The sequence below is a fragment of the Bradyrhizobium hipponense genome, assembly GCF_008123965.1.
GTDB classification, from domain to species: domain Bacteria; phylum Pseudomonadota; class Alphaproteobacteria; order Rhizobiales; family Xanthobacteraceae; genus Bradyrhizobium; species Bradyrhizobium hipponense.
Map to the genome: position 1 here is coordinate 57672 of NZ_VSTH01000015.1, position 56912 is coordinate 114583.

51 protein-coding genes and 3 riboswitches (2 of these 54 cut by a window edge) are annotated in these 56912 nt (G+C 65.2%); of the genes, 12 read left to right on the forward strand and 39 right to left on the reverse strand.

The features are described from left to right. The 11 genes from FXV83_RS04740 to hydA form a co-directional block, all read right to left on the reverse strand. On the reverse strand, positions 1-185 hold the start of the coding sequence (locus FXV83_RS04740) for an ABC transporter permease (RefSeq protein ID WP_148738046.1). The gene continues 739 nt to the left of window position 1, outside the view; 185 of the gene's 924 nt are visible here — the first part of the coding sequence; it begins with the start codon at positions 183-185; its stop codon lies off the left edge, out of view. Next, entirely contained in the window at positions 182-1123 is a 942-nt protein-coding gene (locus FXV83_RS04745; RefSeq protein ID WP_148738047.1) for an ABC transporter permease, read from the reverse strand. The genes FXV83_RS04740 and FXV83_RS04745 overlap by 4 nt, the downstream gene beginning before the upstream one ends. Positions 1124-1140: 17 nt before the next feature. Continuing rightward, entirely contained in the window at positions 1141-2745 is a 1605-nt protein-coding gene (locus tag FXV83_RS04750) for an ABC transporter substrate-binding protein (RefSeq protein ID WP_148738048.1), read from the reverse strand. A 141-nt stretch (positions 2746-2886) separates the two neighbouring features. Then, positions 2887-4557, reverse strand: coding sequence for a nickel ABC transporter ATP-binding protein NikE (gene nikE, locus FXV83_RS04755; protein ID WP_148738049.1), 1671 nt, complete (start codon positions 4555-4557; stop codon positions 2887-2889). Further along, positions 4554-5402 carry an ABC transporter permease gene (locus tag FXV83_RS04760; RefSeq protein ID WP_148738050.1) on the reverse strand — a complete coding sequence of 283 codons (849 nt, stop codon included), beginning with the start codon at positions 5400-5402 and terminating at the stop codon, positions 4554-4556. Before FXV83_RS04760 ends, nikE begins: the two co-directional genes overlap by 4 nt. Beyond that, positions 5399-6433, reverse strand: a complete 1035-nt coding sequence (locus FXV83_RS04765; RefSeq protein ID WP_148738051.1) for an ABC transporter permease — start codon at positions 6431-6433, stop codon at positions 5399-5401. The genes FXV83_RS04760 and FXV83_RS04765 overlap by 4 nt, the downstream gene beginning before the upstream one ends. Positions 6434-6461: 28 nt before the next feature. Continuing rightward, the gene (locus FXV83_RS04770; protein WP_148738052.1) at positions 6462-8081 is read right to left on the reverse strand and encodes an ABC transporter substrate-binding protein; all 1620 of its coding nucleotides are present in this window, start codon (positions 8079-8081) and stop codon (positions 6462-6464) included. Between the two features lie 105 nt (positions 8082-8186). Beyond that, positions 8187-9623 carry an NAD(P)-binding domain-containing protein gene (locus FXV83_RS04775; protein WP_148738053.1) on the reverse strand — a complete coding sequence of 479 codons (1437 nt, stop codon included), beginning with the start codon at positions 9621-9623 and terminating at the stop codon, positions 8187-8189. Then, positions 9620-10381, reverse strand: a complete 762-nt coding sequence (locus tag FXV83_RS04780; RefSeq protein WP_148738054.1) for an SDR family oxidoreductase — start codon at positions 10379-10381, stop codon at positions 9620-9622. The genes FXV83_RS04775 and FXV83_RS04780 overlap by 4 nt, the downstream gene beginning before the upstream one ends. A gap of 1 nt (position 10382) precedes the next feature. Further along, the gene (locus FXV83_RS04785; RefSeq protein ID WP_148738055.1) at positions 10383-11357 is read right to left on the reverse strand and encodes an NAD-dependent epimerase/dehydratase family protein; all 975 of its coding nucleotides are present in this window, start codon (positions 11355-11357) and stop codon (positions 10383-10385) included. A gap of 16 nt (positions 11358-11373) precedes the next feature. After that, entirely contained in the window at positions 11374-12843 is a 1470-nt protein-coding gene (gene hydA / locus FXV83_RS04790; protein ID WP_148738056.1) for a dihydropyrimidinase, read from the reverse strand. A gap of 56 nt (positions 12844-12899) precedes the next feature. Here hydA and FXV83_RS04795 point away from each other — a divergent pair, with 56 nt between their 5' ends. After that, a complete protein-coding gene (locus tag FXV83_RS04795) occupies positions 12900-13562 on the forward strand; it encodes an aspartate/glutamate racemase family protein (protein ID WP_148738057.1) in 663 nt (220 codons plus the stop codon). Here the strand turns inward: FXV83_RS04795 and FXV83_RS04800 are convergent. The 7 genes from FXV83_RS04800 to FXV83_RS42415 form a co-directional block, all read right to left on the reverse strand. Next, entirely contained in the window at positions 13559-14227 is a 669-nt protein-coding gene (locus FXV83_RS04800; protein ID WP_187435657.1) for a flavin reductase family protein, read from the reverse strand. The genes FXV83_RS04795 and FXV83_RS04800 overlap by 4 nt on opposite strands. Before the next feature lie 5 nt (positions 14228-14232). After that, positions 14233-15165: an N-carbamoyl-D-amino-acid hydrolase gene (locus FXV83_RS04805; RefSeq protein WP_148738059.1), complete on the reverse strand. Its 933-nt coding sequence runs from the start codon at positions 15163-15165 to the stop codon at positions 14233-14235. A 211-nt stretch (positions 15166-15376) separates the two neighbouring features. Next, positions 15377-16672, reverse strand: coding sequence for an aminotransferase class III-fold pyridoxal phosphate-dependent enzyme (locus FXV83_RS04810; protein ID WP_187435658.1), 1296 nt, complete (start codon positions 16670-16672; stop codon positions 15377-15379). Further along, on the reverse strand, positions 16669-18264 hold the full coding sequence (locus FXV83_RS04815) for a hydantoinase B/oxoprolinase family protein (protein ID WP_187435659.1): 1596 nt from the start codon (positions 18262-18264) through the stop codon (positions 16669-16671). The genes FXV83_RS04810 and FXV83_RS04815 overlap by 4 nt, the downstream gene beginning before the upstream one ends. Next, a complete protein-coding gene (locus FXV83_RS04820; protein ID WP_148738061.1) occupies positions 18261-20270 on the reverse strand; it encodes a hydantoinase/oxoprolinase family protein in 2010 nt (669 codons plus the stop codon). The genes FXV83_RS04815 and FXV83_RS04820 overlap by 4 nt, the downstream gene beginning before the upstream one ends. Before the next feature lie 560 nt (positions 20271-20830). Then, the gene (locus FXV83_RS04825) at positions 20831-22300 is read right to left on the reverse strand and encodes a PepSY domain-containing protein (protein WP_148738062.1); all 1470 of its coding nucleotides are present in this window, start codon (positions 22298-22300) and stop codon (positions 20831-20833) included. Positions 22301-22312: 12 nt separating this feature from the next. Next, positions 22313-24673 (reverse strand): TonB-dependent receptor, encoded by a 2361-nt coding sequence (locus FXV83_RS42415; protein ID WP_187435660.1) that lies wholly within the window; start codon positions 24671-24673, stop codon positions 22313-22315. 113 nt (positions 24674-24786) lie between these two features. Then, positions 24787-24989: riboswitch (cobalamin riboswitch) on the reverse strand. Between the two features lie 75 nt (positions 24990-25064). Here FXV83_RS42415 and FXV83_RS04840 point away from each other — a divergent pair. Continuing rightward, a complete protein-coding gene (locus FXV83_RS04840; protein ID WP_187435661.1) occupies positions 25065-25637 on the forward strand; it encodes a histidine phosphatase family protein in 573 nt (190 codons plus the stop codon). Positions 25638-25643: 6 nt separating this feature from the next. On the opposite strand, the gene cobT is transcribed toward FXV83_RS04840, so the two are convergent. The 8 genes from cobT to cbiT all read right to left on the reverse strand — a co-directional run bounded on the left by cobT (position 25644) and on the right by cbiT (position 32849). Beyond that, positions 25644-26696: a nicotinate-nucleotide--dimethylbenzimidazole phosphoribosyltransferase gene (gene cobT / locus FXV83_RS04845; protein ID WP_148738065.1), complete on the reverse strand. Its 1053-nt coding sequence runs from the start codon at positions 26694-26696 to the stop codon at positions 25644-25646. Between the two features lie 15 nt (positions 26697-26711). After that, complete coding sequence (cobF, locus tag FXV83_RS04850; protein ID WP_148738066.1) at positions 26712-27461, reverse strand: precorrin-6A synthase (deacetylating); 750 nt, start codon at positions 27459-27461, stop codon at positions 26712-26714. Positions 27462-27506: 45 nt separating this feature from the next. Next, positions 27507-28184, reverse strand: coding sequence for an energy-coupling factor ABC transporter permease (locus tag FXV83_RS04855; RefSeq protein ID WP_148738067.1), 678 nt, complete (start codon positions 28182-28184; stop codon positions 27507-27509). 37 nt (positions 28185-28221) lie between these two features. Beyond that, positions 28222-28440, reverse strand: a riboswitch (cobalamin riboswitch). Positions 28441-28485: 45 nt separating this feature from the next. Next, a complete protein-coding gene (gene cobA / locus FXV83_RS04860; protein ID WP_148738068.1) occupies positions 28486-29217 on the reverse strand; it encodes a uroporphyrinogen-III C-methyltransferase in 732 nt (243 codons plus the stop codon). Beyond that, the gene (locus tag FXV83_RS04865) at positions 29214-30524 is read right to left on the reverse strand and encodes a cobyrinic acid a,c-diamide synthase CobB (RefSeq protein WP_148738069.1); all 1311 of its coding nucleotides are present in this window, start codon (positions 30522-30524) and stop codon (positions 29214-29216) included. Before FXV83_RS04865 ends, cobA begins: the two co-directional genes overlap by 4 nt. Further along, a complete protein-coding gene (gene cobM / locus FXV83_RS04870) occupies positions 30524-31306 on the reverse strand; it encodes a precorrin-4 C(11)-methyltransferase (protein ID WP_148738070.1) in 783 nt (260 codons plus the stop codon). Before cobM ends, FXV83_RS04865 begins: the two co-directional genes overlap by 1 nt. Beyond that, a complete protein-coding gene (locus FXV83_RS04875) occupies positions 31303-31671 on the reverse strand; it encodes a cobalamin biosynthesis protein (protein ID WP_187435662.1) in 369 nt (122 codons plus the stop codon). Before FXV83_RS04875 ends, cobM begins: the two co-directional genes overlap by 4 nt. After that, positions 31668-32849: a precorrin-6Y C5,15-methyltransferase (decarboxylating) subunit CbiT gene (gene cbiT, locus FXV83_RS04880; protein ID WP_148738072.1), complete on the reverse strand. Its 1182-nt coding sequence runs from the start codon at positions 32847-32849 to the stop codon at positions 31668-31670. Before cbiT ends, FXV83_RS04875 begins: the two co-directional genes overlap by 4 nt. Here cbiT and FXV83_RS04885 point away from each other — a divergent pair. After that, on the forward strand, positions 32848-33594 hold the full coding sequence (locus FXV83_RS04885) for a cobalt-precorrin-6A reductase (RefSeq protein ID WP_148738073.1): 747 nt from the start codon (positions 32848-32850) through the stop codon (positions 33592-33594). The two genes, cbiT and FXV83_RS04885, sit on opposite strands and share 2 nt — an antisense overlap. On the opposite strand, the gene cobJ is transcribed toward FXV83_RS04885, so the two are convergent. From cobJ to FXV83_RS04920, 7 genes are read right to left on the reverse strand one after another with little or no spacing between them, the layout of a single operon-like run. Next, on the reverse strand, positions 33570-34304 hold the full coding sequence (cobJ, locus tag FXV83_RS04890) for a precorrin-3B C(17)-methyltransferase (protein ID WP_148738074.1): 735 nt from the start codon (positions 34302-34304) through the stop codon (positions 33570-33572). The genes FXV83_RS04885 and cobJ overlap by 25 nt on opposite strands. After that, positions 34301-35032, reverse strand: coding sequence for a precorrin-2 C(20)-methyltransferase (locus FXV83_RS04895; protein ID WP_148738075.1), 732 nt, complete (start codon positions 35030-35032; stop codon positions 34301-34303). Before FXV83_RS04895 ends, cobJ begins: the two co-directional genes overlap by 4 nt. A 2-nt stretch (positions 35033-35034) precedes the next feature. Further along, complete coding sequence (locus tag FXV83_RS04900; RefSeq protein WP_148738076.1) at positions 35035-35664, reverse strand: precorrin-8X methylmutase; 630 nt, start codon at positions 35662-35664, stop codon at positions 35035-35037. Continuing rightward, positions 35664-36827 carry a precorrin-3B synthase gene (gene cobG / locus FXV83_RS04905; RefSeq protein WP_148738077.1) on the reverse strand — a complete coding sequence of 388 codons (1164 nt, stop codon included), beginning with the start codon at positions 36825-36827 and terminating at the stop codon, positions 35664-35666. The genes FXV83_RS04900 and cobG overlap by 1 nt, the downstream gene beginning before the upstream one ends. Continuing rightward, positions 36824-40072, reverse strand: a complete 3249-nt coding sequence (gene cobN / locus FXV83_RS04910) for a cobaltochelatase subunit CobN (protein ID WP_148738078.1) — start codon at positions 40070-40072, stop codon at positions 36824-36826. Before cobN ends, cobG begins: the two co-directional genes overlap by 4 nt. Further along, on the reverse strand, positions 40072-41121 hold the full coding sequence (cobW, locus tag FXV83_RS04915) for a cobalamin biosynthesis protein CobW (RefSeq protein WP_148738079.1): 1050 nt from the start codon (positions 41119-41121) through the stop codon (positions 40072-40074). The genes cobN and cobW overlap by 1 nt, the downstream gene beginning before the upstream one ends. Further along, complete coding sequence (locus FXV83_RS04920; RefSeq protein WP_148738080.1) at positions 41118-41492, reverse strand: DUF1636 family protein; 375 nt, start codon at positions 41490-41492, stop codon at positions 41118-41120. Before FXV83_RS04920 ends, cobW begins: the two co-directional genes overlap by 4 nt. A 94-nt stretch (positions 41493-41586) precedes the next feature. Beyond that, positions 41587-41807: riboswitch (cobalamin riboswitch) on the reverse strand. Between the two features lie 40 nt (positions 41808-41847). Here FXV83_RS04920 and cobO point away from each other — a divergent pair. Then, on the forward strand, positions 41848-42483 hold the full coding sequence (gene cobO, locus FXV83_RS04925; RefSeq protein WP_148738081.1) for a cob(I)yrinic acid a,c-diamide adenosyltransferase: 636 nt from the start codon (positions 41848-41850) through the stop codon (positions 42481-42483). A 7-nt stretch (positions 42484-42490) separates the two neighbouring features. Next, the gene (locus FXV83_RS04930; protein WP_148738082.1) at positions 42491-43939 is read left to right on the forward strand and encodes a cobyric acid synthase; all 1449 of its coding nucleotides are present in this window, start codon (positions 42491-42493) and stop codon (positions 43937-43939) included. A gap of 4 nt (positions 43940-43943) precedes the next feature. Here FXV83_RS04930 and cobD read toward each other — a convergent pair whose 3' ends face one another. Next, entirely contained in the window at positions 43944-44909 is a 966-nt protein-coding gene (gene cobD / locus FXV83_RS04935) for a threonine-phosphate decarboxylase CobD (RefSeq protein WP_187435663.1), read from the reverse strand. An 11-nt stretch (positions 44910-44920) separates the two neighbouring features. Further along, on the reverse strand, positions 44921-45862 hold the full coding sequence (cbiB, locus tag FXV83_RS04940) for an adenosylcobinamide-phosphate synthase CbiB (protein ID WP_187435664.1): 942 nt from the start codon (positions 45860-45862) through the stop codon (positions 44921-44923). A gap of 128 nt (positions 45863-45990) precedes the next feature. Here cbiB and cobU point away from each other — a divergent pair, with 128 nt between their 5' ends. Genes cobU through bluB form a run of 3 tightly spaced genes read left to right on the forward strand, consistent with a single transcriptional unit; the run spans position 45991 to position 47909 of the window. Continuing rightward, positions 45991-46494: a bifunctional adenosylcobinamide kinase/adenosylcobinamide-phosphate guanylyltransferase gene (gene cobU, locus FXV83_RS04945; protein ID WP_187435665.1), complete on the forward strand. Its 504-nt coding sequence runs from the start codon at positions 45991-45993 to the stop codon at positions 46492-46494. Continuing rightward, on the forward strand, positions 46491-47273 hold the full coding sequence (cobS, locus tag FXV83_RS04950; RefSeq protein WP_148738085.1) for an adenosylcobinamide-GDP ribazoletransferase: 783 nt from the start codon (positions 46491-46493) through the stop codon (positions 47271-47273). The genes cobU and cobS overlap by 4 nt, the downstream gene beginning before the upstream one ends. A 3-nt stretch (positions 47274-47276) precedes the next feature. Further along, complete coding sequence (bluB, locus tag FXV83_RS04955) at positions 47277-47909, forward strand: 5,6-dimethylbenzimidazole synthase (RefSeq protein WP_148738086.1); 633 nt, start codon at positions 47277-47279, stop codon at positions 47907-47909. Here bluB and FXV83_RS04960 read toward each other — a convergent pair. Continuing rightward, positions 47906-48811, reverse strand: a complete 906-nt coding sequence (locus tag FXV83_RS04960) for a LysR family transcriptional regulator (RefSeq protein WP_187435666.1) — start codon at positions 48809-48811, stop codon at positions 47906-47908. The two genes, bluB and FXV83_RS04960, sit on opposite strands and share 4 nt — an antisense overlap. Positions 48812-48941: 130 nt before the next feature. Here FXV83_RS04960 and FXV83_RS04965 point away from each other — a divergent pair, with 130 nt between their 5' ends. The 4 genes from FXV83_RS04965 to FXV83_RS04985 all read left to right on the forward strand — a co-directional run bounded on the left by FXV83_RS04965 (position 48942) and on the right by FXV83_RS04985 (position 53569). Beyond that, complete coding sequence (locus FXV83_RS04965; RefSeq protein ID WP_148738087.1) at positions 48942-49880, forward strand: ring-cleaving dioxygenase; 939 nt, start codon at positions 48942-48944, stop codon at positions 49878-49880. Then, positions 49877-50560 (forward strand): alpha/beta hydrolase, encoded by a 684-nt coding sequence (locus tag FXV83_RS04970; protein WP_148738088.1) that lies wholly within the window; start codon positions 49877-49879, stop codon positions 50558-50560. The genes FXV83_RS04965 and FXV83_RS04970 overlap by 4 nt, the downstream gene beginning before the upstream one ends. Positions 50561-51126: 566 nt before the next feature. Next, positions 51127-53217 (forward strand): AAA family ATPase, encoded by a 2091-nt coding sequence (locus FXV83_RS04980; RefSeq protein ID WP_148738090.1) that lies wholly within the window; start codon positions 51127-51129, stop codon positions 53215-53217. A gap of 40 nt (positions 53218-53257) precedes the next feature. Continuing rightward, on the forward strand, positions 53258-53569 hold the full coding sequence (locus FXV83_RS04985; RefSeq protein WP_148738091.1) for a hypothetical protein: 312 nt from the start codon (positions 53258-53260) through the stop codon (positions 53567-53569). Between the two features lie 211 nt (positions 53570-53780). Here FXV83_RS04985 and FXV83_RS04990 read toward each other — a convergent pair whose 3' ends face one another. The 3 genes in view from FXV83_RS04990 to FXV83_RS05000 are tightly spaced (at most 54 nt apart) and all read right to left on the reverse strand, a layout consistent with a single transcriptional unit that may run on beyond the window. Next, positions 53781-55277 (reverse strand): ABC transporter substrate-binding protein, encoded by a 1497-nt coding sequence (locus FXV83_RS04990; protein WP_148738092.1) that lies wholly within the window; start codon positions 55275-55277, stop codon positions 53781-53783. A gap of 54 nt (positions 55278-55331) precedes the next feature. Then, a complete protein-coding gene (locus FXV83_RS04995) occupies positions 55332-56336 on the reverse strand; it encodes an ABC transporter ATP-binding protein (RefSeq protein WP_148738093.1) in 1005 nt (334 codons plus the stop codon). Continuing rightward, a protein-coding gene (locus FXV83_RS05000; RefSeq protein ID WP_187435667.1) for an ABC transporter ATP-binding protein crosses the window boundary here: on the reverse strand, positions 56333-56912 show its 3' portion. It continues 434 nt past the right edge of the window; 580 of the gene's 1014 nt are visible here — the last part of the coding sequence; the start codon falls outside the window, past its right edge — the gene reads right to left on this strand; it ends in the stop codon at positions 56333-56335. Before FXV83_RS05000 ends, FXV83_RS04995 begins: the two co-directional genes overlap by 4 nt.

Here is a 56912-nt window from a genome sequence, read left to right on the forward strand (position 1 = left end):
GGCGCGAAGACTGCGATCAGGACGAGCGTCAGCAACAACGCGCCGCCGATCGCAACCGTCGGATGGCCCCGCAACAATCCCACAAGGCCACGACGGATGACGACCGGCCGAAAGATTTCGGGCAGTTGCGGCGCGACGACGAAGCCGGCCGGAAGCGATTGCAGGCTAACGGTCGTATCGGTCAATAGCGGATCCTCGGGTCAACGAGCGTATAGATGACGTCGATCATCAGATTGACGAGGACGTAGACGAAGCTGAACAACAGGACGATGCCCTGAATCACAGGATAATCGCGGCGCAGGATCGCATCGATCGTGAGCCGGCCGAGGCCGGGAATCGCGAACACGCTTTCGGTCACCACTGCGCCGCCGATCAGGAGCGCAATGCCGATCCCGATCACCGTGACGATCGGCACCGCCGCATTCTTCAGGGCGTGAATGAACAGGATGCCGCCCTGCCCGAGCCCTTTGGCGCGCGCGGTGCGGATATAGTCCTGCTGAAGCACTTCGAGCATGGTGGCGCGGGTGATGCGCGCGATCAGCGCGATGTAGACACAGCCGAGCGCGATCGCCGGCAGGATCAGGTTCTCGAGCCACGGCCAGAAGCCTTGCGCGAGCGGCGTATAGCCCTGCACCGGAAGCCATTCCAGTTCGAGCGCGAAGATGTAGGCGAGCATGTATCCGACCACGAAGACGGGCAGCGAGAAGCCGAACACGGCGAAGCCCATGATGACACGGTCGATCAGGCTGCCGGCCTTCCACGCCGCCACGACGCCGAGCGGCACCGCAATCACGATCGTGAGCAGAAGCGTCACCATCATCAGCGACAGCGTCGGTCCGAGACGCTGCCCGATCATCGTCGAGACCGGCAGGTTGGTGAAGATCGAGGTGCCGAGATCGCCGTGCAGGATGCGCCAGACCCAGCTTCCGAACTGGATCAGGAAAGGCCGGTCGAGACCGAGGCTCTGGCGAATGCGCTCCACATCCTCCGGGCTTGCCTGGTCGCCCGCGATCACCACGGCCGGATCCCCGGGCGCGATGTAGAGCAGGCTGAACACGAACAACGCGACGATTGCCATCACTGGCAAGGTCGAGACGATGCGCCGGAGGATGTAGGAGAGCATTTGGCTTCAGCGCGCGATCATGCCGACTTCGTCACGTTCCAGAACAAGGGGACCGGTCCCTTGGCAACGCCAGAGACGTTCTTGCGCCACGCGGTGTAGCCCAGGAAGAAGCCGGTCGGGGCGTAGACGACGTCATCCATCGCCGCCTTGTTGAGACGACCGATGGCGGCCTTCTCCTCGTCGAGGTTCTTGGCCTCGAACCAGGACGTGACTTCCTTCTCGGTGCCGGGGCTGGTGGGCCAGCCGAACCAGGCCTTGTCACCATTGGCACGAATGGCGGTGTACGGTGCCGGATTGACGCAATCCGCGCCTGCATGCCAGGTGTGGAACATGTTCCAGCCGCCCTGTCCGGGCGGTGTTTTCTGCGCGCGGCGGGAGCCGACCGTGCCCCAGTCCGTCGCGACGAAGTCGACGTTCATGCCGAGCCGCTTGAGGAGATCCGCGGTCACGTCGCCCATCGCCTTGGTGATCGGCTGATCCTGCGCGACAAGGCACGTCACCGGCTGGCCGGAATAGCCGCTCTCGGCAAGCAGCTTCTTGGCCGCGTCGAGATCGCGCTTGCCCTTCAAAATCTCGCCACCCACTTCGGTGTAGAGCGGCGTGTCCGGCGTGAAGTAGCCAGGCAGCGGCTTCCAGAGCGAATTGTCGTCACCAACGATCGCACGCATATAGTCTTCCTGGCTGAGCGCCATCAGCACCGCGCGTCGCGCCCGCACATCGTTGAAGGGCGGATACAGGAAATTCATGCGGAACGAGCCGATATTGCCGAGGGGATCGCCGATATCGACACTGATATTCTTGTTTTTCTTCAGGACCGGAACGAGATCTGCGATCGGGTTCTCCCACCAGTCGATCTCGCCGTTCTGCAACGCGGCTGCCGCGGTCGCCGGGTCCGGCATGATCACCCATTCGACGCGATCGATCATCACCTGCTTGCTGCCGGCGAGCCACGACGGCTTCTCCTGCCGCGGCACATAGTCCGCGAACTTCTCGAACACGGCTTTTGCGCCGGGGACCCACTCGCCCTTGACGAACTTCAGTGGGCCGGAGCCGATATAATCCGAGATCTGCTTGAACGGGTCCGTCTGCGCGATGCGCTCCGGCATGATGAAGGCGCATGGCGAGTTGTTCTTGCCCAGCGCGAACAGCATTTTCGGAAAGGGCTGCTTCAGCACCCATTTGAAGGTACGGTCGTCGACGGCGGTGAGCTCCTGCTGGAGCGCCTTAAGCATCAGGCCCATCGGGTCGCGCGCCGACCAGCGCGTCAGGCTCGCGACGACGTCCTTGCTCAGCACCGGCTCGCCGTCGTGGAATTTGAGTCCCGGCCGCAGCTTGAACGTCCAGGTCGTGCCGTCGTCCGTCACTTCCTCGGATTCGACCATCTGCCGCTGCGGCTGGAACGAGGAATCGATGCCGTAGAGCGTGTCCCAGACCATCGCGGCGGCGTTGCGCACGACATATTGGGTGCCCCAGATCGGATCGAAATTGGCGAGGTTGGCCTGCGGCACGAAACGCAGGGTGCGGGCTGCCGCGCCTTGCGACAGCGCAGGAGCCGAGAGGCCACCCGTCAGCGCCAAGCCGCCCGCGCTAGCCAGTCCCTTCAATATGGTCCTGCGATCCATGAAGTCCTCCCAATAATGTCGTGATGCCGGCCGTTCGTTGGCCAAGGGCAGGTGAAACCGAGCCCATTAGCGTGCAAATGGTATGCCACTAACCGGGCCTTCGCTTGCAGGAACTCATCTGATTTCTGCGGCACTCCAATATCAAAGAGCCGCCGCCAGAGCCGGCCCGGCCTCGAAATGGGGAATCGCCTCGACCAGCTTGCGCGTGTAGTCCGTCTTCGGATTATCGAACAGCGCCCGGCTTTCGCCCTGCTCCACGATGCCGCCATTGCGCAGCACGATGGTACGGTCGCACAGCATGCGCACCACGTTGAGATCATGGCTGACGAACAATAGCGCGATGTCGTTCTCGCGCCGCAGGCGGTCGAGCAGTTGCAGCACCACCGCCTGCACCGAGACGTCGAGCGCGGCGGTCGGCTCGTCCAGCACCAGAAGCCGCGGCCGGCAGGCGATGGCGCGGGCGATCCCGACACGGGCCTTCTGGCCGCCGGAGAGCTGGTGCGGAAAGCGCGGCAGGAGATCCAGCGGCAATCCCACCCGCTCCGCGCACTCATTCACCCGCTGGCGCAATTCGTTGCCCGCCCGCAAACCATCAAGCCGCAGCAAGGGATGGGCGATACAATCGAAAGCAGTGAAGCGCGGGTTGAGGCTCTCGTTCGGGTCCTGGAACACCATCTGAATGTCTTTGCGCAAGCGCGAGCGGTGAAAGTCGCGCGCCGCGACGTGGCCGATCGACTGCCCGTCGAACACGATGTCGCCTTCGCTTGGATCGATCAGACGACAGATCATGCGCGACGTCGTGCTCTTGCCGGACCCGGATTCGCCGACGAGCCCGACGCTTTCGCCGCCGGCCATCGTCATGGAGAAGTCCGCAACCGCGGCCGCCCCCTGATCAAAGCGCTTTGCAAGCTTCCGCACCTCAAGGAGCGGCGGCGTGCCTGCCGCGAGCTCCTGCCTGGGCTTGCTGACGATCGCAGCGTAACCCTCCCTTTCCTCTTCCGTCACGAGATCCTCGATCCGCGAGACCGCGGTCGGTGAAGCCGCGACCAGACGCCTGGTGTAAGCGTGCTGCGGGGCGCCGAAGAGGGCTTTTGGGCTTGCTTCCTCGACGATCCGTCCGCGCTCCATCACGGCGATGCGGCGGCAATAGCGCGCCGCAAGACCGAGATCGTGCGTGATCAAAATCGTCGCCATGCCGCGCGCGGCGGCAATGTCCGCCAGGAGATCCATCACCACCTTTTGCGTCGTGACGTCGAGCCCGGTGGTCGGCTCGTCGGCGATCAACAGCGCGGGATTGCAGGAAATCGCGATCGCGATCATGACGCGCTGGCACATGCCGCCGGAGAGTTCATGCGGATAGGCATTCATCCGCGTCCCGGGGTCGCGTATCTGCACCGCGTGCAGCAGCTCGAGCGCCTCGGCGCGGGCGGCGTCCTTCGATATCCGCTTGTGGGTGAGGATGGCGTCCGCGATCTGCAAGCCGATCGCCCTGATCGGATTGAGCGCCGCCCGCGGGTTCTGGAAGATCATCGACATGGCGGCGCCTTGCAGCTGACGAAGGTCGTCGCCTCTGAGTTTCGTGACGTCCTGCCCGCGAAACAGGATCTTTCCGGCAGTGACGCGCCCGGCCGAATCCAGTAGCCGCGTCGTTGCAAAGCCGGTGACTGACTTGCCCGAACCGCTCTCGCCGACAAGGCCGAGCATCTCGCCGGCCTCGACGGCGAGCGTGACCCCGCGGACGGCCTCGACCATTCCACGCCGCGTCGAGAACGAGACGTGGAGGTCGTCGATGCTGAGCAGTTTCTCGCTCATGTGCGCATGCGGGGATCGAGAATGTCCCGCATCCCGTCCCCCAAGAGATTGAAGCAGAGCACTGCCATCATCAGTGCCAGGCCCGGGAACGCCACCAGCCACCACCGTCCGGTCGAGATGAAGCGTGCGCCTTCCGCGACCATGATGCCCCATTCCGGCGTCGGCGGCTTGACGCCGAGGCCGATGAAGGACAGGCCGGCCGCGTTCAGGATCGCCCAGCCGAGATTGAGCGAGATCTGCACCGCCATCGCCGGCAGGATGTTCGGAAGCAGGAAGCGCAGCACCACCGAGAAATGGCTTTCGCCGCAGGCGCGCGCGGCCTCGACCCAACCGACGTTGCGCCTGACGTTGACCTCCGCCCGCGCGAAGCGGATGTAGAACGGCAGATTGATGATCGCGGTCGCGATCACGATGTTCTCGATCCGGTTTCCCAGTGCCGCGACCATCGCCATCGCCAGCACGAACAGCGGAAAAGCCATCATCACGTCGACGAAGCGGCCGACCGCGCGGTCGAGCCTGCCGCCCGCATAGCCGCAGAACGAGCCGATGACGGCGCCGAGCACGAAGGAGATGCCGACCGCGGAGACCGCAATCGCAAGGTCGAGCCGCGCTGCGATGACGAGGCGGCTGAACACGTCGCGTCCGAGTTGATCCGTGCCGCCGATATGGGCTGCACTCGGCGGCAGCAGCGCCTCCGAGACATTCGAGACCACGGGATCATAGGGCACGATCCAAGGCCCGAAGATCGCGACCAGAACGAACAGGAGAACGCCCGCCGCGGCAATGCCGGTGAGCGGGTTTCCGCGCAGAATCCAGATCGAATGCCGGAGAGTTGCGCTGGTCATTCGATCGACACCCTGGGATCGGCGATGCCGTAACAGATGTCGACGACCAGATTGACCAGCACGAAAACGCTCGCCATCAACAGCACGAATCCCTGCACCGGCGCATAGTCCGAGGACAGCAGCGCGTCGAGCGCGTAGGACGCGACGCCCGGCCAGGAGAACACTTTCTCCACCAGGACGTTCGCGCCAAGCATGGTCGAGAATACGATTCCGGCGATGGTGATGACGGGCAGGATCGCGTTGCGCAGCGCATAGGTAATGACCACCTTGCGCCAGGACAGCCCGACCGAGCGCGCGGTGCGCACGAAATCGCTACCGAGCGAGACCAGCATCGAGGCCCGCGTGATCCGCGCCAATGGTGCGATGACGAACAGCGCCATGCTCACCGCCGGCAGGATCAATTGCTTGCAGGCCGCCCACCAGCCGTCGATGTCTCCGGCGAGCAGGAAATCGATCGAGAGGAAGCCGGTGCGCTGCGGCGGCAACGAGGTGAAGACATCGATCCGCCCGGTCGGATCGGGCGCAAGCCCGAGCAGGTAATAGAAGACGTAGATCAGCAGCAGGCCCGAGACGAAGGTCGGCACGCAGACGCCGAGCGCGCAGAACATCCGCACACCGTGATCGACGAGCGAGCCCGGCCGCAGCGCCGCAAGGACGCCGAGCGGCACGGCCGCAATGAGGGCGATCAACAGCGCGGTGAAGGTGAGCTCGAGCGAAGCCGGCAGGCGCTCCCGCAAATCCTTGAGCACAGGCTGCCCGGTCATCATCGAGCGGCCGAGATTGCCGTGGCCGATGTCGGAGAGATAGAACACGAGCTGCTCCGGCACCGACTTGTTGAGGCCCATCTGCTTGCGGATCTGCTCGATCTCCTCCTTGCCCGCATTGGGCCCCGAGGCAAAGAACACCGCGGGGTCCCCGGGCAGGACGCGCATCAGGAGAAAAGTGAAGACCAGCACACCAAACAGCGCCGGCAGCGACGATAGAAGCCGCCTGCCCGCCCGCACCATCGTTGCACCAAGACCGCTTGTCACCCTCTAGCGTCCTTCCCGTCTGCTGCCGTCACTTGCGGCTGACATCGCGGTAGTCGACCTGGCGGTGAAACTCGTAGGTATAGCCCTCGATCGACGAGGCCATCACCGCATCCTGGTTGGGCTGCCACAGCGGGATCTGCGGCATCTCGCTGAAATGGATCGCATTGAGCTTGCGGCCATCCTCCTCGTACTTGGCTTTGTCCGGCTCGAAGCGGGCTTCCTGCGCGATTGCCGCCAGATCGGGATTATTGATCGAGCTGTAATTCCAGCGCTGATTGCCGGTGTAGAAGTTGCGGTAGAAATAGTCCGTCGAGGGCAGCCAGGCGACGATGCCTTCGGTGAACAAGGGCAGCTTCTTCTCGTTGATCTGCGTCGACATCTGCGCATCCGGCAGCTTCTGGATGTCGACCTTGATCCCGATCTTGGCAAGCGATTCCTTCACCAGAGCCGCCATCGGCTCCGCAGTCGAGGCCTGGCCGACGTTGAAGCTGAAGGTGGTCGAGAAGCCTTCGGGAAGGCCCGCGGCCTTGAGATATTCCCGCGCCTTGTCGAGATCGATCTTTACCGGCGCCTGGAACGGATAGATGCCGGTCAGCGGCTTGCCGTCCGGCCAGGTCGCGCCGAACAGCGGCGCACCGCGGCCGAACAGCGCGGCCTTGAACATGTCGTCATAGGGCAGCGCGAAGGCGATGGCGCGGCGCACGTTGACATTGTCGAAGGGCGGGATCTGGTTGTTCATCGAGACAAACGTGATCGAATTGTATTGCGGCGTCGAGACCACCTTGAGCTTGCCCTTGGCCTCGAGCGACTGCACGTCGCTGGCCTGCAGATCGACGACGAGATCGGCATCGCCGCGCTCGACCAGATTGGCGCGTGTCGCCGGCTCCGGCACCGACTGCACGATCACGCGCTTGAAAAACGCCGGCTTATCGGGCGAGCCGCGATTCCAGTCGTCGTTACGCTTGATGATGACCTGCTCGCCCGGCTTGAAGGACTCGACCACATAGGCGCCGCTGCCGGCGGTATGCTCCTTCAGCCAGGCTGTGGCCCAGGGATCGTCCGCCGTCGCGTGCTCCTTCGCCACCTTGGAGTTGATGATCATCGGATAGACGGTGGCGAGATTGGGCAGCGCCAGCTTGTCGGGCTTGGGCAACGTCACCTCGATGGTGAGGGGATCGATCACCTTGAACTGGTCGGCCGAGGTCAACGACCCCGTCAGGAGCTGCGCCTTGCCGAGGATTGGCGCTGTGACGCAACGGTCGAGCGACCACTTCACGTCCTCGGCGGTCACCGGCGAGCCGTCCTGGAATTTGGCATCCTTGCGCAGGCGGAAGGTGAGCTTCAGGCCATCGGAACTGACGTCGTAGGATTCCGCGAGCTCGCCCGTGATCTTGTCGAGATCGAACACCCATTTGCCGTTGAGCTGTTTGCGGCCGAATGCCACCAGCCGGTCGTAGGTGCTCATGCTCAGCGCAAAGGACTCGCGGGTCGAGCCGGGGATGTTGGGATCGAGCGTGTTGACGGACGCGCCGGTCACATAGCGCAGCGTCTCCGCCCTGGTTTGCGCCTGCGCAGGCGCGTTGGCGACGAGCAGCAATGTGGCGGTGGCGACGACACAAGACGCCGGCCTGAATGATGCAAAACGCATTCGTTTTCCCCAAGATTTCGACAAGAATGCCAGCAAGGCATGATGAAAGAAGCAAGTTGCGCGCCAATCCTGAGGGGGCGCTTCGTCGCAGCGGAGCACGGATCATCATCGGGATTCCCCCACATTTTGCGCCGACCGGGTGATCACGGCTTGCGGCACGTCATAGGCGCTCAGCGAAGCCCAGTGATGCCCGACATCGGCGCGGAACAGGCCGCGCGTCAGGCCGTGGACCAGCTTGGGGACGGCCGTCGTCATCGCGTTGATCGACGATCCCGAGGGACCGAAGCTCATGGTCGAGGCGATGGCGAAAAGATGGATGTCGGAGATCCACGGAGTCTCGCCCGGCATGCGCTCGGTGAAGGCATAATCGTCGGCGAGATAGGGAAAGCGGCCGAGCCGCGCATTGCGCTCGCCCTCCGGCGGTTGGTACCGATCGGCCCAGGTCGCGATGTTACCGGCAAATCTGGACAGTTCATTGCGCCCGACAAAGTTCATATCGATGCCGGTGCCGCAGATGACGAAATCGGCCGTGATGATGCCTCGCGGCGTTTGCAGTTCGATGCCGCGATCGGTCCGGCGCGCAGCCTCGACCGGCGCGCCTTCGTGCAGCGCGAAATTGGCGTGACGCGCGCAGCGATCATAGGTCGGCTGCGGAAATCCTTCCCGCATCTCGAGGATGGTGCGCATGAAGCGCCAGCGCCAGGCATCATCGAGATCGCTGAGATGGCGCAGGAAGCCGCGAAAGGTCAGCCAGCGATAGGGCTGGATCACCTGGATCTGCGCCCGTCGACAGAGCAGGTGCACCTCAGCAGCACCGGCCTCGAGCGCCGTGGCCGCATTGTCGAAGGCGGATGCGCCGGCGCCAATCACGGCGACACGCTTGCCGCGAAGATCGTTGAAGTCGATATCGTCGGCGACGGTTGCGACCGAAGCTGGCGGCAGATGGCTCAGCGGCTCCGGAATGATCCAGCTGCCCATCCCTTCCTGCCCCGTCGCCAGCACGATCTTGCGCGCATAGAGCGTCTCGACGCCGTCGGCACGCTTCACCTGTGCGGCGAGCAGGCCATCGGCCGCCGGCGCAATCTCGAGAAGCTCGCAGCCATTGCGCACCGGCAATCCGACCGTGCGCCGCAGCCAGAGCAGATAGTCCGCCCAATGGCCGCGCGGGATCAGGTCGAGCCTCTGCCAATTCTCCTTGCCGAAGCGCGCTTCGTGCCACGACTGGTAGGTCAGGCTCGGGATGTCGAGATCGGGGCCGGTATAGTCCTTCGGGCTGCGCAGCGTCGGCATGCGTGCATAGGTGAGCCACGGGCCCTCCATGCCCTCCGCGGCCTTGTCGAGCAGCAGGATCTTACTGACGCAGGAGCGCATCAACCCGAAGCCGATCGCGATGCCGGACTGGCCGGCGCCGACGATGAGCACGTCCAGCGCAGGCTTGCCGTCCGGCCCCGGTCTTAGCGGCAGCCACGCGGCGCCGGGATGCGCGATCCTGGCAAGATCCGCGCGAACATCGGCTTCGAGCTGTGTCAGCGCGTCACTCATGCGGCGAGCCATCCGCCATCGACCACCATCACCGTTCCTGTCGTGAACGAAGACGCGTCGCTCGCCAGATACAGCGCGGCCTGCGCGATCTCGTCCGCCTGGCCGAACCGATTCATGGCGTGGCGGCTGCGGGACGCTTCGCGCACCTCGTCCGCATTGGCGTGACGGGCAAAGCTGCGGCGAAGCATCGGCGTGTCGATCGCGCCCGGCGCGATCGCATTGACGCGAATGCCGTCGGTCGCGAAATCGACCGCCATCGTCCGAGTCAGGCTGACGATTGCGCCCTTTGCGGCGATATAGGCGCTGTTGCCCTTGCCGCCGGCGATGGCGAGCTGCGAGGCGAGCGTGATGATCGAGCCGCAGCCCTGGCGCTGCATCTGCGGCACGGCGGTCCGCGCCCACAGCCAGGTGCCGCCGACATTGGTGCGAAAGACCGCGTCCCAGTCTGCCGGGTCCGTGGTCAGCACCGTGCCACCGCAGGAGAAGCCTGCGGCGGTTATCAGGATATCGAGCCGGCCGTGTCGCGCTACGATTTCGCTTGCGACGGCCTCGGCGAAATTAGCATCACCGACGTCGCCGACATGTGTCGTTGCCTCGCCGTTCACCTCGCGGACCAGGCTCAACGTTTCCTGGAGGCCTGCGGCATCGCGATCGACCAAAGCGAGACGCGCGCCTTCCTCTGCGAACAGCTTTGCGCTGGCGCGGCCGATGCCAGAGCCAGCCCCGGTGACGATAGCCGTGCGCCCTTCCAGCCGCATGTCAGATCCCTTCCCGGTGATGCATCCACCAAGCGCTCATAGCGGCCCCAGACTCGACGCAGCCGAACCGCGCGCGCCAGCCGAATTCATCCGCCATCCGCGCGACCGACAGCGGCGCACGATCCGGCCCATGCAGCTTGATGAACGTCGTCTCGCCCGGCGCAGCCAGCCGGCATTGCAGGCCGGGATGCAACGCCGCAAACGCCTCGCCCCATTGCAGCGCGGGCCATGCCGCACCGCTCGAGATGTTGTAGAGCCGATGGCGGGGACGCTCGGCTTCGATCAGCACCGCGACTGCCTCGGCGGCATCGACCGCGTAGATCCAATCCTTGATCCCTGGATCCGGCATGATAGCCGGCTCGCCGCGACCGAACGCCGCCAGAATCTGGAACTGGACGCTCGGCGTATCGCGCACCGAACTGGCCCGCTCCCACGGGCCGAACACGGCGCTCAAGCGCACGCTGAGGAAATCGCCGCCAAACAGTTCGGCATGACGTGCCACCGACCGTTCCGACGTGAATTTGCTGATCGCGTAGAACGAGACGGGATCACAGGGCGTGTCCTCGTGCAGCACCTGATGACGCTGGCCGGCGGCACCGTAGGCCGAGGCTGACGAGAGATTGACGGCACGGCGAACGCCATGACGGATCGCGGCTTGCAGGATCGGGATCTGCGCCATCACGTTGATCTCGAGAACGCGCGAGGTCGACGCTCTCTCGAGATCTTCGCCAGCGGTGATCGCCGCGCCCAGCACGATCGCATCACAGCCCTCGGCGATGAGGGCGTCGATCGTTTTCGCGTCGTTGATCTCGCCCTGAATGGCTCGGAGCCGTCCTCCGTAGTCAGCCAGCGATCGCCGCGCCGTCGGCGGGAGCGGCGTAAGATCATACAGCGTGACGTCATGGCCACGCGCGAGCAGCACCTCCGCCAGATTGAGGCCGACAAAGCCGGTGCCGCCGAAGATGACGATCTTCATCTGGTGGGACCGCCCGTCACAGCAGCTTCGCCCCAAAGTTCCGTTCCGGATCCATGTCGGCGACGAGCCGGCCGGTCGGCTTCGCCGCCTCGCCGCCGCTGCGCGCGAGGAACTGGCCGCTGCCGGCATCCGCGAGGCACTTGTTGCCGTCGATGATCACCCGGCCGCGCGAGAGCACGGTCACCGGCCAGCCCTTCAACTTGCGGCCTGCGAACGGCGTGTAGCCGGCAAGGTCGTGCATCATTTCGTCGGCGATCGTGACCTCGCGATTGGGATCCCAGATCGCGATATCGGCATCGGCACCGACCGCGATCGAACCCTTGCGCGGATGCAGATTGTAGATCTTTGCCGGCGCCGTCGCGGTCAGCTCGATGAATTTTTCCAGGCCCAGCCGCCCCTTCGACACCATTGCGTCGAACAGCAGCGGCAGTCGCATTTCCAAGCCCGGCAAGCCGTTGGCGACCTGCTTGAAGTTCGGGTTGGGCCCGGCGCGCAGCTTGCCGGTCTCATCGAAACGATACGGCGCGTGATCCGACGAAATGGTCTGGAGGTCGCCGAGCGCCAGTGCCTGCCAGAGCGCCTCCTGGTCCGAATGCGTCCGCGGCGGCGGGCTGCACATCCACTTGGCGCCGTCGGCGCCGGGCTTGTCGAGATCGCCGGCGGTGAGGAAAAGATATTGCGGACAGGTTTCGGCGAACACCTTGAGGCCCTGCCCGCGCGCGTCCCGGATCACCTTGGCGCCTTCCGCAGTCGAGACGTGGAAGATCATGATCGGCTGGTCAATCAGCGCCGCCATGCCGATCAGCCGGGTGAAGGCTTCCGCCTCCGACACCCGGGCGTGGCTGACGGCGTGGTATTTCGGCAGCGTGTAGCCGCGCGCGAGCAGGCGCTTCACCATCCAGGCGATGATGCCGTGGTTCTCAGCGTGGGCACACAGCATCGCGCCCGATTGACGCGCAGCAAGCAGGATGTCGAGCAGCGGCTCGTCGTCAACCTTGAGCCGGTCGTAAGTCATGAAGATCTTGATCGACGCGTGACCCTGCTTCACCAGCGCCGGAATGTGCTCCTCGACCGTCTCCCTGGTCGCGTCGGCGATGATCATGTGAAAGGCGTAGTCGATCACGGCGCCCTTCTTCGCCAGCGCGTGATAGTCCTCCACCACCTGCGGCAGCTTCATGCCGACATGCTGGGCGGCAAATGGGATCACCGTGGTGGTGCCGCCGAACGCCGCCGAGACGGTCGCGCTCTCGAAGGTGTCGGCGTTCATGATGCCGGCGGCGGACAATTGCTCGATATGGGCGTGGCTGTCGACACCGCCGGGCAGCACCAGCTTGCCGCGGGCATCGATCTCGCGCTTCGCCGCCGCAAGCCCGCGGCCGACGGCCGCGATGGTCTCGCCGGAGATGGCAACATCGGCCTCGAACACGTCGGTCGTAGTCGCAACGCGGCCGCCGCGGATGATCAGGTCGTAGGTGGGTTCAGTCATGAGGCACTCCGTGATAGGCTCGAGACAAGTGATCGCCCATTCGCAGGAAGATCGTCATGTCCCGGCCGCGCATTCTCGTCATCAATCCGAACTCCAATCCCACGGTTACGCGGGGGCTGGAGGACGCGCTGAAGCCGCTCGATTTTGATGGCGGGCCTGAGGTGGTCTGCCAAACGCTGGCCGAGGGTCCGTTCGGCATCGAGAGCCAAGCCGACGTCGACAGCGTCGCGATGCCGCTGCGCCGACTGGTCGAAAGCGACAACAGTTCCGCCGCCTTCATCATCGCCTGCTACAGCGATCCCGGGCTTCAGGTCTGCCGCGAAGGCACCGACCGCCCCGTGTTCGGCATCGCCGAGTGCGGCGTGCTGACGGCGCTGGCCCGCGCCGAAACCTTCGGCGTGATTGCCATCGCGCAGCGTTCGATCCCGCGGCACATGCGTTATCTCAGGCAGATGGGCCTGACCGAACGCCTTGCCGGCGAGCGGCCGCTCAACATGAGCGTCGCCGAAACCGCTTCGGGTGAAGGAACGCTGGCCAAGATGATCGACATCGGCCGCGCGCTGCGCGACGAGGACGGCGCCCGCGCCATCGTAATGGGCTGTGCCGGCATGGCGCGCCATCGCCGTCCGCTCGAAGATGCCCTCGGCATTGCCGTGATCGATCCGACACAGGCGGCCGTCACGATGGCGCTCGGTACGGTGCAGTTCTCCCGTCACTAGGCGTCCTTCAATTCTTGGGTGTCCCGGCGCGCGAGCCATTGCGAATGGCTCTCGCGCACGAGGGCGAATGTATCCCGCTGCGTCGTGTAGAGATTGCCGAACATGCGGCCGATCGGCCGATAGGCTTCGAGATCGACATACATGTTCGCCTCGTCGACAAGGCCGTCACGGGCGTGAACCCGCAGCACTTCCCCAACCAGCAGCTCGCGATCGGGCGAAAACTTGAGAACGACGTGACGCCGGCATTCGAGCGCGAACGGCGCTTCAGCCAGGCGCGGCACCTTCACGTCGACCGAAGCAAGCGTCGCGAGGCCCGTCGCCACGACCTCGCTGTCACCAGACGGGAAATCGACCGCGCAATCATTCATCACCGCCGACAGCGCCTCGTCCACCATGTGAACGACGAACTCGCCATCGCGATGGATGTTGCGGGTCGTGTCCTTCGGGCTGTGGTCCGGCTTGTGCTGGAGCCCGAGCACGATCAGCGCCGGACTTTCGGAGAAGACGTTGAAGAAGCTGAAGGGAGCTGCGTTGACCGCTCCGTTCTCGTCCAGCGTCGTCACCAGCGCGATCGGCCTAGGCACCACCACGCCGCACAGCAGCTTGTAGCGATCGCGCGGTTCAAGCTCGCGCAGGGAAATGCCAGATGCGTTCTTGTCTGCCATCGGTCTCACACTTCCGGCGGCGGCACCGCGCCGGTTTGGCTGGCGATCAGCCCATAATGCTCGATACGACGATGCTCGGCGAAATTGAAGATCGTGGTCTTGCCGAATGTGGTGGCGTCGAGGTCACAGGGGTGAACCAGCAGCTCGTCGTCTTCCGTCCTGGCCTCGGCGACAATCTCGCCGTCGGGATCGACGATCAGGCTGCCGCCAAACAGCGCGTGCCCGTCCTCGACTCCGGCCTTGGCCACAGCAACGACCCAGGTCGCATTCTGATAGGCGCCGGCCTGCACGGAGAGGCGATTATGAAACAGGCGTTTCTCGATGCCCTCATCACTCTTCTCGGCGTTGACGGACGGCGTGTTGTAGCCGATCAGCACCATCTCGACGCCCTGCAGGCCCATGACGCGGTAGGTCTCGGGCCAGCGCCGGTCATTGCAGACGGCCATGCCGATGATGCCGCCCAGCGTGCGCCAGACGTTGAACCCGAGGTCACCCGGTTCGAAATAGCGCTTCTCCAAATGCTGGTGCGAGCGCTTGGCGTCGAACTCCACATGACCCGGCAGGTGGACCTTGCGATATTTGCCGACGATCTTGCCGGACTTGTCGGTCAGGATCGAGGTGTTGAAGTGATGACCGTCGGGTGTCAGCTCCGCATAGCCAAAATTCATTGCCATCTGGTGCTGCGCCGCGCGCTCGAACAGCGGCTTGGTCGCCGCGTTCGGCATCTCGCGCTCAAACCAGACATCGAACTCGGCCCGGTCCTCCACGTACCAGCGTGGAAAGAACGTGGTGAGCGCCAGCTCAGGATAGACGATCAGATCGGCGCCTTTGGCCTTGGCTTCGTCCATCAGCGCGATCATGCGCTTGACCACGGCCTCGCGGCTGTCGGCTTTCTGGATCGGCCCCATCTGGGCGGCGGCAACATTGACAATACGCATCAGTGGTTTCCTCGTGATCTCTTAAACGAGCCTATAGCTTCAACGATTTGCCGTCGCCGGCAGCATAACGCAGCCTCGTCTGCTATTTCCAGCCGGGCTTTCATGCTGTGCGCCCCCATTTGGCGTCCTGAAGAAGGCGCCAATTGATCTTGTTGCTCGCAGTCCGCAGCAAGAACTCGAAGACGACGGCGCGGTGGGGCGTGGTCGGCGCTCACCCGTGGACCTCGTCGGCAATGTCCAGGCCGTGGTCGAGCGCATCCAGTAGCCGTTCGGCCTCATGCTCGGAGATCACAAGCGGCGGCGCGAGGAACAGCGAGGTCTGCTCGCCGCTGGTCCCGATCACCGCGCCGGCCTCCAGCGCCCGCGTCGCCACGCGCGAGGCGATCGGCACCTCGCTCGTATCGGCATGCCAGGTGCGCCAATCCGGACCGTGCAGCTCCACCGTCCAATGCAGCCCCTGCCCCGCCACGCGCTGCACGCTCGGATGTTTTTGCGCGATGCCGAGCAGGCGGCGGGTAAACAGTTTTTCGAGGCTGCGCACGTGCTCCAGAATCTTTTCTTCGGTGACGACCTTCAGGTAAGCGCTGACGGCGGCCATGCTGATCGGATGACCGCGCAGCGTGCCGTAATTCTGCCAGCTCGTGCCCTTGAGCCGCTCGACGATCGCCTTCGACACCACGACCGCAGCGACCGCAGCCGCGCCGCCGCCGAGCGATTTTCCGAGGGTCACGATGTCGGGGCGGCTTGCAGCCCCCTGGAATGCGAACCAGCGCCCGGCGCGGCCTGCGCCGGTGACGACTTCGTCCGCGATCCAGTATGATCCGGCCGCCCGCGCGCAGCGTGCCACCTCGTCCTGATAGGCGCCGTCGTAGTAGATGCCGCCTTGCGTATAGTCGATGATCGTTGCCGCCGTGTCCGAGAGCAGGCGCGTCGCGTCCGCCAGACATTCGCTCGGAGGCGGATTGTTGGCTGGCGCGCCATAGATAGCGCCGTCCGGCGCCGGCAATATCCGCACCGGCGCCATCGGTGACGGCCGCTGCGATCCGCCGGCGTGAACCGCAAGCCCACCGTGCCATTGCGGCTGCACCGTCATGCTGCGCGACAGGCCGGTGAGGCCGTGATAAGCGCGTTCGCGCGTCGCGAGCGCGGAGCGCTGCGTGAGGGCCTGGCAGAGCGACAGCGCCATGTCGTTGGCCTCGCTGCCGCTGATGCAGAACCGGACCGCGCCGACCCAATCCTCTTCGCCCTTGAACGCGATGGCCATCAAATCGTCGGCGGCCTGCTCGCGCCCGACCCAGGTCCAGCCTTCGTTCACGACCGGCGTATCCGCCGCGCGGCGGATTGCTTCCACCATCGCAGGATGACGGTGTCCGAGACCGCCGCCGGTGTTGCTGCCGTCGATGAGCCGGCGACCGTCCGCAAGATGGAAGTAGACGCCCTCGCCGCCGACCACGGTCATTGGCCCAGCTTCGCCCGCATTCAGCCCGGTTCGCAGCAAATTGCTCATCGCCCCCCCTTCATTTCCGCGGCCTCCGCGCCGTAGCCGCCGCCACCGCAGGTCTCGATGGTGACGAGATCGCCTTGTTGCAACACCAGGTTCGACTTGCCGTCGATTGCGACGCTTGCGCCCTGGCGGATCAGCGAGATGCGGCACGGCTTGCCGGGCTCGCCGCCCTGCATGCCGAACGGCGGAATCACCATGCGCTCGATGCAGGTGGTCAGGTGCATCGATGGTGCCAGAATGCGATAGGCGCGAACGACGCCGTCGCCGCCGCGATAGGTGCCCGCGCCACCCGAATGCTGGCGGATGGCCTGTTGCTCGACGCGGATCGCGTAGTTCGCCTCGATCACTTCAACCGGCGTGTTCGAGGTGTTGGACAGATGCACCCGCGTCGCCGATATGCCCGGCCGATCATGGCGCGCGCCTTCGCCGCCGCCATGAACTTCGTAGAGCATGCTCCATGAACCGTTCTGCCGCGGTTCGGCAAAGAACAGCACGCCCGCAGTGGTCGCCCCGCCGGCCGACAAACGCTGCGGAATCGTGTCCTGCATCGCGCGGAAGATCGCATCGACGATGCGCATGGACGTCTCGTGGTTGCCGGCGGCAACCGAGGCGGTCCACCCCGGCTCCAGGATCGAGCCCGGGCGCGTGATGATGGTCAAAGGCCGCAGCGCGCCCACGTTCTGCTGCATGTCGCGCCCGCTCATGATGCGCGCGGCGTAGGCAACGGCGGAGCGCGCCATGAACGGAGTCGTGTTGCAGAAATTGGAAACGCGGTCGCAGCTTCCGGACAGGTCGAAGGTCGCCTCGTCGCCGGCGATGGTGATCTTGACGTGAATGCGCGCCGGCGCATTGTTGACATCGCCGTCGTCGAGATAATCCTCGCCTTCATAGACGCCGTCCGGCAGCTCGCGGATCGCCTCGCGCATCTCGATCTCCGACAGATCGTGCAAGCGCGCCTGCGTCGCCGTGAACACAGCCTTGCCGTGCGCGCGGCAGAGCTCGACGATGCGCCGCTCGCCGGCCTTGGTCGCCGCGATCTGGGCGAGCAGATCGCCCTCGCAGGCCTCGGGATCCCTGACATTGGCCTTGAGCAGTTGCATGATGGGCGCGCTGACGCCGGCCGCGGTCGCGATCAGCACCGGCGGAATGCGCATCGCCTCCTGGAACGTGTCGATGGCTTTGGCAAAATAGCTGCCAGGCCAGGTGCCGCCGATATCGGGCCAGTGTGCGAGGCTGACCGCGAACGCCACGATCTCGCCGTCGACGAAGACGGGACGCACGACCTTGACGTCGTTGAGGTGATTGCCGCCGAGCGCGCCGAGATTGTAGATCAGCACGTCGCCGTCGTTGAGGGTGTCGGCCGGCACCACCTTCAGCAGCTCGGGAATCGTGTAGGCCATTGCGCCGAGATGAATCGGGATATCGCGGCCCTGCCCAACCAGGCCGCCGCGACCGTCCGTGATCGCCGACGACAGATCGCCTGCCTCCCGCAACAGCGGCGAGCGCGCCGAGCGCGTCATCACCAGGCTCATCTCCTCGGCCGCGGCGGAGAAGCCGTGCCTGATGACTTCGACGACGAAGGGGTCGAGCTTCATGGCGTTCCCCGCGTCAGGAACAAGTTGCCGGTGGCGTCCGGCCTTGCTTGCCAGCCGGGCGGCACCACGACGGTCGACCAAGCGTCTTCGATGATGGCGGGACCACTGACCACATCGAACACCGCGGCGCGGTCGACGATCGCGGTCGCGATGTCATGGGAGCCGTCGAAAGAGCAGATGCGACGAGCAGTGGACACAGGCCGGACCGCAATCGCCGGGCGGCTCACAACGGTCGTCGATGGGCGGCGCGCCTGCACCCGCACCGACTCGATGACGCAGCTCTCGTTCGTCGCATAGCCGAAGAGCTCGCGATGCCGCGCCAGAAAATCCGTCTTCAGACGCGTCGCGTCGAGCGGCAGCGTGAATGGCACCGGAATGGCATCGTTCTGCGCCGCGTAGCGCATCAGGGCGGCCAGTTCGACATCGATCTCGGCTTGCGCGACGCCATTGGCGATCAGTGGCGCCGAGGCATCGCCGATCAGCGTCGCGATCCGCTCCGACACGCGAGAAAGATCGATGCCGTCGAGCGCGGCGCGCAAGGTCTGCTGTTGGAGGAAGCTGAAATCGGCGGTGAGACAGCCCAGCGCGGAAAACGCGCTCGATGCGCTCGGCACCACGATCGATTCAATGCCGTAGAGATCGGCGAGACCCGCGGCATGCATCGGGCCGCCGCCGCCAAAGGCGAGCAGCGTGCAATCGCGCCCGTCGATGCCGCGCTCGACCGTGACGCGGCGCAGCGCGCGGGCCATCGTTGCGTTCGCGATCTTGATGATGCCGAGCGCCGTTTCGGTGATGCTCAACCCCAAGGCTTGCGCAATAGGTTCGATGACGCGCGCGGCGGCCTCGACATTGATGCCGATGCGATCGCCAAGCCTGGTTTCCGGATTGAGATAGCCGAGCACGGCGTTGGCGTCGGTGATGGTCGGCTCAGTGCCGCCGCGGCCGTAGCAGGCCGGGCCCGGCTCGGAGCCCGCGCTCTCCGGCCCGACCGTCAGGCCGCCGGGGCCATTGCGCACGATCGATCCGCCGCCCGCCCCGATCGAGTGAACCGCGAGCATCGGCTGACGCAGCGGCTTGTCGCCGAGCATCCGGCCATCCGTCATCTCGGCCTGGCCATCGACGATGAGGCAGACGTCCGTCGTGGTGCCGCCCATGTCGAAGGTCAGCATGCGCGAGGTGCCGAGCTGGCGCGCGATGCTGACGGAGGCCGACACGCCGGCGGCCGGCCCCGACATCGCCATCACCAGCGGCCGCCGCTTCACCGCCGAGATCGGCACCATGGCGCCGGCCGAATGAAACACCTGCAAGCCGGGGCCGATCGGCAGCCGCTGCTCCAACTCGCTGAGGTATTCGACCGCGATCGGCATCGCCGCCGCGTTGAACACGGTCGCCGAGGTGCGTTCGTATTCGCGCGCCTCGGGATTGACCTCGTGCGACAGCGAGACGTGGGCGACGACGTCCTTGAGACGCTCGCCGAGAATCTTTTCGTGCAGCGGGTTGGCATAGGCATGAAGCAGGGCCACCGCCACGCTCTGGACGCCGGTCTGCTTCAGCCACCCGACCAGCCGCTCGATCTCCGCTTCATCCAACGCCTTCAGCACCCGTCCTTCGTGATCGAGACGCTCGGCGAGCCCGAAGCAGAGTTCAGCCGGCACCAGCGGCGGCGATTTCGGCGGGACGTCGAGACGATACAGATCGCGCCGGCGGTAGCGCGCGATCTCGAGCACATCGGCAAATCCGTCGGTCGCGACCAGTGCCACCTTCGGCAGCCGGCCTTCGACGATGGCGTTGGTCACGCGCGTGGTGCCGTGCACGAAGCGCTTGACCTCGCTCTTGCGCAGGCCCACGGCCTCGATGGCCTCGAGCATCGCTTGAACGGGCGCCTGCGGCCGCGACGGCACCTTCGCGATCCGCGTCTCCGCGGACTCGCGCCGGATCGCGATGATGTCGGTAAAGGTGCCACCGATATCGGTGCCGACTTCCCAATGACTGGCGGAATCGCTCATGTGCAGGGATCAGCTACGGATGACGTCCGGACCGCACGCCGGGGGCTTCCTATCCATCGCAATGTCCAATGCCGAACTGAGACTGCCCATCATGCATCCCCCTGTCATGCCACTGCCAGCGAGCGTGCGACAGAGCTATGGGCTCGGGATAGTGCCAGGGTTGTCGCGAACACTGGACCAGCACTCGAGCGACGCCGCACGCTGCGCCACCGGTTGCACGTTTTAGTGCAGCGGTGCCCGCGCAGAGTGCACGCGAACGCGGACTGTTCCACGCGAGAAAAGTGCGGCGCATCACGGATTGTCCCGCGCAGAACGCGACGCGCGCTGCACTGCGACCCAATCCCCACCAATCTTCTGTCTAATTTGAAGGCGATCGAACGATCGCCGCGGTGTCTTCGGGCGCCCACGAGCTATGCATGGTGGTCGGCTCAGCCTCTCTTTATTGTACGAACAGTAAGAGTGCTATTGCCGGATCGGCGGGAGCCGATGCAACTGCGATTCTCGAAAGCAGCGCAGACCGGCATCGAACCGATGGACGGTCACACGAGGATTGACTTGCCTCAACCACCCCCGGCGGGCGCATTTGCGCTCGAAACTCGGGCAACCACAGAGGACCGCAGACGCCGCCAGCCGATGACGACCCCGGTGGCGGAAAACACCAGCCCAAGCATGCACAAGCCGACAATCAAGATGTCGCGGAGACGCGGGCGTGCCAGCAGCACCGGAAAATCGAGCGTATGCAGCGCGCCGTAGAACCAGCGATAGGCCCGACGCGACGAATCCAGCCTTTGCAGCACGCTCCCGTTGGCCCCGTCGATATCGAACCAGAGGTTGCCGCAGCGAGAGCGATAAACGGGCGCACCCAGGACGATAGACTGTGCGGGATAGTCGTCGTCACCGGCAAGAACCGAAGGCATGTCGCATCCAACGGCAAGACGCATCGTCAAACCCTGAACTTCGCGCGCATTCAAGAATCCCGTCCGTCCGCTACGCGCAGCTTCGCCTACCCCAATCAGAGCCTGCTCGCCGAGACCAATCCGCTCGCGTCGATAGAGGTTGCCATTGAAGGCAAACCATTCGACTTCGCGGGCGGCTGACGGTATCGGCTTCCGATCGAGCGATGCGGCTGTCGTCCAGTCGGGCGAAGCATTCGTCACGCCGGCTTCAGCCGCGCTCAACTGCCCGCGCGAGAACAGCCGGCCGTGATCCATGGAAAGCCAGCCGCTTAAGATCCAGCTCAGCACGAACACCATCGCCACGAGGCCGATGAAGTGATGCAGGGCATGCCAACCGCGGTATGGCGAGGAGATTCGCCGCTTGCGAATCCTGATCCGGGCGATTCCGAGCGCCGCGCCCAATACTGCCGCGATCAGGGCCAGCAGCGACAATGTCCAGACCACGCGATCCCACAGCGCCCAGTTGCTTCGCAGGACCGTGGGATAGATCCAGTGCAGGACGCTACCTGCCAGATTCCAGCCGCGCTCGTTTCGTGTCGTATCCAGGACGATTTCGCCGGTATGCGAGGAGACATAGATCTCGGTCCCGGCGGCGTCACCAAGGGCCGCACGAAACAGCGGTCGGTGGCGATCAAAACCGTTCGGCACAGTCCATTGATCATGGTCTGCGTGAGCGAGGATGGTTGCGCCTTCGGCATCGAGCCCGCGATTGCGCGCATGATCCTGCGCCAGGGCGAGCGCAAGTTCGGCAGACGTCACCGATGCGTCGGCTCCGTCCGAGGCGCGAACCGCGCGCGCAAGTGACGCTCCCGAGACGACGTACACCGGTCCATTGCTGCGCTGGATCAGACGAACGCGCGCGGAATCAGTCATGCCGCTGGCGACCACCGCGTCAGAAGCAGAGATCGTGACCTGCGCGCGATCCAGCGCTGCAAGACCGGAAAACCGTTCCGTTTCCGTCAGCAACGGAAACGGAACGAAGTGCATCACGATTCCCGTCGCGAACCACATCGCGAACAGCAGGCAGAATGCGATCCCGAGCCAGCGGTGAAGCAGGACGATTGCGCCCATCATGGGTTCAGCGCCCTACCATTTGAACGCGGCCGAGATCTCGTAGGTGCGCGGCGCGCCCAGGAGGATCTGATCGGGATAGAACGGATCGCCCCAGATCGCGTAGCGCTTGTCGGCGATGTTGCGCACCCGGAAGGTCAGGCGCGCCTGGTCCACCGCAGAGAATACTGTCCTGGGGATGTCGATGAAGGCGTAGACATCGGCCACGGTGTAGGCCTTCAGCGTCACGACGTTCGCATCGGTGTTGTAGCGGTCGCCGACATGACGGCCGACGATGCCGAGCTCGACCGGCCACGGTGTGAAGAAGCGGTAGGACGCGCCGGCGTTCGCAACGATCCTTGGCACGTTCGGCGGTGTATTGCCCGAGAACGAGCCGCCGGCGAAATTGTAGTCGGCATAGCGGGCATCGACATAGGCGATGTTGCCCCAGAGCCGCAAAGGCTCGATCGGGCGCACCGAGGCGGCGAGCTCGACGCCTTTCGATTCCTGCCGTCCTGCGATGTTGAGCTGCATGCCGCCGGCCGCAGCATAGACGTTCTTGCGCAGGATGTCGTAGGCCGAGAACGACCACTCTGCCCGGTTGTCCCAGAACAGGTGCTTGACGCCGGTCTCGTAGGTGCGCGCGGTCGTCAGATCGAGCGGCTGGGTCGGACCGAGCAGGAAGATGTTGTTGGCGGAGATATCGGCGCCGGTGGCGTACTGGCTGAAGAAGGTCAAGCCGGGAGCGGCCTCCCAGGTGTAGCCGATGCGGCCGGTCACCGGCGCCCAGTCCTTCGAGAACGGGAAGTTCGCCTTCTCCAGCCCGTTCACATCGGTCGAGTTGCGGTCGAGCCCGATATGCTCCACGCGCAGGCCGCCGACAAGGGCGAAGCTTCGCGTGAGCTTGAGCCGGTCCTCGAACGACAGTGCCTCGTTGTCGATGCGCGCGGTCTGTTGCTGCGTCGTGAGCAGGCCGTAGTAGCCGCGGGCGGGATCGACCAGCGGAACGGAGTCGCCGGGGAAATTTGCGGCGCCCGGCCGAACAAAATCGAGATAGCTTGACGAAAGCGTCGTGACCAGGCGGTTGTCGAAGCCTGCGATGTTCGCATCCCAGGTCAGGTCGGTGATGTTGCCAACCAGGCGCTGGCTGTGCGCGACATAGAACCGTTCACGATCGACCGTGTTCGTACCAGAGTTGAATGCCTCGATCTCATTGTTAAACCAGGTTCGCTCGGCGCCGTAGCCATAGGCTTGGCTTTTCAACGTCAGGTCAGGCGCCAGCTTCAGCTCAAAACCACCGCGCAGCCACACTTCCTGCGCTACGTTTCGGTTGTCGAGGACGTTGTAGTTGGTGTTGAACGTGCGGTCGTCGATGGTGACCGGTCCGAGATTTGTCTTGTTGAAGTTCGAGACGTAGTTACCGGAAACGATACCGGTCGTCGCGTGCGATCCGCTGAAGGCGATCGGCACCAGCGGCACGCCCCAATAGGCCTTCGAGCGGTCTTCCCGATATTCGATCGCGCCCCAGACCTTGAGACTGTCGGAGATGCGGTAATTGAGCTGCCCCGACACGTCGAGCGTTTTGGTGTTGGTGTCGTCGACAAAACCGTTGAGCGAGGAGCGGCTGATGTCGAAGCGGTAGTCGAGGCCCTGGACGTTGGTGCTGCCGCCGGAGCCGTAATGCGCCCGGAAGGAATTCAGGGAGTCCCAGGAAAAGTCCGCCTCGTTGCGGATCGGTCCGGTGTGCGGCTGCTTGGTGACGAGGTTGATCGCGCCGCCGGCGGCGCCCTCGCCCGAGATCAACGAGGTCGGCCCTTTCACAAATTCCACCGCTTCCAGATTAGCCGTGTCGGTGATCCGCGAGGTCATGTTCTGCGGGCCGATCTTGATGCCGTTGTAGAGCGCGTTGATCTGGCTGTTGGTGAAGCCGCGCATCGAGAAGGCCGAAGGCTCGGCCGGATTGTCGCCGGAGGTGACGCCGACCGCGCCCTGCGCAACGTCGGACACGGTACGGTAGCCCTGCTCGCGCATGGTTTCGGCCGAGATCACCTCGACGGTCGCAGGCGTTTCACGCACGGTCAGGCCGAGGCGCGAGGCGCTCTCGGCGACCGCATTGGTGTTGAGCGGCGTCTGCGCAACGGCAGCCGGCACGACCGGCTTTGGCGCCGCCGGTGCTACAGCCTGCCTGTTTGCGGCCGCGCGACGTGCACCCTGTCCTACGCGTCGGGCGGGCTTGGCCGGCCTGCGGGACGGTTCAGGCGCGGTCACCTCGACGGGCGGCAGCGGGTCGCGGACTTGCTGCGCCAAGGCGGCCGGGATATCGACAGCGGCAAACGATGTGAGAGCAGCAGACACGAGCAAGAATTGGCGCGATCGCACTCTACGGACGGAAAACATGGTCTAGACCTCGGTATGACGTCAGTGGCACGTCACAGCGAACGAGGTCTCACCCTTGGCTTGTCAGCCTTCGATGAAGCCGAATGTCTGTACTCCCCGACCGACATCTTCGCGTGTGACCACGGCTGACGGCAGGTCTCCTGGCTTGCGGGTCATCACCTCAGCGTCGCCTTCCCGGGACCGAGATACCCAGTGGCTCGTGACGCAAGATTCGCCGCTTACAGTTGCGGGGGCAGCCGCGGCATTGGGGACGACGTCCCCGCACCGCATTCCCTTTTCATCCCCGGATGGGGAAACCGTCACGGCCATCTAGGATTACGATCCAGACAGAGTCAATGTGCCTGTTGCGGCGTTGTTGCCACAGCGACCAACTTTCCTTGGAGATTTTCGCATGGAAGGCGAGACCTTCCTCTGGCTTATACGTCACGCGGCCGTCGACGGCGTCGCGGGGACCATCCATGCGACCGATGCGCCGGCCGACCTCGGCGATCGCGCGCAATTGGAGGCGCTGCGGCGATATCTGCCGCAGGACGCGGTCAGTTACGCGAGCCCGGCGCGGCGGACGGTCGAGACGGCACGCGCGCTCGGGCTCGAACCGGAGTTGGTGGACGAATTGAGCGAACAGGATTTCGGCGACTGGACAGGGCGGCGGCACGACGACCTTGCCGCGACGGGTGGCGACGCCTATGCGCAATTTTGGAGCGATCCGGCGCGCGCTCGGCCGCCCGGCGGTGAGAGCTTCGAGGATCAGGTCGCGCGCGTTCGGCCGGGCCTGTCACGGATCGGAGCAGGGTCCGCAACGCTGGTCGTGCATTCCGGCACCATCCGGGCTGCACTGTGCATCGCGCTCGATCTGACGCCCGAAGCGGCCTTGCGCTTCGTGATCGATCCGCTGTCGCTGACACGGATCGATCGGCTCTCGACGGGCTGGCGTGTCGTCTCGGTCAATCAGCGCATAGCATAAGCCGGATCAGGCCGGACGATCCGGCACATTGGCCTGCGCAAACGTCGCCATGCCGTTGTGAAGACTGCAGGCAAGCCGCACCAGCGGCAGCGCGATCGCGGCGCCAGACCCTTCCCCGAGCCTGAGATCGAGACTGATCAGCGGCTGGACGTTCAGGGCGCGAAGCACCAGCCGATGCCCCTGCTCCGCCGATTGGTGCGACGGCAGCAGGAACGGCTGGCAGGACGGGTTGAGGCGCACCGCCGCCAGGGCCGCGACCGATACGATGAAACCGTCAATCAGGATCGGAATGCGGGCTTGCGCGGCCGCGATGATCGCGCCGCAGATCGCCGCGATTTCGAGTCCGCCAACGCCGCACAGGATCTTTTCAGCCGATGCACCGGCAACCCCATGACGCTCGATCGCGGCATCGATCACGCGCGCCTTGTGCGCGCGGCCGGCCGCATCGACGCCGGTGCCGCTGCCGGCGATCTCCTCGGCGCTCACGCCGAGCAGGCCTGCGGCAATCGCCGCTGATGTCGTGGTGTTGCCGATGCCCATCTCGCCGAAGATCAGAAGATCGGGTTGGCTCGCTTCTGCGCGCACGACCGCGCGCTGTCCGGCTTCGAAGGCAAATGCCAGCTCTGCCGGCTCGAGCGCAGCTTCCACACTGAAGTCGCGGGTGCCGTTGCGCGGCTTGTCGGTGACTGCGCCCGCCATTTCCTCCTGCGCCAGCGTGCCGGCGTCGATCACCTCCAGGCCGGAACCCAATTCACGCGCCAGCACCGAGATCGCGGCTCCACCCGAGGCAAAATTCGCCATCATCGCAATCGTCACCTCTTGCGGATAGGCAGAGACGCCCTGCGCGACGATGCCGTGATCGCCGGCGAAGATGATGATCGGCACACGGCCGGCGCGAGGCTGCTCGGTCGCTTGCAGGCCAGCGAGCTCGATCGCGAGATGCTCGAGCCGGCCGAGCGCGCCGGTCGGTTTTGTCAGTTGTGCCTGACGCGCGATTGCCGCCGCGCGATGGACCGCGGAGATATCGGGGCATTTTTGATAGACCCATTCGGGAAGCATGCTGCCTCGCTTGGCTTATGGCCTGCGCTTGAGAATGTAACTGTCCATGATCCAGCCATGTTGCTCGCGCGCTTGCTGGCGTGCAGCCACGATGCGTGGGGCGATCTCCGCAAGCGCGCCGGACATGACGATCTGATCTGGCATGCCGAGATACGCGCCCCACCAGATGTGCAGGCCTTCCGGATCGAGCGACTGGAATGCCGTGCCGCCGTCGAGCATCACCACCACGGTGTCGATGCCTTGCGGCCAGCCGCCTTCGCGCAAGCGGCGTCCGGTCGTGACCAGAAAGGGTTTGCCGATATCGTTGAGCGGCAGCGCATGCGCCGCGCACAGCGCCTGGATCGATGTGATGCCGGGGATGACTACGATCTTCGGCAAGGGATCGAGCCGCCGCGCAATGCGCAGCGAAGAATCGTAAAGCGACGGATCGCCCCAGATCAGCAGCGCAACGCGGCCCTCACCCTTGAGATGGCTTGCGATCGTCTGTGACCAGACAGCGGCCACCGCGTCGTGCCAGTCGTCCACGCCCTTGCGATAGTCTGCTTCGGCCGTGTCGCGCACGGGAAGATCGAATTCAGCAATGCGCGTCGTGTCGCTGGTGAGCACGTCGGCGCAGATCGTCCGCCGCAAATCGGCGAGATCGGATTTCGCTGCCCCCTTGCGCGGGATCAGGACGACGTCGGCCGCATTGATGGCACGAACCGCGGCGCGCGTGAGCTGCTCGGGATCGCCGCAACCGATGCCTATCAGGGAGAGCGTGAGCATCTTACCTGCGAAGGGCGGCCGCATCGGCCGCCCTTCGGCTTGTCTCTAGGCCGCGTTGTGCAGACGCGGCGTGACGAGGCCGGGCGCGGTAACGCCGCGCAGCGACTTTGCCAGCGCCAGCACGGCGAGATCCGCCAGCGGCTCTATCACGATCACCAGCGCGTAAGACGCCGCAAAGGTCGCGATGTTGGCTAGATTGGTCGCACCGAAGCCGGAGCCATAGAGCGCCCAGAACGCGACCCAGGCGATGACGCCGGACTGATACGTGGTCGAGAGCACCAGCGCCTGGCGATATTGAAGGTCAACATAGGCAGTGTTGCGCGGAATGATCCGCGTGGCGATTGCCTGGATCGCGAACAACGGCACCAGCAGCGTGGTGACGTTCATGCCATACTGCGGCAGGTCGACCGGCTCGAAGAGCACGCCCTGGAGCAAAAGTCCGAGCGCGAGGCCGAAGGCCGCCGGCGCTGCGCCGAACAGCAGGAACAAGGTCGAGCCGAGGATGAAGTGGACCTCGGAAACCCCAACCGGAAAGTGCGGCAGGATCTCGAAGAATGTGAAGACGAGGCCTGTGGTGGCGACCGTCCGCGCCGCGAACGAGCCGATGCCCTGCTCGCGCATGGTCTGGGCCGCAAGTTTCAGCGCAACGCCGCCTGTGGCGATGCCAGTTGCGTAACTCAACACGAGCTTGGCGCCCGTTACGATCCCGGGTTCGATATGCATGGCTCAGATCCTTCCTGCCGTCACACCCGACGGCCTTGGCCTCAAAACGTGCACGGCCGGTCTCCTGGCTCGCGGTTCACTGGGTTCTCCGGCCTTCCCGAGCCTTGCGGCCCAGTGGCTGATTGGAGCCCCTCACCGCTTACAGTCGCGGGGGCGGCTGGGGTTTTGAGCGCCGCTATTTGGTCCGCCCATCCCCATTCCCGATTATGCTCCGGCGCTTTGCGCCGCGTCGAGCACCATGCCTCTCCTGTGTGCCCCTTTCGCAAGCCGGGCGTCAAGGGGCGAAGGGCAGCCGCGAGTGTCATGACGGATATTCTCCCGCCAAGGCACCGAACAGGATGACGGCCGCCGTGGAGGCCGCGCCACCCCGCGCAAGCTGTTCGGCCAGCTCGGCAATGGTGGTGCGGACCAGCCGTTCGTCGGAGCGGCCAAGGGATTCGGCCAGCAGCGCCGGTGTGCCTGGGGCGAGGCCATGTTCGATCAATTTTGCGGCAAGCGCCGGAAAGGTGCGGCGGCCCATATAGACGACGGTGGTTGCTTCCGGATCAGCCAGCGCCGCCCAATTCAGGTTCTGCGGAAGGTCGCCGGTGACATCCGCTCCGGTCACGAACTGCACCCGACGCGAGGTGTGGCGCCGTGTCAGGGGAATGCCAGCTTGTGCGGCCGCAACGCAGGCTGAGGTGACGCCGGGAATGATCTCGTAGCCGATGCCGGCGTCGCGCAGCGTCTCAATCTCCTCCTCAAGCCGGCCGAAAATACCGGCATCGCCCGACTTCAGGCGCACGACACGTGATCCGGTCGCGGCATAGTCGACCAAGAGACGGTTGACGTGGTGCTGCTTGGTCGAGGGCCGGCCCGCCCGCTTCCCAACTGCGACGAGATTGGCGCCGGGCCGGGCCAGATCGAGAATCGCGCCGGATGCGAGATCGTCGTAGAGCACGACGTCAGCCTCGCGCAGCCGCGCAGCGCCCTTGACCGTGAGAAGCTCGGGATCACCGGGACCGGCGGAGATAAAAGTGACGAACCCGCTCACCGGTCCTCCGCGATCAGGTGAAAGAACGTGCCGGTGGCATGGCCGCGCCGCGAGCCGGTCTCGGCGATGACCGCACCGCTCGCGTCATGCACGACCGCGAGTGGCGTATCCGGCTGCGCGACGATGGTTGAATAATGGAACTCGTGGCCGCGCAGGCGCGCACCGGCGTCGTGCCCCGGCATTGGCGCGGCAAGCTCGGCCAGACGATAGCCCAGATGCATGCGGCGTTTGGCAAAGCTCGTCTCCAGGCCGAGCAGGCCAGTCATCTCATGGCGAACGCCTTCGGCGTCGGTGAGGCCTGCTCCCAGCACCATATAGCCTCCGCATTCGCCATGCACCGGCCGCGTCTCGGCGAAGGCGCGCAAGCCGCTGCGAAAGCCGGTATTGGCGGCGAGTTGGCCAGCGTGAAGCTCGGGATAGCCGCCGGGCAACCAGCAGACATTGGCATTGGGATCGGGCGTTTCGTCGGCGAGCGGCGAGAATGTCGATATCTCTGCGCCGGCGGCGCGCCACCCCTCCAGCATATGCGGATAGACGAATGAGAACGCGGCATCGCGCGCCAGTGCGATACGCTGACCTGGCGGCGTCACGTTCAAGCCGTTTCCCGCCGGCTGCGGCGACCACGCGGCGGCCGATCGCAGCACGGCATCGAGGTCGATATGGGTGCTGACGAAGCGCGCAGCTTCATCGATCAGGCTGGCGATTTCTGCCTGTTCCTCGGCCTGCACCAGGCCGAGATGCCGCTTCGGCAGGCTGATCTCGGCATGGCGCGGCAGCGCGCCGAACACGGCGATGCCGGCATCGCCAAGCGCACGCCGCACGAGGTCTTCATGGCGTGCGCTCGCGATGCGGTTGAGCACGACGCCGGCAAGGCGCACGCCGGCACGGTAGTCGCGAAGACCTGCGGCGATGGCCGCCGCGGTCTGCGCCTGTCCGGACGGATCGATCACCAGAACCACCGGCCAGCCCAGCATCTGCGCGATGTCGGCAGTCGCACCGGTGCCGGAGACACCGGGCGCAGCGACGCCGTCGAATAGGCCCATCGAGCCCTCGGCAAGCACGACATCGGCGTCCGCACCGCGACCGACGAGATGCGCGATGGTCCCGCGATCCATGGCCCAACTGTCGACGTTAACGGACGCGCGACCTGTGGCGGCCGCATGAAACGCAGGGTCAATATAATCCGGCCCGCTCTTGAAGCACTGCACCTGCAATCCGCAATTGCGCCAGGCGCGCGCGAGCGCCAGCGTCAGCGTCGTCTTGCCGACGCCGGAGGCCGGCGCGGAGATGACGAGACCCGCGGGCATCAGGACGCCTCCGGAAAGCGCGGCTCGGCGCCGACCGGCCGATAGCGGCGGTCATAATCGGCGGCATAAAGGCGGCTCTCGGTAAAATCCGCCGTGCCCAGAGTCTTGCCGACCAGGATGAGCGCGGTGCGTTCGAGCTCGGCCCCGACGGCAGCATCGAGCGTCGCCAGCGTGGCGCGGACGATGCGCTGGTCAGGCCAGCTCGCGCGCCAGACGATGGCGACGGGACAGTTCGCGCCGTAGTGCGGGGTCAGCTCGGCGACGACCTTGTCGAGCAGATGGATCGACAGGTGGATGGCGAGCACCGCACCGGTAGCGGCAAAGGCGGCGAGCTTCTCGCCCTCGGGCATCGCGCTGGCGCGGCCCGGCGTGCGCGTCAGCACCACGGTCTGTGCGAGGCCCGGCAATGTCAGCTCGGCTTCGAGCGCCGCTGCCGCGGCCGAGAAAGCGGGCACGCCCGGTGTCACGGTGTAGGGAATGTCGAGCGCGCGCAGGCGGCGCAGCTGTTCGCCCATCGCCGACCAGATCGAAAGATCGCCGGAATGCAGCCGCGCGACGTCTTTGCCAGCGGCATGCGCCGCAGCGATCTCCGCGATGATCTGATCGAGCGACAGCGGCGCGGTGTTGACGATGCGCGCACCGGGCGGGCAATGCGCCAGCACGCCCTCCGGCACGAGCGAACCGGCATAAAGACAGACCGGACAGGCCGCAATCAGGTCGCGACCGCGCAACGTCAGCAGGTCCGGGGCGCCCGGTCCTGCGCCGATGAAATGCACCGTCATTCGCCGTCTCCTTCCGCGATCGCCGCGGTCGCGGTTCGATCCCGCGAGACCGCCCGCGTCGCAATCAGTCGCGCGCGCGGTCCGGCTGCCGCAAGCGCCGCAGCCTCGGCGACCGATCCCGTGCCGAACTTTTCAATGATGCGTCTTGACTGGGTGGACGTGTCGATACCCGCCAATATATCGGCTGGAACGGCCTTGATCGGCACGCCGTATTCGCGCGCGAGCTGCTTCAGTGCCTCCGCATCGGCCTTGTCGCTGATAGTCGCCACCGCCGCGAGCCCGGCGAGACCGCCGGCCGCGACGAGCGCCTCACGCAGCGAGGCGAGCGTAACATCCTGCTTGAACCCGAAGCCGGCGACCTTCATCGGACCGCGCTCCATTGCACCACCGGACGCGCCGTCTCCCAGGAACGATATCGTCCGAGCGGGCCGGCATGGGCGATCTCGACCCGCATCAACTCGCCGCCATGGCGCTGATGCAGCTCGCCGAGCAGTGCTTCCGTCTCGATCGTGACCGCATGCGCGACCACCCGCGTGCCCGGCAAGAGGCGCGACCAGACCGCATCGAACATCTCTGCGTCGAGGCCGCCACCGACGAAGACGGCATCCGGCACCTCCAGCGCAGCCAGAGCTTCCGGCACCGTCCCTGCGATCACGGTGATCCGATGCGCCAGTCCAAAGGACGCTGCGTTGCTGCGGATGTTCACCGCACGATCCTGGCGCGCCTCGATGGCGACCGCGGTTCCGCCGCACAGCGCCCATTCGACCGAAATCGAGCCCGAGCCGGCGCCGATGTCCCACAGCCTCTCCCCGGCACGCGGCGCCAGTGCCGAGAGCGCCAGCGCGCGCACCGGCCTCTTGGTGATCTGGCCGTCATGGACGAAACGATCATCCGCAAGGCCCGAGCTGCGGGGGATACCCTGCGCTCCTCTCGCTTCCAATGCCACCGCAACGAGGTTTCCGGCCAGATCGCCCGCAAAGCTGTCGGCGCGATGCTTTGCGATGCTTTCACGCGGCCCGCCGAGCGCGGCGAGAGTCCAGAATGCCGAGGCGCCCCATCCGCGCTCGCTCAGCCACTTTGTCAGATCACCGGCCGCGTTGCCGTCACGCACGAGGCAAATGATCCGCGCACCGGAAGCCAGATGCGGCACGAGCCGCTCGAATGGCGCAGCGTGCAAGCCGAGGCACACAACGGATTCGAGCCGCCAGCCTAGCCGCGCGGCCGCGAGCGAGAAGGTCGACGGCGCCGAATGCGCAATCCATTCGCCGGCCTCGAGCTTCTCAGCGAGGCTTGCGCCCGCGCCGTGCCAGAACGGATCGCCGGAGGCGAGCACCGCGGTCGGGCGGCCGCGGCAGCTCAGCACGACCTCCGCGTCGAACGGCACCGGCCAGGGGCGGCCACGACTGGTCACGCCTGCGAGCGCGAGATGGCGCTCGCCGCCGAAGATAGTTTCGGCCCCGGCAAGCGCCTTTCTGCTTGCTTCGGACAGACCTGCGAGGCCATCTTCGCCGATACCGATGATGGTCAACCAGGGATCAGCCATGACGCGCGCCCTCATTCTGGGCGGAACAGCCGATGCGAGCCTGCTCGCAGCGGAGCTCGCGCGCGCGGGCATCGAGGCCGTCTATTCCTATGGCGGCCGCACCCGCGCGCCGGCCGACCAGCCGCTGCCGACCCGCATCGGCGGCTTCGGCGGCGTCAGCGGGCTTGCCGATTACATCCACCGTGAAGGCATCACGCATGTGATCGATGCGACGCATCCCTTTGCCGCCGAGATGAGCCGCAATGCGGTCGCGGCATGCGCGGAAACCGGCACGCCACTGGTCGCGCTCGAGCGCGCGCCCTGGAACAAGATGCATGGCGACCATTGGATCGAGGTCGCTGACGTCAACGCTGCGGTCGCTGCGCTTCCGGAGAGCCCGGCGAAGGTCTTCCTCGCCATCGGCCGCCAGCACATCGCGCCGTTCGCGGCAAAGCCGCAGCACGCCTACACGCTCCGTTTCGTCGATCCGCCCGAAGCGCCCCTGCCCTTCGCGGCGGATGTGATCGTGTCGCGCGGACCGTTCACACTCGATGCCGAATTGACGATGATGCAGGCGGGTGGCATCGCGCGGATCGTCGCCCGCAATTCCGGCGGCGACGGCGCGCGCGCCAAGATCGACGCCGCCCGTGAACTCGGCCTGCCCGTGGTCATGATCTCGCGGCCAGAGCTGCCCGAACGACAACGGGTGGAGAGCGCGGCCGAGGTGATGCACTGGCTTGGTCATCGGACCTGCCTCGGCGCGTAGATCCAGCGGCCAACGCGGCGCGTCTGCGAATTGCCGACGATCACCAGCGTGCGCATGTCGGCCATCTCGGGCCGGGCCTCGTCGAGCGTGACGGTCTCGATCCGCTCGTCGGGCGCGCTGACCGCACGTGCAAAGACTACGAGGCGCTCGCCGCAACCGGCGTCCTTCAACAACGCAAGCGCGCGGCCAAAACCCTCGGGCCGGCTCGCCGAGCGCGGATTGTACATCGCGATCGAAAAATCGGCTTCCGCAGCGAGCCGCAGCCGCTTCTCGATCACAGCCCACGGCTTGAGATTGTCCGAGAGATTGATCGCACAGAAATCATGGCCGAGCGGCGCGCCGACGCGCGCGGCCGCTGCAAGCATCGCGGTGATGCCGGGCAGCACGCGGATCGGCAGCTCCCGCCATTGCCGTGCCTGTTCGAGCGCCTCGAATACGGCGGACGCCATCGCGAATACGCCGGGGTCCCCCGAGGACACGACGACAACCTGCCCGCCTTCGGCAGCAAGCCGCAAGGCCTCGCGTGCGCGCTGCAACTCCTCGCGGTTGTCGGACGGATGCAGGGTGAGACCAGATCGCGGCGGCACACGTGCGACGTAGGGCGCATAACCCAGAATGTCGGTTGCGGCTGCAAGCGCGGCGGAGACCTCGGGCGTCACCAGCGCTTCGCTGCCCGGCCCAAGGCCCGCGATGGTCAGCGTGCCCGTCATTCGGCGGCGTCCAGATGCCGTCCCTTGCCGTGCACAAGCACGATCGCGAAATAGGGACAATCGGCGGCATCGATATCGGCGAGCCGCGCGACACGCTCGCGCGGCATGGTGCCGCGCTCGACCAGCCAGGCATCGCCCAGCCTTCCGGCGGCAGCAAGGGCGCGGCGCACCTTCTGGAGATTGCGGCCAGTCTTCATGATGATCAGCGCTTCGGAATCCCGCATCCGCCGTTCGAGTTCGGCCTCGGCCAGCGTGCCCATCAGCACCGTCGTCACATCGTCGCCCAGCGCAATCGGCTGACCGACGGCGTTCCAGCAGCCAACCATGCCGGGAATGCCGGCAATCACCTCGATCTCGACGCGGTCTTGCAGGCGCGAGTGCAGATGCATGAAGGAGCCGTAGAAATAAGGATCGCCCTCGCAGAGCACGACGACGTCGACCGCGCGCGCGAGCCGCGCTAGGCGCTCCGCCCATTCGTCATAGAAGCTGGCAAGCAGGCGGACATATTCGGGACTGTCGAAGGCGATCTCCGTGGTGACCGGATACTCCATCGGATATTCGGTCACGTCGCTCGCGAGCATGCCCTCGACGATACGACGTGCCTGACCGGGCCGGTTCTTCTTGCGGAAATAGGCGACGTGCTTTGCGGCGCGCACCGTTCGGTCCGCGCGCACGCTCATCAGATCGGGATCGCCGGGGCCGAGACCGCAGCAGATGATGCGTCCCATCGCTATTCGCTCCGGCTCGCCAGCGCGTTGACGGCAGCAACGGTAATCGCGGAGCCGCCGAGGCGGCCCTCGACGGTCAGCGCCGGCACCGGCGGATCGGCCATCAGCGCGGCCTTGGATTCGGCGGCGCCGACGAAGCCCACAGGGCAACCGATGATCGCCGCTGGTCGCGGGCAGCCGCGGTCTTCCAGCATGTTGAGAAGATGAAACAACGCGGTCGGCGCATTGCCGATCGCAACAATTGCGCCGTCGAGATGCGGACGCCATAGCTCCAGCGCCGCGGCCGAGCGCGTGTTGCGGATGGATTGCGCGAGCGCAGGAACGGCCGGATCGCCGAGCGTGCAGATAACCGCGTTGGCTGCCGGCAGCCTTGCGCGCGTAATCCCCTCGGAGACCATGCGCGCGTCGCACAGGATCGGTGCGCCTCTCTGCAACGCCGCGCGCGCAGCGGTCGCCATGCCGGGTGTGAAACGGATATGCCTCTCCAGCCCAACCAGGCCGGCGGCGTGGATCATCCGCACCACCACCTGCTCCTCATCCGGCGTGAAGCGTGCCAGATCCGCTTCGGCCCGGATGGTCGCGAAAGACTGCCGGTAGATCGCCGCGCCATCGGTCTCGTAGACGTGCGGCATCAGTGCCCTCCCACCAGGATGGAGGGATCGCTGACGATGTCGGCACCGTTCAAGCCGCGCAGGACCGGCTGATCGCGCGTCGAGCCGTCGCGGACGAGATCGAAGCCGGCGCTGGTCGCAACCAGCGTCACTGCCGAGGCACCGGAACGGGCACAGCCTTTGGCGCAACCGGAAACGTGAAGCCGCGTATCGGCGGCGATGCGCGGCGCAAGTGCGGCCGCCAGCGCGCGCGCATCGGCATGCGCCTCGCGGCAGCGCGGGGCGCCGCTACAGGCGATGACGCGCAGCGCGGGATCGTAGGGCTCCGTGATGAGGCCTGCCGCGCTCGGCATTTCCCGCTTGCCCTCGCTCAGAACCATCCGCCATGGCGTCATGCGCAGCGCACGTCCGCATTCGGCGAATTGACGGAGCGTCGAGTGCGGCATCTGCCCGAACGCGATGCCAACCATTACGCCTTGCGGATAATGCCCGGGCCGTAACGCAGCCATCACGGGGGCAGGCTCGGTCTCACCGCGCAAGGTCACGGGCAATGCCACACCGGCCGCGATGTGGGCGGCCATGCGCCCCCGCCCGCCTTTGGCACCACCGGAGACGGTGAACCAGTTTGCGAGCGCGAGCGCCGTGCTCACTGCCGCTCCGCGTGCGACCGATCGGCCGAGCCTTGCGCCATCGGCCCGCACCAGCAGCCGGCCGCCACGATCGCGTTCGATGTGAACGTCGGCGGAATCGCCGGCCAGCACGCGCGAGGTCCCATCATCGATTGCGAAGCCGAATTTGCTGGGAAGCGCGAGCGCGCTGTCGGCGAGCGCTTCTTCAAGCTCCGCGGCGAGCGACTGCGTCTCGTCACTGGGGCTCCAGAACGGCGTCACCAGGACGTTGCGCCGGGCTTCGGTGTCGGCGTCGTGGTCGAGCAACCCCAGCGACGCGAGTCCCTCGAGCACTAGCCGATGCCCCTGTTCGTCGACGCCCCTGATCTGGAGGTTCGCGCGACTCGTCACGTCAACGAGGCCGTTGCCGAAACGTTCAGCAAGGTCAGCAAGTCCGGCAACCTGTGCTGCTTCAAGACGCCCACCGAAAGGACGCACCCGGACCACGAGCCCATCGCCCGATTGCATCGGCCGCAGCGCACCGGGACACCAGCCCTTGACCGAAAACGCGCTCATGACGCCTCCCGCAACGCAGCCGCGATCGAATTACGGCGCGTTCGCCAGAGTGAAGCCTCGTGCAAGCGCGTGAAGCAGGTCTCCATCGCGGCCAGAGCCGCCGGATTTTCCTGCGCCATGAAGGCGCGGACGCCGTCGTCGCCGAGCGTGGCATCGTAGTAGAGATCGAACAGATGCGGCGGCACAGCTCCGGCCAGATGCGCGAACGCGGCCATATGCTCGAGCGTCGCCGTGATCTCGGCAGCGCCGCGAAAACCGTGGCGCATCATGCCGGCGATCCAGGCCGGATTGGCGGCGCGCGCGCGAACCACGCGCGAGATTTCTTCGGTCAGGGTGCGCGCATGCGGCTCGTCGGGACGAGTCGCATCGAGATGATAGAGCGACGGCGTAGCCGCGCCGAGCCTCGCGGCGGCGGCCGCAACACCTGCTTCGTGAGCCGCATAGTCGGCGGCGAGCAGAAGATCCGTTTCCGGCAAGTCCTGAACGTGGACGAAAGCGTCGGCAGATGCGAGCCGCGATTCGATGCCGGCACGATCCGGCTTGATCGCGCCGTCGGCGGAGAACGCCCAGGACGATGCCGACAGCCAGGCTTCGCCTGCGGCCTCGCGGCTATCAGACGTGAAAACATCCGGGATCGACGACAGACCGACGCCATATTGTCCGGGACGCGGCGCGAACACGCGGGACGCACGATGGCGATAAGGATTTTCGTCGCCCTCGTCCTCGCGCGTCGAGAGCGCCTCGGCGGCGGCTTCAAACAATTGCGCCAGTTCTGCAAAGACATCGCGGAACAGGCCAGAGACGCGCAGCGTGACGTCGATGCGGGGACGGCCGAGCTCGGCCGGCGCGATGATGTCGTAGCCGGTCACGCGGCCGGACGCATGATCCCAGCGCGGCGCGAGCCCGGCCAGATGCAGCGCCATCGCAAACTCTTCACCCGCCGTGCGCATCGTTGCCGAGCCCCAGAGGTCGACTACGAGGCCTTTCGGCCAGTCGCCGTGATCCTGCAAGTGGCGGCGCAACAGCTCTTCCGCGAGCTTGATGCCTTGCGCATGCGCCGACGGCGTCGGCACCGCGCGCGGATCGACCGCAAAGAGATTGCGTCCGGTCGGCAGCACGTCCTGGCGCCCGCGATAGGGTGAGCCCGACGGTCCCGGCGCAACACGCCTGCCCGCGAGTGCCGCACTCAGCGCGTCCCGCTCGGCATCGCCGCAGGCGCCGCGGCCGAATACGTGCAAGCCGTCGCCGAACTGACTTTCCTTGAGATCGCAGACAAAACGATCGATCCGCGGGATGGCTTCCGCCGGTGCGGCCGACGCATCGAGGCCGAGATCGTCTTCCAATCCGGCCACACGAGCTTCGTCGCGAATCGCAGCGATCAGTCGCTGGCGGCGGGCGGGATCGAGACCATCGGCGGTCGAATATTCGTCGAGGAGCTGTTCGAGCCGGCGCAGGCCATCCGGCACGGCGGATGTGGCAAGCGGCGGCGGCAGATGGCCGATGGTCACCGCACCCGTGCGCCGCTTGGCCTGTGCGGCCTCGCCGGGATCGTTGACGATGAAGGGGTAGATGACAGGCAGGTCGCCGATCAGGGCTTCCGGCCAGCAGCTCGACGACAGCGCCACGGATTTTCCGGGCAGCCATTCCAGCGTGCCGTGTGCGCCCATGTGCGCGACGGCGTCGATGCCCTGTGCGCGGAGCCAGAGATAGAAGGCGACATGGGCGTGGCGCGGCGTGCGTGCGAGATCGTGATAGTCGGCACCGCGGGTATTTGCATCGCCGCGTTCGGGCTGAACTGCGATGATCGACTTGCCACACGTGATCGCGGCAAAGTGGATCGCGTCACCGCGGCAGCTCGGATCATCTTCCGGTGCGCCCCAGGCACGCGCGAGATCATCCTGCAAATCCTGTGAAAGACGCGAGAGTGCCGCGCGATAATCGGCGACGCTCCAGGTGAATTGCCGGTTCAGCAGGGTTCCGCCGAGCGCTTGTAGCGGCACGACGTCGTAGCCGGCGCCAGCCAGGTCCGACAGCAATGCCTCGACCGAGGCGAGTGCATCCAGACCAACCGCATGCGCGATCTGGTGCGGGCGTCCCGGATAGTTCGAAAGCACGATTGCCAGTCGCTTGTCGCTTGTGCGCTTCTCCGCAAGCCGCTGCCAGGCCGCGACGCGCGCGGCGACGGCCTTCACCCGCTCTTCATCCGCGCGATGCGCAAGGTGCGAGAATTGCAGATCGGGATCGCGCATCGCGGCCGACTTGAAGCTCACCACGCCCGTGAACAGGCGACCATCGACCTCGGGCAGCACCACATGCATCGCAAGATCGCCGGGCGACAGGCCGCGTAGCGATCCCTCCCAGTCCTCGCGCAGCGCCGTCGAGAGTGCGACCTGAAACACCGGGCATGGAACGGCATCGAACGGCGTCGTGCCGTCATTCCCCATTGCCGAGAAGGCCGTCGCATTGACGATCGCGGCGGCGGGATTTTGTGCGAGATGAGTTCGCAACCAATCCGCGACGCCCGCAGCCTTCAGCGAGGTGACGAACACGCCGTAGGCGTCAAAGCCCTCCTCGCGCAGCGCCGCGATCAAGGCATCGATCGGACCTGTATCGGCGGCCGTGAGATACGAGCGATAGAAGGTCACCACCGCGCATGGCTTGCCCTCGCCGGCCGTCGGCGCCGCAATGACACCGCGCGCAGGATCATAAAAGCCCATCTCGGGAACGGTGATCTCGCCGACGACCGGCCCGGCATAGAGGCCGGACGCCAGCGCAAGCTGCGCGATCGCGGCTTGGGCTGCGACCGGGCCGCCGGTGTCGCAGAGCACTTTCAGCCGGCGCAGCGTCGAGACCGGCAGGGTCGAGTAGGCGTCTAACCGCGCGTCGTCGCGGCCGTCGGCCGGCAGTACGGCCAGCACGATGCCACGGTCCCTTGCCAGTTGATGCAGGGCCGCGAGCCCGTAGGCCCAGTAGGACTCACCGCCGATCAGGCGCACTAGAATGCCGCGCGCCTGCGACAGCGTGCGCTCGACATAGGTGTCGACCGACAGCGGATGGCGCAGCTCCGCAAGGTTCGCCAGCCGCAGCGACGGCAGGCTGTCACGGCCGCGCCGCCAGCCGGACGCGAACGCGGCAAGATCAGAGTCCGAAAACGAGAGCACCACGAGATCGGCCGGGTCCTGGCCGATGTCCCTTGGCGTCGCGGTCTCCTCGAGACCGCGGCTCTCGCGGAAGACGACGTGCATCAGATGCCAGATCCTGAAAAACCAAATCCCGCCTTGATCGCGGCCTCATCGATATCGCCATGCTCGCCGATCACGACGAGTTTTGACTGCCGCCCGCCCGCTCCCCAGGGCTTGTCGAACTGGTGCCGCACCCGCTCGCCGACCGCCTGGAGCAGCAGGCGCATCGGCTTGCCCGCCACTGCAATATAGCCCTTGGCGCGCAGCACATTCTGCTCTCGTGCGAGACGCTGGACCGACGCGACCAGCACGTCGATATCCGCGACCTCCGGAAGATCGATCACCACCGAGGCAAAATCGTCGTGCTCGTGCTCTTCCTCTCCGTCATGATGGGAGGGACGCGCCGCGAGATCATTCTCCGCAGCAGCGCCGAGACCGAGGATGAGGCGCGCGTCGATGGCGCCGTTGGTGACCGCCAGCATCGGCACGCTGCGCGACATCTCGGCGGTGATGGCAGCCTTGGCCGCTTCGAGTCCCGCCGCACCGGCCAGGTCGGCCTTGGTCAGCAGCACGATGTCGGCGCAGGCGATCTGGTCCTCGAACACTTCCGACAGCGGCGTCTCGTGATCGAGATTCGCGTCCGCCGCGCGCTGCGCCTCGACCGCGTCCGGGCTCGGCGCGAAACGCCCCGCGGCGACTGCCTCGGCATCGGCGAGCGCGATCACGCCGTCGACGGTGATGCGCGAGCGGATCTGTGGCCAGTCGAACGCCTTGAGCAGCGGCTTTGGCAGCGCCAGGCCCGAGGTCTCGATCAGGATGTGGTCGGGCCGCACCGGCCGCGCCAGCAACTGCTCCATGGTCGGAATGAAATCATCGGCGACGGTGCAGCAGATGCAGCCGTTGGCGAGTTCGATGATGTTCTCTTCCGGGCAGCTGGCATCGGCGCAAGATTTCAAAATGTCGCCATCGACGCCGACACTGCCGAACTCGTTGACGAGCACCGCGAGCTTCTTGCCGTTGGCATTGGCGAGCAGATGCTGGATCAGTGTCGTCTTGCCGGAGCCGAGAAAACCCGTGACGACGGTGACGGGGACTTTTGCAAGCGAATTCATTCGGCGGGCTCCGGCAGGGCGGCGATGGGAGGAATGCGGGCAAGCGATTGCTTGCGGAAGATTTCAGGCCGGCTGCGCCAGGGCACGATGCCGTCGGGCGCGCCGGCATAGGCCGCGGCGCCCGCGATCACGTCGCACGCATGGGCTTCCGACAGGCGGCCGTAGACATAGGACCAGCGGCCCGGCGCGCTGAGCGCGACCGAGCAACCCTGGCTACAGGCCGACAGGCATTCGACGGGAACAACGATAACGCCATCGGGCACGCCGGCATCGAGAATCGCGCCGTGCAGGCGCTTGCCCGGGGCGACCTCGCCCTCGCCAAGCGTCTGGCCAGCACGGCAGGTGATACAGACGTGAAGTGTGACGGTCATCGCCTCTTCCAGGATAAACAGCGGGAGGCGATGAGGCGCACGAACCATTCTTGCGAAGGCCCGCTTCCCCGTCGCGGAACACCCCGTCCGCCGGTCCAAAACTTCCGCGCTGGCAGGTCTCCCGGCTTGCGGAGCAGGGCTTTCGCCCTTCGATCCCCGCCTTCCCGATCCCCGCGGGGGTCAGTGGCTTTGGGCATCTCTCCGGTCACGGTCGCGGGGGCGGCTGCATTTTGGACCCAAATCTTGCCGATTCGGACCCTATCGCATTCCCTCTTCGCCTGTCATAGGACAGGAACCAACACCGCCCCACCATTTGCCCACGGCCGCCACTTGTCAAGCCGAAGGACCCTGTCAGATGACGCCTGAACCGGATACCCGAACGGTCGAGGAAACCGACGCCCGCCACGCCGCGAAAATGGCGAAGAAGAAGGTCGCCCGCGACAAGATCATGGCGACCAAGAGCGGCGAAAAGGGCCTCATCATCGTTCATACCGGTGCCGGCAAGGGCAAGTCGTCCTCCGCCTTTGGCATGATCGTGCGCTGCGTCGCCCACGGCTTTCCTTGCGCGGTCGTGCAATTCATCAAGGGCGCATGGGACACCGGCGAGCGGCGCCTGCTCACCGGCCATTTCGGCGATCTCTGCCAGTTCCATGCGATGGGCGAAGGCTTCACCTGGGAGACGCAGGACCGCGCGCGCGATATCGCCGCTGCGCGTGCCGGCTGGGAGAAGGCCAAGGAGCTTATTCTCGATTCCAGCTTGCGCATGGTCGTGCTCGACGAGATCAACATCGCGCTGCGCTACGACTATCTCGACATCGCTGAGGTCGTCGAGTTCCTGACAAAGCACAAGCCGCCGATGACGCATGTCGTGCTCACCGGGCGCAACGCCAAGGACGAGCTGATCGAGATCGCCGACCTCGTCACCGAGATGACGCTGGTCAAGCATCCGTTTCGCTCCGGCATCAAGGCGCAAGCCGGCGTCGAGTTCTGAAGACACGATGGCGCGCGCGTTGATGATCCAGGGGGCCGGCTCGGACGTGGGCAAGTCGCTCATCGTCGCCGGCCTCGCGCGCGCCTTTACGCGCCGCGGCCTGCGCGTGCTCCCTTTCAAGCCGCAGAATATGTCGAACAATGCCGCCGTTACCGTCGACGGCGGCGAGATCGGCCGCGCCCAGGCGCTCCAGGCGCTCGCCGCGGGCGCCGAGCCGCACACCGACATGAATCCGGTCCTGCTGAAGCCCGAGACCGATGTGGGCGCGCAGGTGATCGTGCAGGGAAAACGGATCGCAACCGCACGTGCGCGTGACTATGCGGCGATGAAGCCACAGCTGATGGGCGCGGTGCTGGAGAGCTTTGAGCGGCTGAAGGCATGCGCCGATCTCGTGCTGGTCGAAGGCGCCGGCAGCCCGGCCGAGGTGAACTTACGCAAGGCTGACATCGCCAATATGGGATTTGCGCGCAAGGCCGATGTCCCCGTCGTGCTGGTCGGCGACATCGATCGCGGCGGCGTCATCGCACAACTCGTCGGCATCAAGACGGTGATCGATCCGGATGATGCCGCGATGATCCGGGGTTTCGTCATCAACAAGTTCCGCGGTGATCCCACGCTGTTCGACGACGGCTACAAGTTGATCGAAGAAAAGACTGCTTGGCGCGGTTTTGGCGTGCTGCCCTGGTTTGCCCGCGCCGGCGAGCTTCCGGCCGAAGATGCGCTGGGCCTAAGCGATGCGCGAAAGCCGGGTCAATGCAAGATCGCCTGCCTTGCTCTGTCGCGGATCGCCAATTTCGACGATCTCGATCCGCTCAAGCTCGAGCCTGGTGTCGATCTCGTGATGGTGCGCCCGGGCGAAGCGATCCCCGGCGATGCCCGTCTCGTCATCATCCCCGGCTCCAAATCGACGCGCGGCGATCTCGCTTTCCTGCGCGCGCAAGGTTGGGACATCGATCTCGTGGCGCATCACCGCAGGGGCGGCCATGTGCTCGGCCTCTGCGGCGGCTATCAGATGCTTGGACGCAGCGTCGCCGACCCCGATGGAATCGAGGGACCGGCCGGCGAAACGCCGGGTCTTGGACTTCTGGATGTGACGACAGAGATGAGCGCGCAGAAGACGCTGACGCGTGTGTCGGCCGTGCATACAGCCACGGATCAACCGATCCAGGCTTTCGAAATCCATATCGGCCACACCGACGGGCCGGATCGCGCCCGCCCCTTCGCGAGGCTCGACGGCGCGCCGGAAGGCGCGATCTCAAGCGACGGACGCGTGCAGGGCAGCTACCTGCACGGCCTCTTCACTTCGGACGATTTCCGCAAGGCATATCTCGCAAAGCTCGACATTCCCGTCGGCGACGAGCCGTATCACGCCAGGATCGAAAGCGCGCTGGATGCGCTCGCCGATCACATGGAATCCCATCTCGATGTTGAAGGCTTGCTCGCGTTAGCGCGCTAAGCGTTCAGCGCGAAAGAAGCTCAGCGAGACGTGCCCATTCGGCTTCGCTGCCCGGCAGCCCCAGGCGTAGCCATGTCGGCTTCTTCGTGAAGACGCGCGACCAGATCTGGCCACGCGCGAGTTTTTCCTGCGCGGCGGGCGCGTCGGCCGTCTCGTAGAGACGAAACAGGGGCGTGCCGCCAGCGAGCCGCCAGCCCTGCGATTGCACCATGGCGTCGAGCCTCAAACTATCGCGCGCGAGGCGCGCTGAGGTTGCCTTGGCCCAGGCCTCGTCGCGCAAGGCGCGGCGACCAACCGCGATCGCAGCCCCCGATACCGGCCAAGGGCCGGACATCGCCGCGAGTCTCGCAATGTCGGCCGCATTGCCAAGCGCAAAGCCGAGCCGCAGGCCGGCGAGTCCGTAGAATTTTCCAAAGGAGCGCAGGATCAACAGCCCTGCCCGCTCCGCTTCCGAAGCCAGCGACAAATGCGGAACGGCGTCGGCAAAGCTCTCATCAATCACGAGGCGGCCGACGCGCGGCAGCAGCGCCAGCAGATCCTTCGGTGGATGGCACCGGCCATCGGGATTGTTGGGATTGACGACAATGGCGAGGTCCGCGCCCGCAAGTGCGTCGAGCTCGCTGACCTGTTCGACCTTCCAGCCCGCGACTGACAGGACCGCGGCATACTCGTTATAGGTCGGCGCGAGAATGCGCCCCCGGCCGTGTGGCCCAAGTTGCGGCAATGATTGTATCGCGGCCTGCGCGCCCCCCATCGCGACGATCGGCGCGCTCGTGCCGTAGGCGTGCTGCGCCGCCTGATGCAGGGTTGCGATCTCGGACCGCGACGGCAACGCATTCCAATAGCGCGCGTCGATCTCGCCCACCGGATAAGGCAGCCTATTGATCCCGGTCGAGAGGTCGATCCAGTCCTCCGCGCGGCCGCCAAAACGCAGCTGGGCCTGATCGAGATTTCCGCCGTGCTCACGCATGTCCTGTTCTTTCACGCGAACGCCAGGATCGCAAGAACGCCAGCGAGCAGCAGCATGGCGCGGCGATAGACCGCCAGGGCATCAGTGATGTCGGCGGCGAGCGGATCGCGCGCGCCTTGGTTCAGCCAGGGCTCGTTGGTAGTGCCGTCGTGATAGATGCGGGGGCCGCTCAGCCGCACGCCAAGCGCGCCGGCCATCGCCGCTTCCGGCCACCCGGCGTTGGGCGAGCGATGACGGCGGGCATCGCGCCTCATGCACGACAGCGCCTCCGCTCGCCGCGGTGCCAGCAGCACGAAGAGAAATCCGGTCAGCCGCGCCGGAACGAAGTTGGCGACATCGTCGATCCGCGCAGCCGCCCGGCCGAAGGCCTCGTGCCGTTCGGTGCGATGGCCGATCATGGAATCCAGCGTGTTGATCGCCTTGTAGCCGAGAATCCCGGGCAAGCCGAACAGGGCGCCCCAGAACACCGGCGCCACGATGCCGTCGGAGGCGTTTTCCGCCAGGCTCTCGATCGCCGCGCGGGCGATGCCGGCTTCATCGAGCGCCGCCGGATCGCGACCGACGATGCGCGCAACCGCCTCGCGCGCGCCGGCGATGTCGCCGGCCTGCAAGGGTTTCGCGACGGCGGCGACATGGTCATGCAGCGAGCGCAACGCGACCAACGGCCAGGCCAGCATGCCGACCAGCGCGATCTGGATCCAGCCAAACGACAGCGCGGATTGAAGCGTCCAGCCAAGCGCAACCGCCAGCGCGATCGCGACGAGCGCGCCAGCGACACCCGCCGTGCGGCGCAGCGCCGGCGGATCGGAAGGCCGATTCCAGGCAGCGTCGACGGCGGCGATCAACCGGCCGAGCCAGGTCACGGGATGGCCGATCTGTACGAACAGCCACGACGGCCAGCCCACCAGGGCATCCACCGCCATCGCCACCACCATCGCCCCCGCAAAGCCCACGTACGTCCCCCCGTCTCGCTCCGTCCCTGTTGCGCAAAGCCCCGGCCCAGCGCAAGCCCCGGTACGCCTGATTTCGGCTTTGTCTTTGGGCGCATTTGGTGATTAGTGCTGGCCGACAGGAGACCTTCATGGCCGTCATCTTGATCACAGGCGGAGCGCGATCGGGCAAGAGCAAGCGTGCCGAAGCGCGCGCCCGCGCCTTTCCCGGACGACCCGTCTATGTCGCGACGGCCGAGGCGCTCGATGCGGAGATGGAAGAGCGCATCGCAACGCATCGCGCGCGGCGCGGAACCGATTGGATCGAGCGCGAGGTGCCGCTCGATCTCGCGCAGGCGCTGGTCGCGACCGATGGCGGCGGCGCAAGGCTTGTCGACTGCCTGACACTGTGGCTTTCCAACCTGCTCCACGCGGAGCGCGAGTGGGAGCGCGAAGTCACAGAGCTTGCCGGCGCCCTACCCCGCTTCAAGAGCCCCGTCCTTCTCGTCACCAACGAGGTCGGCCTCGGCATCGTGCCCGACAACGCGCTGGCGCGCAGCTTCCGCGACGCTGCCGGGATCATGAACCAGATCATCGCTGATGTCGCCGACGAGGTCGAGTTCGTCGTCGCGGGCCTGCCGATGAAACTGAAATGATGCCGCACGCCAAATTTTTGAAAGACGTCATCGCCGATCTCAGGATCGCGGTGTCGTTCGTCACGATCCTGCCGGTGGGTTCATCGAAGCCCGCCGGTGACGGTGCCGTCGCGCGCGCGACCTGGGCGCTGCCGGTCGCCGGGCTGCTGGTTGGCCTTTTGGGCGCTGCGGTCTATGCGGTGGCGACCAAGTTGGGATTAACGCCGGGTCCGTCCGCCCTGCTCGCACTGGCCACGACCGCGCTCATCACCGGCGCGCTGCACGAGGATGGCCTTGCCGACACCGCGGACGGGCTCGGCGGCGGCCGGACGCGCGAGCGCAAGCTCGAGATCATGCGCGACAGCCGGATCGGCAGTTATGGCGTCTGTGCGCTGATCCTGTCGTTCGCCCTGCGTTGGAGTGCGCTGGCGGCCATCGCAAGCCCGTGGCTGGTCGCGCTTGCGCTGTGCGCTGCGCACGCTGCGGCCCGCGCAGGCCTGCCGGCGTTCATGTCGCTGGTGCCCCCGGCGCGCCCCGACGGACTGTCCGCGAGCGCCGGATCGCCCCCGGGGCGCAGCGTGGCCGTCGCCTTCGCTCTCGGAACCCTTTGTCTTGCCCTTGCACTCGGGCCGGGAAAGGCGCTGGTTGCCATGATCCTGCTGTCGCTCGCCGGACTGATCCTGGCGCGGCTTGTCGTGCGGCAGATTGGCGGACAGACCGGGGACATCCTTGGCGCGTTCGAACAGACCAGCGAGATCCTGATCCTGCTGGTGGCAGCGGCCTTCCAGACGGGAGGATGACGCATGGTCGAGTTCGACGATAGCTTCCGCCGGCAATTGCGCGACCTGTTCGTGTGGCGACGTGACGTGCGCCGTTTTCGCAGCGATCTGTTGCCGGACGGCGCCATCGATCGCCTGATCGAGACGGCTTGCCTCTCGCCGTCGGTCGGTCTGAGCCAGCCCTGGCGCTTCGTCACCGTCGACGAGTCGGCACGGCGCCGCGATGTGATCGACGACTTCAAGGCCTGCAACGCCGACGCCCTGAATACCTACGCCGGCGAGCGCGCAGCGCGCTATGCCGCGCTGAAGCTCTCGGGCCTCGAACAGGCCCCGGGGCACCTCGCCGTCTTCGCGGACAAAATAAGCGATATCGGCCACGGCCTCGGCCGCGCAACGATGCCCGAGACGATCGAATATTCCGTGGTCGCCGCGATTACCGCAATGTGGCTCGCCGCCCGCGCCGATGGCATCGGGCTCGGCTGGGTATCCATCCTCAGTCCGGATCGCATCCACGCCATTCTCGACGTGCCGGCATCCTGGAAATTCGTCGCCTATCTCTGCATCGGCTATCCGGAGGCGGAGTGCGATCAACCCGAGCTCGAGAAGGCAAAATGGGAACACCGGCGGGAAGCTAGCGAGTTCACGCTGCGGCGTTAGCGCGACGCGAGGGCTTCCTCACGGCCGAATCGTTCGACCAGAAAGTCGATGAAGAGCCGCACCTTCACCGAAAGATGCCGCGTCGGTGGATAGACCGCATAGAGCGCTAGCGGCGGCGCGGAATAATCCTCCAGCACCGTGCGCAGCTCGCCTTTCCTCAAGGCGTCGGCGGCGATGAATTCGGGAAGCAGTGCAAGCCCCCTGCCCTGGATCGCGACGTCGCGCAGCACCTCGGCATTGTTGACGCAGAGCGACCAGGCCGGCTGGATCCAGTGGTCTCCGTCGGCGCCGGTGAGCTTCCACTGGTTGCCGGTGAGCAGGAAACCGTAGGTCAGCGATACATGGTTGCGCAAATCCTGCGGATGCCTCGGCGTGCCGTGACGCGCCAGATAGTCCGGCGAGGCGCAGACCATCCGAGCGACAGGCACGATCTTCCGCGCGATCAAGCTCGAGGACTCCAGCTCCGCAATCCGCAAGGTCACGTCAAAGCCGTCCTGGACGGGATCGAGCAGGTCGTCGCTCAGCACGAGCTGAAGCTGAAGCTCCGGGTAACGCGCCATGAAGTCGGCGAGCACCGGCCCGAGCCGCAGGGTCCCGAACGACATCGGCGCGTTGACGCGCAACAGGCCCCGCGGCGCCGACTGGGCTTGCGTCACTGCCTGATCGGCGGCCTCGATCTCCGAGAGGATCATGACTGCGCGCTCGAAATATTGCTGGCCGTTCTCGGTCGGGCTCGCATGCCGGGTGGTCCGGTTCAGAAGCTGGACGCCGAGGCTCTCCTCGAGGTCGGCGATGTATTTGCTGATGGCGGAGCGCGAGAGCCGCAACTGGCGGCCCGCCTCGGCAAAGCTGCCGCTTTCAACCACCTTCACGAAGGCGCGCAGGCTGGCGACCTTATCCAAGTGCCCAGCCCGGTGATCGGTTCCAAATCGTAGACATAGCCGTCATGTTTGCACGGATTGTCTCCAATCCAAACCGGAACGATATTTGCGGCCAGAGCAAGACCGCTCCACGAGCCTTGGAGAACGACAAATGTCTGGACTGCACCACGTCACCGCGATTGCCGGCGATCCGATCGGGAATTTCGGCTTCTACACCCGAGACCTCGGCCTGCGCTTCGTCAAGAAGACGGTCAATTTCGACGACCCCGGCACCTACCACTTTTATTATGGCGATGAGACCGGCCGGCCCGGCACCATCCTGACCTTCTTCCCGTGGGCCGGCGCGCCTGCGGGGCGCCGCGGCGTCGGCGAGACTCATCAGACCGCCTTCCGGGTACCGCAGCGCTCGCTCGGCTACTGGACGCAGCGCTTCACCGAGAAGGGCATCCGTTACGAAGCGCTGGAGAAGCGGTTCGGGGAGTCCGTGCTGCCGTTTAGCGATCCCGACGGCATGGCGCTTGCGCTGGTCGGCGTCCCCGGTGCCGAGAACGAGCCCGGCTGGAGCAATGGCGAGGTGCCGGCCGAGCATGCGATCCGCGGGTTCCATGGCGTGACGCTGCTGCTGGACAGCGCGGCAAAGACGGCTGCCGTCCTCACCGACGTGTTCGGCTTCGAGCAAACCGCGCGCGAAGGTTCGGTGATCCGCTTCAAGGCGCCCGGTGACGCCGAGGGCAGCGTCGTCGACATCTACGAGGCCAAGGGCTTTTTGCGTGGCCATCAGGGCGGCGGCTCCGTGCACCATATTGCGTTCCGCGCGGCTGACGATGCCGAGCAGGGCAGGATGGCCCAGAGGCTCGTCTCCAATCACGGCCTGCATCCGACCGAGCAGCGCGACCGCAACTACTTCCGCTCCATCTACTTCCGCGAGCCCGGCGGCGTGCTGTTCGAGATCGCGACCGACATCCCCGGCTTCGCCGTCGACGAACCCGTTGCGACCCTGGGCCGCGACCTGAAGCTGCCGGGCTTCCTCGAACAACATCGCAAGCAGATCGAGGACGTCCTGCCGAGCCTGGAAGAGAGCGTGTCATGACCGAGAGTGCATTCATCCACCGCTTCGAGCCCGCGACCAGCGCGGGCTCGCCCCCGCTCCTGCTGCTGCACGGCACCGGCGGCGACGAGAACGACCTCGTTGGGCTCGGCAAGATGATCTCGCCCGGCTCGGCCCTGCTCTCGCCGCGCGGCCGCGTGCTCGAGCACGGCATGCCGCGCTTCTTCCGCCGTCTCACCGAGGGCGTGTTCGACGAGGAGGATGTGCGTCGCCGCGCGCTCGAACTCGGCGACTTCGTTGCAGACGCCCGGCAACAATACGGCATCACGGCGCCGGTCGCGGTCGGCTTCTCCAACGGCGCCAATATCGCGGCCGCGCTGCTATTGCTGAAGCCGGACGCGTTGGCAGGCGCCATCCTGCTGCGCGCGATGGTGCCCCTGTCCGATCCGCCCAAGGCCGCACTCGACGGTAAGCCGATTTTGCTTCTGTCCGGACAGGCCGACCCGATCGTGTCGGCCAGCAATTCGGCACGGCTGGCGGCCCTGCTGTCGGAGGCGGGAGCGCGGGTCGACCACAAGGTGCTTCCGGCCGGCCATCAATTGTCGCAGGCCGACGTGACGCTGTCCCGCGACTGGATCGGTGACGTCGAGGCCAAGGCGGCGGCGGCGGATCCGAGGTCAAGCAAAAAACTCGAAAACAACCCCATACACAGTAGCCGGTGACTGATAAATCAACGGCTTACGCAGGCAGGCGGCGAGGCGCTTTGACTCGTCGGGCAAAACACCGGTATAATGCCATTATTCCGAAATAGCGGTTATTCCTTCTCCCCTTGTGGGAGAAGGTGGCGCGAAGCGCCGGATGAGGGGTCTCTCTCCGCGGAGACAGACCCCTCACCCGAGTGAGTCTGTATCTACCGGCGTCGCTGCCCTCTCCCACAGGGGGAGAGGCCGCAGCAACTGGCATCCCCGCCCGTTGACTCGTCGGGCAACACAGGGGCATAATGCTACTATTCCGAAATCACCGAGCGCGCTTCTTCTCGCCTTTGGGTAATCAGTGGCGGAAATAACCTAGCAATATCAATTCATCACCGCACAGGTATCTCGCCAGCATAAAAAAACGAAACTCCGCTGACACTGGCAGGAGATGGCCGATCTCCGGCATTTCAAGCCACGCGGCGGCGAGATCCCACTGACACGTTGCCTTCCCTCCGGTTGTGGGCTTCCGACGCCAAACGCATTGCGTTTACTTCTCTTCGGGGACAATCTCTCGCGAGGGCTGGGAGGAATCGATGCGGCTGCGCAGATTTAAGGTGACGAATTTTCGATCCGTCGTTGATAGTGGTTGGATCGACGCAGAGCGAGTTACAGCGCTTATCGGCGTTAACGAATCGGGCAAGACGAATCTACTGCTCCCGCTTTGGAAGCTGAACCCCGCTCGCGAGGGCGAGATTACGCCTACCTCGGATTATCCAAAGGGTAATTACGCAGCCGTACGTGCGTCGCCGGGTTCATTCCCATTCATACACGCGGAGTTCGCGCTGACTGATGTAGTCAAGACAAAGCTCGTCGAACTTACCGGGCTGACCGAGGAAACGGCGGGACCTGTCTGTGTGCGCCGGTTCTTCGATGGGCGACACACAGTCGAATTCCCGAACTTCAAAAAGGCGGATGCGCTATGCAGCGCGGACTTAATCGCGATCCTTACTGCCGCTGAGACCGACGTCAGCGCGATGAACCAGCTCAACAAGGAAGGGAGCTTGAAAGCCGACATACAAAGCGCCTTGGCAACAGCAAAACAGGGCGACGGGCCCGTCTCTGCTTATGATGCCGAAGCACTGGATGCTGTTATTGCACCTTTTTCAGCTTTACTTCCTGAAACGCCAGCATCGACCAGTTCGATTGTGCCTCGTTTGAATTTGCTGATCCAAGATCTGCACGCAGCCAAGTCGAAATTGATAGCACCCGCGCCGAATGAAATCGAAGAGGTGAAGGAGCTCGTTATCGGAGGCCTACCGAGATTCGTATACTATTCAAACTACGGCAACCTCGACTCCGAGATCTATTTACCGCATGTCGTTCAAAATCTCGCGCGCGAAGATCTTGGCGCGAAGGAAGCCGCGAAAGCTCGCACTCTTCGCGTCTTATTCAATTTTGTCCAGCTACAACCAAAGGAAATCCTCGAACTCGGGCGCGACTTCAAGGACCCCAACCGACATCCGGGCGATGAAGAAATCGCGAAAATAGCGACCAAAAAACGCGAACGCACTATTCTGTTAAACTCGGCCGGGACCGATTTAACGAAGAAGTTTCGCGACTGGTGGAAGCAAGGCAATTATACGTTCGAATTTCAAGCTGACGGCGATCACTTTCGGATTTGGGTCAGCGACTCAAAGCGGCCGGAGAAGATCGAGCTTGAAGACCGTAGCAGCGGACTACAATGGTTTCTGAGTTTCTATCTTATTTTTCTGGTAGAGAGCAGTGGTGTTCATGCCGACGCGATTTTGCTCCTAGATGAGCCCGGACTTTCGCTTCATCCGCTAGCTCAACGCGATCTGTCAGCCTTCTTCGAAAGTCTCGCATCGACCAATCAAATTATTTACACGACGCATTCGCCGTTTCTGGTTGATGCAGACATGCTCGACCGCGTGCGGAAGGTCTTTGTCTCGGAAGATGGCTCAACAAAATCTTCCCCCGATCTGCGCCAGGGTAGCGACGATCCTCGGCGAGCGGGGGCTACATATGCAATTTACTCCGCGCTCAACATGAGCCTCGCTGAAAGCATCCTCTACGGATGCCATCCGGTCATCGTGGAAGGTCCATCGGACCAGCACTACCTAGCTCTCATCAAAACCGTCCTGATCGCAAACAAGAAGATAACTCCGAAGAGAGAGATGGTCTTCCCGCCCTCGCATGGCGCTAACAACGCCAAGGTAATTGCGAGTATCCTTGGCGGGAAGGACCAGGTTCTGCCAAATATACTCCTTGATGCGGACGACACCGGTAAGAAGATGTCGCGCGATCTGCAGAATGGCTTATATCAAAGCGCAAAGACCAAGGTAAGAACTGTAGAAAAGTATGTCGGCTTTGCCAATTCCGAGATCGAAGACCTTTTCCCGCAAAGCTTCATGGTCGCAGCTATTGATCGGTGGGGGCGCAAAGCGGATATGCTATTCGCCGACGTAGTGAAGTCAGGAGAGCCTATCGTTCCGCAGATCGAGGTATGGGCGAAGGCACAAGGCGTCCCACTCGACGATGGATGGAAGGTGGACGTGGCGCGCGAAGCCAAAAGGCGAGCCTTAGAGTCGGCCAAACCTCTTTTCGATGATGCGACCTTGAGTAATTGGGCGAAACTCTTCGAGGATCTGTTGAGCGAGAGCTGACAATTCCATCACGCAGCCTCAGAGCCAAGGATGTAGCCAGATGACAGGATCGAAAGAGACGCGAAAGAAGTACCTAGGCCGGCGCGCAGAGATGACGGCGGCGATGGTAGTCAAACGCGCTCCACTCAATAAGAAAAAGAACCTAAAGCCCGCGGGTCACGCGAAACATCCCGAGGCAGATCCAGAGTTGGTCGATGGTTGGGATGACGTCATTGATACCACGCGTCTGGCCACCGAGGCAGAAGCCGAGACCGTCAAAAAGATCAACGAGGGCTGGGTCCTGAATGACTGGGGCCGACTGCAGGGCCGCCCCACGCCCGGGGGCCTGCCATCGCTCGGCAAACGTAGATAACGCAATTGAACTTTCATCTTTGATTGCCCGTCCGACAGAAAGCTATCGAGCGCGACGTCTATCCGCAAATTCAACTCGCAAGCTTCGCGTGCGGAGACAGACCCCTCACCCGAGTGAGTCTGTATCTACCGGCGTCGCTGCCCTCTCCCACAGGGGGAGAGGGCACAATAATAGGCCGCGCGCTCCGAACGATGCGGGTGCCGCGCGCCCCCTACTCCCAATGCCACGCCGAGAAATCGTTCTCGAACTGCGGGACTTCCTTCCAGACGCCCTTCAGCTTCTTGTTGGTGATGGTGATCAGCTGCGGCTGGTAGAGGTAGGCGGAGACGGCGTCGGTTGCCAGCATGCGCTGGGCGTCGCCGAGAAGCTTTACACGGGCCGCTTCATCCGGCGTCGACACGATCTGCTTGTAGAGCGCGTTGAAGGCCTCGTTGTTGTAGCCGAGGTAGTAGTCCGGCTCGGTGATCTTGACGAGATCGAACGGCTCGACATGGCTGACGATGGTGAGGTCGAAATTGTGCGGACCATTGCCGGCGAACACCTGCGACAGCCACTGCGCCCATTCGACGTTCTCGACCTTGGCGATGATGCCGACCTTGGCGAGCTGGGCCGCGAGGATCTCGCCGCCCTGCCGCGCATAGGACGGCGGCGGCAGCTTCAGCGACAGCTCGAGCGGCGTGGTGACGCCGGCCTCGGCGAGGAGCTTCTTGGCCTTCTCGGGATCGTAGGGGTTGATGCCGGTGGTATCGACATAGCCGAGCGCGGTCGGCACGTAGAAGCTGCCGATCGGCGTGCCGAAACCATCGACCGCGCCGTCGATCATCGCCTTGCGATCGATCGCGGCGAGGATCGCCCGGCGCACGCGGACATCGTCGAGCGGCTTCTTGCGATGGTTGATGGCTACGATGGTCTTGGCCCTGGAGCCGCCGACCATAACGTTGAAGCGCGGATCGGCCTTGAACTGCGCGATGGTGCGCTGGGCCGCAACGCGCGGAAACGCGTCGACATCACCCGAGAGCAGCGCCGCCGTCTGCGCCGACGGATCGGAGATAAAGCGGATCGTCACCTTGGAGAGCTCGATCGCGGCGGCGTTGCGATAGTCGGCCCATTTGTTCAGGGTCATCGAAGAGCCCTTGGCCCAGGCGCCGAGCTGATAGGGCCCGGTCCCAACCGGCTGCGTGATATTCGTCGGCGCGCTCTTCGGCTCGACGATCGAGGCACTCGCCTGCCCCATCAAGAACGGAAAGTTCGGCTCGGAATTTTTCAGCGTGATCACGACCGTATCGGCATCGGGCGCGGCAACGGACTCGAAGCTCTGGAACAGGCTCTTGTCCTTGTTGGTGCTAGTGGCGACAGCGTTGCGCTCGAACGAGAACTTCACCGCCGCGGAATCGAACGACTCGCCATTGTGGAATTTGACGCCCTTGCGCAGCTTGAACGTATAGGTCTTCAGGTCGGGCGAAGCGGTCCAGCTCTCCGCCAGCAGGGGCGAAGTGGTGCCGTCCTCGTTGATCTTGGTCAGCGTCTCATAGATGTTGTAGAGCGTGACCTCGGCGATCGCCGCGGCGGCCGCGTTGGTGGGATCGAGCCCCGGAGGCTCCAGCGCCATCGCCATGACGACGCTGTCCTTCTTGCCCTGCGCCAGCACCGGCAGAGGTGCCGCTGCGAGCACGGCGGCGAATGCGACGATGGATAGTTTCCTGAACATGCGTAACTCCCCGGCCTTCCGTCTTCCCAATCTACGCCAATTCCGTCCCGGACACTAACCTTCCATGGCGACATGCGGCAATGCCATCACGGCCTCCGCCTTGTGGCAGGCGGCCAGATGCGCCTCGCCCAGCTTGCGTAGCTCAGGCAGGACTTCGCGGCAATGCTGGTCGGCAAGCGGGCAGCGCGCGGCATAGGGACATCCGGTCGCGGCCGCCGATTGCGAGGCGATCGCTTGCGCCCCACGCCGGCGCCGGCCGCTGCCGGCGCGGACGCGCGGCACGGCGGCCAGCAACGCCCGCGTATAGGGATGGGCGCAGCGCTCGAACAGGTCTTCGGGGCGTCCCTGCTCGACGATCCGGCCAAGATACATTACCGCGACCTCGTCGCAGAGATAGTCGACGACGGCGAGGTCGTGGCTGATCAGCACGTAACTCAGGCCGAACTGCTCCTGAAGGTCCTGCATCAGGTTGAGCACCTGCGCCTGCACCGAGACGTCGAGGGCGGAGACCGGTTCGTCGGCGACGATCAGCTTCGGCTGGGTGATGAGCGCGCGCGCGATCGCGATGCGCTGGCGCTGGCCGCCGGAGAACTCGTGCGGATATTTGTCCATGTCGGCATCGCGCAAGCCCACCTGCCGCAGCACGGTGGAGACGCGCCCACGAAACGTGGTGCGATCGGCCTCTTCCAGCACGGTCAGCGGCTCTGCAACGATGCGCGCAATGGTCTGGCGCGGGTCGAGCGAGCCATAGGGATCCTGGAACACCATCTGGAAGTCGCGGCGGGCGCGGCGCAGCTCGTCTGTGGAGATATGGTTGAGGTCGCGCCCGAGCAGCGCGACCTGCCCCGATGTCGGCCGCTCCAGCGCCATCACCAGCCGCGCGAAGGTCGACTTGCCCGAGCCGGATTCGCCGACGACACCGAGGCTCTTGCCGGAGGCGACCTGCACGCTGACGCCATTGAGCGCGCGCACCTGCCCCGGGGGGCGAAACAGGCTTTCGCGTGGCAGCGTGTAGCGCTGCTCGAGATCCTTCACATCGAGAAGAGGCGCGGCGGTCATGCGATCAGCGCTCCGACCCTTTCAGCCATCGAGACATCCGTCCTGATGCAGCGCACGCCATGGCCCGGTCCGACCTCCACCATTGGCGGAAGCGCGGCGCGACATTGGTCGATCACGAGCGGACATCGATCCGAAAAAGTGCAGCCGGACGGCAGGTCGGCGAGCTCCGGCACCGTGCCCGATATCGTCTTCAGCCGCGTCCCCTTGCGCGCGCCGAGCTTCGGGCGGGCGCGGAACAGGCCCTGCGTGTAGGGATGCCCCATGCGGCGGAACACCTCGTCGGTCGGCCCGCTCTCGACCACGGTGCCGCCATACATCACCATCATGCGGTGCACGTTCTCGGCGATGACGCCGAGGTCATGCGAGATCAGGATCATCGACATGCCGCGCTCCTCGACGAGGTCGGCGATGAGGTCGAGGATCTGGCCCTGAATGGTGACGTCGAGCGCGGTGGTCGGCTCGTCCGCAATCAAGAGGTCGGGGCCGCAGGCGAGCGCCATCGCGATGGTGACGCGCTGGCGCTGGCCGCCCGAAAACTGATGCGGATAGGCATCGATGCGCCTTGCCGGATCCGGC

Bases quoted from the DNA above. Each gene is read 5' to 3' on its own strand.
- FXV83_RS04745 (WP_148738047.1), bottom strand. From the start codon at position 1,123: ATGCTCTCCTACATCCTCCGGCGCATCGTCTCGACCTTGCCAGTGATG.
- FXV83_RS04750 (WP_148738048.1), bottom strand. From the start codon at position 2,745: ATGGATCGCAGGACCATATTGAAGGGACTGGCTAGCGCGGGCGGCTTG.
- nikE (WP_148738049.1), bottom strand. From the start codon at position 4,557: ATGAGCGAGAAACTGCTCAGCATCGACGACCTCCACGTCTCGTTCTCG.
- FXV83_RS04760 (WP_148738050.1), bottom strand. From the start codon at position 5,402: ATGACCAGCGCAACTCTCCGGCATTCGATCTGGATTCTGCGCGGAAAC.
- FXV83_RS04770 (WP_148738052.1), bottom strand. From the start codon at position 8,081: ATGCGTTTTGCATCATTCAGGCCGGCGTCTTGTGTCGTCGCCACCGCC.
- FXV83_RS04775 (WP_148738053.1), bottom strand. From the start codon at position 9,623: ATGAGTGACGCGCTGACACAGCTCGAAGCCGATGTTCGCGCGGATCTT.
- FXV83_RS04780 (WP_148738054.1), bottom strand. From the start codon at position 10,381: ATGCGGCTGGAAGGGCGCACGGCTATCGTCACCGGGGCTGGCTCTGGC.
- FXV83_RS04785 (WP_148738055.1), bottom strand. From the start codon at position 11,357: ATGAAGATCGTCATCTTCGGCGGCACCGGCTTTGTCGGCCTCAATCTG.
- hydA (WP_148738056.1), bottom strand. From the start codon at position 12,843: ATGACTGAACCCACCTACGACCTGATCATCCGCGGCGGCCGCGTTGCG.
- FXV83_RS04795 (WP_148738057.1), top strand. From the start codon at position 12,900: ATGTCCCGGCCGCGCATTCTCGTCATCAATCCGAACTCCAATCCCACG.
- FXV83_RS04800 (WP_187435657.1), bottom strand. From the start codon at position 14,227: ATGGCAGACAAGAACGCATCTGGCATTTCCCTGCGCGAGCTTGAACCG.
- FXV83_RS04805 (WP_148738059.1), bottom strand. From the start codon at position 15,165: ATGCGTATTGTCAATGTTGCCGCCGCCCAGATGGGGCCGATCCAGAAA.
- FXV83_RS04810 (WP_187435658.1), bottom strand. From the start codon at position 16,672: ATGAGCAATTTGCTGCGAACCGGGCTGAATGCGGGCGAAGCTGGGCCA.
- FXV83_RS04815 (WP_187435659.1), bottom strand. From the start codon at position 18,264: ATGAAGCTCGACCCCTTCGTCGTCGAAGTCATCAGGCACGGCTTCTCC.
- FXV83_RS04820 (WP_148738061.1), bottom strand. From the start codon at position 20,270: ATGAGCGATTCCGCCAGTCATTGGGAAGTCGGCACCGATATCGGTGGC.
- FXV83_RS04825 (WP_148738062.1), bottom strand. From the start codon at position 22,300: ATGATGGGCGCAATCGTCCTGCTTCACCGCTGGCTCGGGATCGCATTC.
- FXV83_RS42415 (WP_187435660.1), bottom strand. From the start codon at position 24,673: ATGTTTTCCGTCCGTAGAGTGCGATCGCGCCAATTCTTGCTCGTGTCT.
- FXV83_RS04840 (WP_187435661.1), top strand. From the start codon at position 25,065: ATGGAAGGCGAGACCTTCCTCTGGCTTATACGTCACGCGGCCGTCGAC.
- cobT (WP_148738065.1), bottom strand. From the start codon at position 26,696: ATGCTTCCCGAATGGGTCTATCAAAAATGCCCCGATATCTCCGCGGTC.
- cobF (WP_148738066.1), bottom strand. From the start codon at position 27,461: ATGCTCACGCTCTCCCTGATAGGCATCGGTTGCGGCGATCCCGAGCAG.
- FXV83_RS04855 (WP_148738067.1), bottom strand. From the start codon at position 28,184: ATGCATATCGAACCCGGGATCGTAACGGGCGCCAAGCTCGTGTTGAGT.
- FXV83_RS04865 (WP_148738069.1), bottom strand. From the start codon at position 30,524: ATGCCCGCGGGTCTCGTCATCTCCGCGCCGGCCTCCGGCGTCGGCAAG.
- cobM (WP_148738070.1), bottom strand. From the start codon at position 31,306: ATGACGGTGCATTTCATCGGCGCAGGACCGGGCGCCCCGGACCTGCTG.
- FXV83_RS04875 (WP_187435662.1), bottom strand. From the start codon at position 31,671: ATGAAGGTCGCCGGCTTCGGGTTCAAGCAGGATGTTACGCTCGCCTCG.
- FXV83_RS04885 (WP_148738073.1), top strand. From the start codon at position 32,848: ATGACGCGCGCCCTCATTCTGGGCGGAACAGCCGATGCGAGCCTGCTC.
- cbiT (WP_148738072.1), bottom strand. From the start codon at position 32,849: ATGGCTGATCCCTGGTTGACCATCATCGGTATCGGCGAAGATGGCCTC.
- cobJ (WP_148738074.1), bottom strand. From the start codon at position 34,304: ATGACGGGCACGCTGACCATCGCGGGCCTTGGGCCGGGCAGCGAAGCG.
- FXV83_RS04895 (WP_148738075.1), bottom strand. From the start codon at position 35,032: ATGGGACGCATCATCTGCTGCGGTCTCGGCCCCGGCGATCCCGATCTG.
- FXV83_RS04900 (WP_148738076.1), bottom strand. From the start codon at position 35,664: ATGCCGCACGTCTACGAGACCGATGGCGCGGCGATCTACCGGCAGTCT.
- cobG (WP_148738077.1), bottom strand. From the start codon at position 36,827: ATGAGCGCGTTTTCGGTCAAGGGCTGGTGTCCCGGTGCGCTGCGGCCG.
- cobN (WP_148738078.1), bottom strand. From the start codon at position 40,072: ATGCACGTCGTCTTCCGCGAGAGCCGCGGTCTCGAGGAGACCGCGACG.
- cobW (WP_148738079.1), bottom strand. From the start codon at position 41,121: ATGAATTCGCTTGCAAAAGTCCCCGTCACCGTCGTCACGGGTTTTCTC.
- FXV83_RS04920 (WP_148738080.1), bottom strand. From the start codon at position 41,492: ATGACCGTCACACTTCACGTCTGTATCACCTGCCGTGCTGGCCAGACG.
- cobO (WP_148738081.1), top strand. From the start codon at position 41,848: ATGACGCCTGAACCGGATACCCGAACGGTCGAGGAAACCGACGCCCGC.
- FXV83_RS04930 (WP_148738082.1), top strand. From the start codon at position 42,491: ATGGCGCGCGCGTTGATGATCCAGGGGGCCGGCTCGGACGTGGGCAAG.
- cobD (WP_187435663.1), bottom strand. From the start codon at position 44,909: ATGCGTGAGCACGGCGGAAATCTCGATCAGGCCCAGCTGCGTTTTGGC.
- cobU (WP_187435665.1), top strand. From the start codon at position 45,991: ATGGCCGTCATCTTGATCACAGGCGGAGCGCGATCGGGCAAGAGCAAG.
- cobS (WP_148738085.1), top strand. From the start codon at position 46,491: ATGATGCCGCACGCCAAATTTTTGAAAGACGTCATCGCCGATCTCAGG.
- bluB (WP_148738086.1), top strand. From the start codon at position 47,277: ATGGTCGAGTTCGACGATAGCTTCCGCCGGCAATTGCGCGACCTGTTC.
- FXV83_RS04965 (WP_148738087.1), top strand. From the start codon at position 48,942: ATGTCTGGACTGCACCACGTCACCGCGATTGCCGGCGATCCGATCGGG.
- FXV83_RS04970 (WP_148738088.1), top strand. From the start codon at position 49,877: ATGACCGAGAGTGCATTCATCCACCGCTTCGAGCCCGCGACCAGCGCG.
- FXV83_RS04980 (WP_148738090.1), top strand. From the start codon at position 51,127: ATGCGGCTGCGCAGATTTAAGGTGACGAATTTTCGATCCGTCGTTGAT.
- FXV83_RS04985 (WP_148738091.1), top strand. From the start codon at position 53,258: ATGACAGGATCGAAAGAGACGCGAAAGAAGTACCTAGGCCGGCGCGCA.
- FXV83_RS04990 (WP_148738092.1), bottom strand. From the start codon at position 55,277: ATGTTCAGGAAACTATCCATCGTCGCATTCGCCGCCGTGCTCGCAGCG.
- FXV83_RS04995 (WP_148738093.1), bottom strand. From the start codon at position 56,336: ATGACCGCCGCGCCTCTTCTCGATGTGAAGGATCTCGAGCAGCGCTAC.